The 56,774-nt window shown below is 58.0% G+C and carries 52 protein-coding genes and 2 pseudogenes; 29 read left to right on the plus strand and 25 right to left on the minus strand.

The annotated features are described in order from the left end of the window. Positions 1-84: 84 nt before the first annotated feature. Positions 85-2,310 (minus strand): NADP-dependent isocitrate dehydrogenase, encoded by a 2,226-nt coding sequence (locus JIO00_RS10670; protein ID WP_083377163.1) that lies wholly within the window; start codon positions 2,308-2,310, stop codon positions 85-87. A gap of 494 nt (positions 2,311-2,804) precedes the next feature. Between JIO00_RS10670 and icd the strand changes: the two genes are divergently transcribed. Next, positions 2,805-4,061, plus strand: a complete 1,257-nt coding sequence (icd, locus tag JIO00_RS10675; protein ID WP_010458895.1) for an NADP-dependent isocitrate dehydrogenase — start codon at positions 2,805-2,807, stop codon at positions 4,059-4,061. 74 nt (positions 4,062-4,135) lie between these two features. Here the strand turns inward: icd and JIO00_RS10680 are convergent, their stop codons facing one another. Continuing rightward, on the minus strand, positions 4,136-4,435 hold the full coding sequence (locus JIO00_RS10680) for a cold shock domain-containing protein (RefSeq protein WP_077748744.1): 300 nt from the start codon (positions 4,433-4,435) through the stop codon (positions 4,136-4,138). A gap of 218 nt (positions 4,436-4,653) precedes the next feature. Between JIO00_RS10680 and clpS the strand changes: the two genes are divergently transcribed. Both clpS and clpA read left to right on the plus strand, forming a co-directional pair. Then, entirely contained in the window at positions 4,654-5,037 is a 384-nt protein-coding gene (gene clpS / locus JIO00_RS10685) for an ATP-dependent Clp protease adapter ClpS (protein WP_010458899.1), read from the plus strand. 30 nt (positions 5,038-5,067) lie between these two features. Continuing rightward, positions 5,068-7,338, plus strand: a complete 2,271-nt coding sequence (gene clpA, locus JIO00_RS10690; protein ID WP_007946437.1) for an ATP-dependent Clp protease ATP-binding subunit ClpA — start codon at positions 5,068-5,070, stop codon at positions 7,336-7,338. 242 nt (positions 7,339-7,580) lie between these two features. Here the strand turns inward: clpA and infA are convergent, their stop codons facing one another. The 4 genes from infA to trxB all read right to left on the minus strand — a co-directional run bounded on the left by infA (position 7,581) and on the right by trxB (position 10,368). Then, positions 7,581-7,799, minus strand: coding sequence for a translation initiation factor IF-1 (infA, locus tag JIO00_RS10695; RefSeq protein WP_002553999.1), 219 nt, complete (start codon positions 7,797-7,799; stop codon positions 7,581-7,583). Positions 7,800-7,899: 100 nt separating this feature from the next. Further along, positions 7,900-8,607: an arginyltransferase gene (locus JIO00_RS10700; protein WP_010458901.1), complete on the minus strand. Its 708-nt coding sequence runs from the start codon at positions 8,605-8,607 to the stop codon at positions 7,900-7,902. A 57-nt stretch (positions 8,608-8,664) separates the two neighbouring features. Further along, positions 8,665-9,345, minus strand: coding sequence for a leucyl/phenylalanyl-tRNA--protein transferase (gene aat, locus JIO00_RS10705; RefSeq protein ID WP_200668160.1), 681 nt, complete (start codon positions 9,343-9,345; stop codon positions 8,665-8,667). A gap of 63 nt (positions 9,346-9,408) precedes the next feature. After that, the gene (gene trxB / locus JIO00_RS10710) at positions 9,409-10,368 is read right to left on the minus strand and encodes a thioredoxin-disulfide reductase (RefSeq protein WP_200668161.1); all 960 of its coding nucleotides are present in this window, start codon (positions 10,366-10,368) and stop codon (positions 9,409-9,411) included. Positions 10,369-10,675: 307 nt separating this feature from the next. Between trxB and JIO00_RS10715 the strand changes: the two genes are divergently transcribed. The 6 genes from JIO00_RS10715 (at position 10,676) to cysG (ending at position 18,336) form a co-directional block, all read left to right on the plus strand. After that, complete coding sequence (locus tag JIO00_RS10715; RefSeq protein ID WP_010458906.1) at positions 10,676-13,084, plus strand: DNA translocase FtsK; 2,409 nt, start codon at positions 10,676-10,678, stop codon at positions 13,082-13,084. A gap of 66 nt (positions 13,085-13,150) precedes the next feature. After that, entirely contained in the window at positions 13,151-13,774 is a 624-nt protein-coding gene (gene lolA / locus JIO00_RS10720; protein WP_007904916.1) for an outer membrane lipoprotein chaperone LolA, read from the plus strand. Between the two features lie 173 nt (positions 13,775-13,947). Next, positions 13,948-15,270 carry a replication-associated recombination protein A gene (locus JIO00_RS10725; protein ID WP_010458909.1) on the plus strand — a complete coding sequence of 441 codons (1,323 nt, stop codon included), beginning with the start codon at positions 13,948-13,950 and terminating at the stop codon, positions 15,268-15,270. Beyond that, positions 15,271-15,645 (plus strand): fluoride efflux transporter CrcB, encoded by a 375-nt coding sequence (crcB, locus tag JIO00_RS10730; RefSeq protein ID WP_010458911.1) that lies wholly within the window; start codon positions 15,271-15,273, stop codon positions 15,643-15,645. Positions 15,646-15,660: 15 nt separating this feature from the next. Continuing rightward, positions 15,661-16,941, plus strand: coding sequence for a serine--tRNA ligase (gene serS, locus JIO00_RS10735; protein ID WP_010458913.1), 1,281 nt, complete (start codon positions 15,661-15,663; stop codon positions 16,939-16,941). Beyond that, positions 16,942-18,336, plus strand: coding sequence for a siroheme synthase CysG (gene cysG, locus JIO00_RS10740; RefSeq protein WP_010458915.1), 1,395 nt, complete (start codon positions 16,942-16,944; stop codon positions 18,334-18,336). It begins immediately after the preceding gene. Positions 18,337-18,470: 134 nt separating this feature from the next. Here the strand turns inward: cysG and JIO00_RS10745 are convergent, their stop codons facing one another. From JIO00_RS10745 to JIO00_RS10785, 9 genes are all read right to left on the minus strand, one after another. Next, positions 18,471-19,472 (minus strand): glutathione S-transferase family protein, encoded by a 1,002-nt coding sequence (locus tag JIO00_RS10745; RefSeq protein WP_200668162.1) that lies wholly within the window; start codon positions 19,470-19,472, stop codon positions 18,471-18,473. A 90-nt stretch (positions 19,473-19,562) separates the two neighbouring features. Then, positions 19,563-20,564 carry a glycosyl transferase family protein gene (locus JIO00_RS10750; protein WP_154911561.1) on the minus strand — a complete coding sequence of 334 codons (1,002 nt, stop codon included), beginning with the start codon at positions 20,562-20,564 and terminating at the stop codon, positions 19,563-19,565. Then, the gene (locus JIO00_RS10755; protein ID WP_169857356.1) at positions 20,561-20,896 is read right to left on the minus strand and encodes a TusE/DsrC/DsvC family sulfur relay protein; all 336 of its coding nucleotides are present in this window, start codon (positions 20,894-20,896) and stop codon (positions 20,561-20,563) included. Before JIO00_RS10755 ends, JIO00_RS10750 begins: the two co-directional genes overlap by 4 nt. Continuing rightward, positions 20,893-21,186, minus strand: a complete 294-nt coding sequence (tusB, locus tag JIO00_RS10760; protein ID WP_077748748.1) for a sulfurtransferase complex subunit TusB — start codon at positions 21,184-21,186, stop codon at positions 20,893-20,895. Before tusB ends, JIO00_RS10755 begins: the two co-directional genes overlap by 4 nt. Next, positions 21,186-21,548, minus strand: a complete 363-nt coding sequence (gene tusC, locus JIO00_RS10765) for a sulfurtransferase complex subunit TusC (protein WP_200668163.1) — start codon at positions 21,546-21,548, stop codon at positions 21,186-21,188. Before tusC ends, tusB begins: the two co-directional genes overlap by 1 nt. A 1-nt stretch (position 21,549) precedes the next feature. Beyond that, positions 21,550-21,942 carry a sulfurtransferase complex subunit TusD gene (gene tusD, locus JIO00_RS10770; RefSeq protein WP_154911647.1) on the minus strand — a complete coding sequence of 131 codons (393 nt, stop codon included), beginning with the start codon at positions 21,940-21,942 and terminating at the stop codon, positions 21,550-21,552. Between the two features lie 222 nt (positions 21,943-22,164). Next, positions 22,165-22,869 carry a YoaK family protein gene (locus JIO00_RS10775; protein ID WP_042932182.1) on the minus strand — a complete coding sequence of 235 codons (705 nt, stop codon included), beginning with the start codon at positions 22,867-22,869 and terminating at the stop codon, positions 22,165-22,167. 35 nt (positions 22,870-22,904) lie between these two features. Beyond that, positions 22,905-23,234, minus strand: coding sequence for a DUF6388 family protein (locus JIO00_RS10780; protein ID WP_077748751.1), 330 nt, complete (start codon positions 23,232-23,234; stop codon positions 22,905-22,907). A 22-nt stretch (positions 23,235-23,256) separates the two neighbouring features. Then, positions 23,257-23,505: a hypothetical protein gene (locus JIO00_RS10785; RefSeq protein ID WP_008154823.1), complete on the minus strand. Its 249-nt coding sequence runs from the start codon at positions 23,503-23,505 to the stop codon at positions 23,257-23,259. Between the two features lie 162 nt (positions 23,506-23,667). Here JIO00_RS10785 and JIO00_RS10790 point away from each other — a divergent pair, with 162 nt between their 5' ends. After that, on the plus strand, positions 23,668-24,018 hold the full coding sequence (locus JIO00_RS10790) for a hypothetical protein (protein WP_010458939.1): 351 nt from the start codon (positions 23,668-23,670) through the stop codon (positions 24,016-24,018). 142 nt (positions 24,019-24,160) lie between these two features. Here JIO00_RS10790 and JIO00_RS10795 read toward each other — a convergent pair whose 3' ends face one another. Further along, entirely contained in the window at positions 24,161-24,592 is a 432-nt protein-coding gene (locus JIO00_RS10795) for a GNAT family N-acetyltransferase (protein WP_010458941.1), read from the minus strand. A 151-nt stretch (positions 24,593-24,743) separates the two neighbouring features. On the opposite strand from JIO00_RS10795, the gene JIO00_RS10800 reads away from it, so the two are divergent. From JIO00_RS10800 to JIO00_RS10815, 4 genes and pseudogenes are all read left to right on the plus strand, one after another. Then, the gene (locus tag JIO00_RS10800; protein ID WP_200668171.1) at positions 24,744-25,181 is read left to right on the plus strand and encodes a hemerythrin domain-containing protein; all 438 of its coding nucleotides are present in this window, start codon (positions 24,744-24,746) and stop codon (positions 25,179-25,181) included. Between the two features lie 221 nt (positions 25,182-25,402). Then, entirely contained in the window at positions 25,403-26,038 is a 636-nt protein-coding gene (locus JIO00_RS10805) for a lytic polysaccharide monooxygenase auxiliary activity family 9 protein (RefSeq protein ID WP_010458946.1), read from the plus strand. A 43-nt stretch (positions 26,039-26,081) separates the two neighbouring features. Then, positions 26,082-27,116, plus strand: a pseudogene (locus JIO00_RS10810) (chitinase); the annotation flags it as partial. 108 nt (positions 27,117-27,224) lie between these two features. After that, positions 27,225-27,818, plus strand: coding sequence for an NUDIX domain-containing protein (locus JIO00_RS10815; RefSeq protein ID WP_077748757.1), 594 nt, complete (start codon positions 27,225-27,227; stop codon positions 27,816-27,818). Positions 27,819-27,983: 165 nt separating this feature from the next. Here the strand turns inward: JIO00_RS10815 and JIO00_RS10820 are convergent, their stop codons facing one another. Beyond that, positions 27,984-28,499, minus strand: a complete 516-nt coding sequence (locus JIO00_RS10820; protein WP_010458952.1) for a methylated-DNA--[protein]-cysteine S-methyltransferase — start codon at positions 28,497-28,499, stop codon at positions 27,984-27,986. Between the two features lie 149 nt (positions 28,500-28,648). On the opposite strand from JIO00_RS10820, the gene ggt reads away from it, so the two are divergent. Continuing rightward, positions 28,649-30,376 carry a gamma-glutamyltransferase gene (gene ggt / locus JIO00_RS10825; RefSeq protein ID WP_010458954.1) on the plus strand — a complete coding sequence of 576 codons (1,728 nt, stop codon included), beginning with the start codon at positions 28,649-28,651 and terminating at the stop codon, positions 30,374-30,376. Between the two features lie 52 nt (positions 30,377-30,428). Here the strand turns inward: ggt and JIO00_RS10830 are convergent. Then, positions 30,429-32,957, minus strand: a pseudogene (locus JIO00_RS10830) (beta strand repeat-containing protein); the annotation flags it as partial. A 970-nt stretch (positions 32,958-33,927) separates the two neighbouring features. On the opposite strand from JIO00_RS10830, the gene JIO00_RS10835 reads away from it, so the two are divergent. After that, a complete protein-coding gene (locus JIO00_RS10835) occupies positions 33,928-34,467 on the plus strand; it encodes a cysteine hydrolase family protein (RefSeq protein WP_010458958.1) in 540 nt (179 codons plus the stop codon). Here JIO00_RS10835 and JIO00_RS10840 read toward each other — a convergent pair. Then, complete coding sequence (locus JIO00_RS10840) at positions 34,457-35,356, minus strand: LysR family transcriptional regulator (protein WP_200668175.1); 900 nt, start codon at positions 35,354-35,356, stop codon at positions 34,457-34,459. The genes JIO00_RS10835 and JIO00_RS10840 overlap by 11 nt on opposite strands. A gap of 148 nt (positions 35,357-35,504) precedes the next feature. On the opposite strand from JIO00_RS10840, the gene JIO00_RS10845 reads away from it, so the two are divergent. The 4 genes from JIO00_RS10845 to JIO00_RS10860 all read left to right on the plus strand — a co-directional run bounded on the left by JIO00_RS10845 (position 35,505) and on the right by JIO00_RS10860 (position 39,462). Then, positions 35,505-37,004 (plus strand): purine-cytosine permease family protein, encoded by a 1,500-nt coding sequence (locus JIO00_RS10845; protein ID WP_083377150.1) that lies wholly within the window; start codon positions 35,505-35,507, stop codon positions 37,002-37,004. Next, positions 37,001-37,840 (plus strand): nitrilase family protein, encoded by an 840-nt coding sequence (locus JIO00_RS10850; RefSeq protein WP_200668177.1) that lies wholly within the window; start codon positions 37,001-37,003, stop codon positions 37,838-37,840. Before JIO00_RS10845 ends, JIO00_RS10850 begins: the two co-directional genes overlap by 4 nt. Positions 37,841-38,099: 259 nt before the next feature. Continuing rightward, complete coding sequence (locus JIO00_RS10855) at positions 38,100-38,396, plus strand: ArsR/SmtB family transcription factor (protein WP_010458965.1); 297 nt, start codon at positions 38,100-38,102, stop codon at positions 38,394-38,396. 55 nt (positions 38,397-38,451) lie between these two features. Beyond that, positions 38,452-39,462, plus strand: coding sequence for a zinc-dependent alcohol dehydrogenase family protein (locus tag JIO00_RS10860; RefSeq protein WP_083377148.1), 1,011 nt, complete (start codon positions 38,452-38,454; stop codon positions 39,460-39,462). A gap of 222 nt (positions 39,463-39,684) precedes the next feature. Here JIO00_RS10860 and JIO00_RS10865 read toward each other — a convergent pair whose 3' ends face one another. Further along, positions 39,685-40,647, minus strand: a complete 963-nt coding sequence (locus tag JIO00_RS10865; RefSeq protein ID WP_010458969.1) for an AraC family transcriptional regulator ligand-binding domain-containing protein — start codon at positions 40,645-40,647, stop codon at positions 39,685-39,687. A 67-nt stretch (positions 40,648-40,714) separates the two neighbouring features. Here JIO00_RS10865 and JIO00_RS10870 point away from each other — a divergent pair, with 67 nt between their 5' ends. The 4 genes from JIO00_RS10870 (at position 40,715) to JIO00_RS10885 (ending at position 45,180) form a co-directional block, all read left to right on the plus strand. Beyond that, entirely contained in the window at positions 40,715-41,572 is an 858-nt protein-coding gene (locus tag JIO00_RS10870) for a sterol desaturase family protein (protein WP_154504140.1), read from the plus strand. Continuing rightward, complete coding sequence (locus JIO00_RS10875; RefSeq protein WP_010458976.1) at positions 41,569-42,162, plus strand: NADPH-dependent FMN reductase; 594 nt, start codon at positions 41,569-41,571, stop codon at positions 42,160-42,162. Before JIO00_RS10870 ends, JIO00_RS10875 begins: the two co-directional genes overlap by 4 nt. A gap of 885 nt (positions 42,163-43,047) precedes the next feature. Then, the gene (locus JIO00_RS10880) at positions 43,048-43,767 is read left to right on the plus strand and encodes a carboxymuconolactone decarboxylase family protein (protein WP_234452943.1); all 720 of its coding nucleotides are present in this window, start codon (positions 43,048-43,050) and stop codon (positions 43,765-43,767) included. Positions 43,768-44,196: 429 nt separating this feature from the next. After that, positions 44,197-45,180: a quinone oxidoreductase family protein gene (locus JIO00_RS10885; RefSeq protein ID WP_200668179.1), complete on the plus strand. Its 984-nt coding sequence runs from the start codon at positions 44,197-44,199 to the stop codon at positions 45,178-45,180. 575 nt (positions 45,181-45,755) lie between these two features. Here the strand turns inward: JIO00_RS10885 and JIO00_RS10890 are convergent. Then, positions 45,756-46,238, minus strand: a complete 483-nt coding sequence (locus tag JIO00_RS10890) for a hypothetical protein (protein WP_033040639.1) — start codon at positions 46,236-46,238, stop codon at positions 45,756-45,758. A gap of 179 nt (positions 46,239-46,417) precedes the next feature. Continuing rightward, complete coding sequence (locus JIO00_RS10895) at positions 46,418-47,491, minus strand: NAD(P)/FAD-dependent oxidoreductase (protein WP_010458982.1); 1,074 nt, start codon at positions 47,489-47,491, stop codon at positions 46,418-46,420. A gap of 593 nt (positions 47,492-48,084) precedes the next feature. Here JIO00_RS10895 and JIO00_RS10900 point away from each other — a divergent pair. Beyond that, entirely contained in the window at positions 48,085-48,444 is a 360-nt protein-coding gene (locus JIO00_RS10900) for a DUF6124 family protein (RefSeq protein WP_200668181.1), read from the plus strand. A 243-nt stretch (positions 48,445-48,687) separates the two neighbouring features. Here JIO00_RS10900 and JIO00_RS10905 read toward each other — a convergent pair whose 3' ends face one another. Together JIO00_RS10905 and JIO00_RS10910 are read right to left on the minus strand one after the other, a co-directional pair. Beyond that, entirely contained in the window at positions 48,688-49,602 is a 915-nt protein-coding gene (locus tag JIO00_RS10905; protein ID WP_234452944.1) for an AEC family transporter, read from the minus strand. A 131-nt stretch (positions 49,603-49,733) separates the two neighbouring features. Beyond that, positions 49,734-50,840, minus strand: coding sequence for a mandelate racemase/muconate lactonizing enzyme family protein (locus JIO00_RS10910; protein WP_083377142.1), 1,107 nt, complete (start codon positions 50,838-50,840; stop codon positions 49,734-49,736). Positions 50,841-51,100: 260 nt separating this feature from the next. On the opposite strand from JIO00_RS10910, the gene JIO00_RS10915 reads away from it, so the two are divergent. Continuing rightward, positions 51,101-51,835: a FadR/GntR family transcriptional regulator gene (locus JIO00_RS10915; RefSeq protein ID WP_154911574.1), complete on the plus strand. Its 735-nt coding sequence runs from the start codon at positions 51,101-51,103 to the stop codon at positions 51,833-51,835. 133 nt (positions 51,836-51,968) lie between these two features. Here the strand turns inward: JIO00_RS10915 and JIO00_RS10920 are convergent, their stop codons facing one another. Then, entirely contained in the window at positions 51,969-52,901 is a 933-nt protein-coding gene (locus JIO00_RS10920) for a LysR family transcriptional regulator (RefSeq protein WP_200668183.1), read from the minus strand. A 138-nt stretch (positions 52,902-53,039) separates the two neighbouring features. Between JIO00_RS10920 and JIO00_RS10925 the strand changes: the two genes are divergently transcribed. The 3 genes from JIO00_RS10925 to JIO00_RS10935 all read left to right on the plus strand — a co-directional run bounded on the left by JIO00_RS10925 (position 53,040) and on the right by JIO00_RS10935 (position 56,273). Then, positions 53,040-54,353 (plus strand): MFS transporter, encoded by a 1,314-nt coding sequence (locus JIO00_RS10925; protein ID WP_200668185.1) that lies wholly within the window; start codon positions 53,040-53,042, stop codon positions 54,351-54,353. Positions 54,354-54,415: 62 nt separating this feature from the next. Beyond that, positions 54,416-55,165: a creatininase family protein gene (locus tag JIO00_RS10930; protein ID WP_033038802.1), complete on the plus strand. Its 750-nt coding sequence runs from the start codon at positions 54,416-54,418 to the stop codon at positions 55,163-55,165. A gap of 277 nt (positions 55,166-55,442) precedes the next feature. Further along, positions 55,443-56,273, plus strand: coding sequence for a type 1 glutamine amidotransferase domain-containing protein (locus tag JIO00_RS10935; protein ID WP_145310802.1), 831 nt, complete (start codon positions 55,443-55,445; stop codon positions 56,271-56,273). The last annotated feature ends 501 nt before the right edge of the window (positions 56,274-56,774 follow it).

A 56,774-nucleotide genomic window follows, 5' to 3' on the forward strand; every position in this document is an offset into this window, starting at 1 on the left:
TGGTGCGTATTTCATAGATGAAAAGTGTGGGGCACAAACAGAAACCCCGGCACTGGGCCGGGGCTTCTTTGCATCCTTACAACCTTAAACCAACGCAGCGATCGCGGCGTTGAAGGTGTTGCTTGGGCGCATGGCCTTGCTGATCAGCTCGGCATTAGCGTGGTAGTAACCGCCGATGTCCACTGGCTTGCCCTGAACGGCGTTGAGCTCGGCAACGATGGTTGCTTCGTTCTCGGCCAGGGTCTTGGCCAGTTCGCCGAACTGCGCTTGCAGTGCAGCGTCTTCGGTCTGGGCGGCCAGGGCCTGGGCCCAGTACAGCGCCAGGTAGAAGTGGCTGCCGCGGTTGTCGATATTGCCGACTTTGCGCGATGGCGACTTGTTGTTGTCCAGGAACTGGCCAGTGGCCTGATCCAGGGTCTTGGCCAGCACCAGCGCTTTCGGGTTGTTGTAAGTAACACCCAGATGCTCAAGGGAAGCGGCCAGGGCCAGGAACTCGCCCAGGGAATCCCAGCGCAGGAAGTTCTCTTCCAGCAGCTGTTGAACGTGCTTCGGTGCCGAACCGCCGGCGCCGGTTTCGAACAGACCGCCGCCATTCATCAGCGGAACGATCGACAGCATCTTGGCGCTGGTGCCCAGTTCCATGATCGGGAACAGGTCGGTCAGGTAGTCGCGCAGTACGTTGCCGGTCACCGAGATGGTGTCCTTGCCTTCGCGGGTGCGGCCCAGGGTGAAGGCCATCGCGTCGACTGGCGACATGATGCGGATGTCCAGGCCGGAGGTGTCGTGATCCTTCAGGTAGGCCTGAACTTTCTCGATCACTACACCGTCGTGGGCGCGCATCGGGTCCAGCCAGAAAATAGCCGGGGTTGCGCTTGCACGGGCACGGTTGACGGCCAGTTTGACCCAATCCTGGATCGGCGCGTCTTTGGTCTGGCACATGCGGAAGATGTCGCCGGCTTCAACCGACTGCTCCAGCAGAGTGCGGCCAGCGCCGTCGGAAACCCGAACCACGCCGTTGGCCTTGATCTGGAACGTCTTGTCGTGGGAGCCGTACTCTTCGGCTTTTTTCGCCATCAGGCCAACGTTTGGCACGCTGCCCATGGTGGTCGGATCGAAAGCGCCGTGCAGCTTGCAGTCTTCGATCACCGCCTGGTAGATGGTGGCGTAGCAGCGATCCGGGATCACCGCCTTGGTGTCGTGCAGCTGACCGTCAGTGCCCCACATTTTGCCGGAGTCACGGATCATCGCCGGCATCGAGGCGTCGACGATCACGTCGCTCGGCACGTGCAGGTTGGTGATGCCTTTGTCGGAGTTGACCATGGCCAACGACGGACGAACGGCGTAGACCGCCTGGATGTCCGCTTCGATCTGCGCTTGTTGCTCGGCCGGCAAGGCCTTGATGCGAGCGTACAGGTCGCCGATGCCGTTGTTCAGGTTGAAACCGATCTGTGCCAGCACGTCAGCGTGCTTGGCCAGTGCGTCTTTATAGAACTCGGCAACGATCTGGCCGAACATGATCGGGTCGGAGACCTTCATCATGGTGGCTTTCAAGTGAACCGACAGCAGCACGCCTTTTTGCTTGGCGTCTTCGATCTCGGCAGCGATGAAGCTGCGCAGAGCGTTTTTGCTCATGACCGCACAATCGAGGATCTCACCGGCTTGCACGGTGGTTTTTTCTTTCAGGACGGTGGTGGTGCCGTCTTGAGCGATCAGTTCGATTTTGACGGCATCAGCGGCGTCGATCAGGGCGGCTTTTTCGCTGCCGTAGAAATCACCGGTGCTCATGTGTGCGACATGGGACTTGGAGTCCGCAGCCCAGGCGCCCATTTTGTGCGGGTGCTTGCGTGCATAGTTCTTGACCGACAGCGGTGCACGACGATCAGAGTTGCCTTCGCGCAGAACCGGGTTCACGGCGCTGCCCTTGATCTTGTCGTAACGCGACTTGGCGAGCTTGTCGGCGTCGGTGGCCACGGTTTCCGGGTAGTCCGGCAGGGCGAAGCCCTGGGCTTGCAGCTCTTTGATTGCGGCTTGCAGTTGCGGAACCGAGGCGCTGATGTTCGGCAGCTTGATGATGTTGGCTTCAGGCGTAACGGCCAGATCGCCCAGTTCGGCGAGGTGGTCGGCTACGGCTTTGTCACCCAATTGCTCGGGGAAGCTGGCCAGGATGCGCCCTGCAAGAGAGATATCGCGGGTTTCCACGGCGATATCAGCCGAAGCGGTGAACGCTTCTACGATAGGCAACAGTGAATAGGTGGCGAGGGCGGGAGCTTCGTCGGTGAAGGTATAGATGATCTTCGAGCGGGTGGGCATATTCGGATTAACTCTCTCTTCTTTGCTAAAGCGTGCGCAGAAACTCGAGGGGCGCCGGGTAAGCGCGTTCGTTCAAAGTCATCCATGAGCCGAATGTCGAGGTTTCTTTGCGGTGATGTTGGGTGCATCGGTCGAGCGTCAAGCGGGTGGGTTGCGGTAACAACCCTGCTTTTTCAGGCCCCAAGCCTCGTAGTAGAGAGGTCGGCCATCGTGACTCTGCGGTCAGCGGGCGGCATTATACATAGGTAGCTGGCAATCTGCCGATGGTTCATATGCAACGATTCTCGTCCATTGGTCTAAAGGTCGCAGGGGCGAGGGGGGCGTAGAGTCTTGCACCGTGCTTGAGTTTGGCGCTTTTCCCTTTGCTTTCAGGCTTGTACGTCGCGAACTGTGCAGCTTTGCGGCAGATGGATGGAACATAGGGTTTGCGTGCCGATTTAACTGGGGTACGCTCGAACGAAGCCAGATGTTCAATCCAAACAATGGAGTTCAGCATGGGATACAAGAAGATTCAGGTTCCAGCAGTCGGCGACAAAATCACCGTCAACGCGGACCATTCTCTCAATGTTCCTAACAACCCGATCATCCCCTTCATCGAAGGTGATGGTATTGGCGTTGATATCAGCCCGGTCATGATCAAGGTTGTCGATGCTGCTGTTAAGAAGGCTTACGGCGGCGAGCGCAAAATTTCCTGGATGGAAGTCTATGCCGGGGAGAAAGCGACTCAGGTTTACGATCAGGACACCTGGCTTCCCCAGGAAACCCTGGACGCAGTCAAGGATTACGTGGTTTCCATCAAGGGCCCTCTGACCACCCCGGTCGGTGGCGGCATCCGTTCCCTGAACGTGGCCCTGCGTCAGCAACTCGACCTTTATGTATGCCTGCGCCCGGTGCGCTGGTTCGAAGGCGTACCTAGCCCGGTCAAGAAGCCAGGCGATGTCGATATGACGATCTTCCGTGAGAACTCGGAAGACATCTATGCCGGTATCGAATGGAAAGCCGGTTCGCCGGAAGCGACCAAGGTCATCAAGTTCCTCAAAGATGAAATGGGCGTCACCAAGATCCGTTTCGACGAAAACTGCGGTATCGGCATCAAGCCGGTTTCCCTGCAAGGCACCAAGCGTCTGGCGCGCAAGGCGTTGCAGTATGTGGTCGACAACGACCGCGACTCGCTGACCATCGTGCACAAAGGCAACATCATGAAGTTCACCGAAGGTGCCTTCAAGGAATGGGCCTACGAAGTGGCCGCTGAAGAATTCGGTGCGACCCTGCTCGACGGCGGTCCGTGGATGCAGTTCAAGAACCCGAAAACCGGCAAGAACGTCATCGTCAAGGACGCCATCGCCGACGCCATGCTCCAGCAAATCCTGCTGCGCCCGGCCGAATACGATGTGATCGCGACCCTGAACCTGAACGGCGACTATCTCTCTGACGCCCTGGCGGCGGAAGTGGGCGGTATCGGTATTGCACCGGGCGCCAACCTGTCCGACACCATTGCCATGTTTGAAGCGACCCACGGTACTGCGCCGAAATACGCCGGCAAGGACCAGGTCAACCCGGGTTCGCTGATCCTGTCCGCAGAGATGATGCTGCGCCACATGGGTTGGACCGAAGCGGCAGACCTGATCATCAAGGGCACCAACGGCGCGATTTCCGCCAAAACCGTGACCTATGATTTCCATCGTCTGATGGAAGGCGCGAAGCTGCTGTCTTCTTCTGCGTTTGGTGATGCGCTCATCTCGCACATGTAAGCCGATATGTAAGCGAATCGGCATAAAAAAACCGCCCTCGGGCGGTTTTTTTTATGACTGGATGACGGGTTGTGTCAGCTCGACACCTTTTCCTGCTGGTTGGCAGGTGCCGTCTTTTCATTCTCGACAGGTACATTCGTAATTTTTACGGCATGCAGCCCCTTGGGGCCCTGGACGATCTCGAAGCTTACGATTTGCCCGGCCTTCAGTGTCTTGTACCCGTCCATTTCGATGGCCGAATAGTGGGCAAAAAAATCGATAGCACAGCCATCTTCGTGGCGACCTACATTGGCTTCGGTATTAATGAAACCGAACCCCTTGGCATTGTTGAACCATTTGACCTTGCCGCTGACCTTGACGCCTGACATACCCATATCCCTCTGCAACAGACTCCATCACTGGAGTATCATCCAGTACATCCGCAGTCGAATCTCGAAATAAGATTGACTCCGCGGACCTTTTTTACCCACTGTGGGCTCTATTGGTTGTAACACCGTTTTGCCGATAGTCAAGGTGACCGGGCGGTCGGAGTTGAAATCGTCCATAGCCGCCCCCACCACTGTATTTGAACAACTGACGAACCTTTCTTTCCATGCATGCAATCAGCCAGATTCGACTAACATTCAATCAGGATCGCCCGGCTCTCCAAAAAGATCACCCGGAGCCCCACGACGACGATTCCGCAGGCATTGCTGTTCAGGAGGCAAAGCCTGCATTACAGGCGCCGCCGATGTACAAGGTGGTTTTGTTCAACGATGACTACACACCGATGGATTTCGTCGTCGAAGTGCTCGAGGTGTTTTTTAACCTGAATCGGGAGCTGGCGACCAAGGTCATGCTGGCCGTCCACACAGAAGGACGGGCAGTATGTGGAGTGTTTACCCGCGACATCGCCGAGACTAAGGCCATGCAGGTCAACCAGTACGCCAGGGAAAGCCAGCATCCGCTACTCTGTGAAATCGAGAAGGACGGTTAATCGCCGACCACTTGGGTATGAGGTGAAGCTATGTTAAACCGCGAGCTCGAAGTCACCCTCAATCTTGCCTTCAAGGAGGCTAGATCGAAGCGTCATGAATTCATGACCGTCGAACACCTCCTGCTGGCCCTATTGGACAATGAGGCTGCCGCCACCGTTTTGCGTGCCTGCGGCGCAAACCTCGACAAACTCAAGCACGATCTGCAGGAGTTCATCGACTCCACCACGCCCTTGATCCCCGTCCATGACGAAGATCGCGAAACCCAGCCAACCCTGGGCTTCCAGCGTGTCCTGCAACGTGCTGTTTTCCACGTACAGAGCTCGGGCAAACGCGAAGTGACTGGCGCTAACGTGCTGGTCGCCATCTTCAGTGAGCAAGAGAGTCAGGCAGTGTTCCTGCTGAAACAGCAGAGCGTTGCGCGCATTGATGTCGTCAACTACATCGCCCATGGCATTTCCAAAGTGCCTGGGCATGGCGATCACTCTGAAGGTGAGCAAGATATGCAGGACGACGAGGGCGGTGAGTCTTCTTCTTCAGGCAATCCTCTGGATGCTTATGCCAGCAACCTCAACGAACTCGCGCGCCAGGGTCGTATCGATCCGTTGGTAGGCCGTGAGCTGGAAGTCGAGCGTGTCGCGCAGATCCTGGCGCGTCGTCGCAAAAACAACCCGCTGCTGGTGGGCGAGGCGGGCGTGGGTAAAACCGCGATTGCCGAAGGCCTGGCTAAACGCATTGTCGACAACCAGGTGCCGGACTTGCTGGCCAACAGCGTGGTCTATTCCCTCGATCTGGGGGCCTTGCTGGCCGGGACCAAATACCGTGGCGATTTCGAGAAGCGCTTCAAGGCGCTGCTCAATGAGCTGAAAAAACGTCCGCAGGCGATCCTGTTCATCGACGAGATCCACACCATCATTGGTGCGGGTGCCGCGTCCGGTGGCGTCATGGATGCCTCGAACCTGCTCAAACCGCTGCTGTCGTCGGGCGATATCCGTTGCATCGGCTCAACCACGTTCCAGGAATTCCGTGGGATCTTCGAGAAGGACCGTGCCTTGGCCCGGCGCTTCCAGAAGGTCGATGTGTCGGAGCCTTCGGTTGAAGACACCATCGGCATCCTGCGCGGCCTGAAAGGGCGTTTTGAAGCGCACCACAACATCGAATACAGCGATGAGGCGTTGCGTGCCGCCGCTGAACTGGCGTCGCGCTACATCAATGACCGGCACATGCCGGACAAGGCCATCGACGTCATTGACGAGGCGGGCGCCTATCAGCGTCTGCAGCCGATCGAGAAGCGCGTGAAACGCATCGAGGTGCCTCAGGTCGAGGACATCGTTGCGAAAATCGCGCGGATTCCGCCTAAGCACGTCACCAGCTCCGACAAAGAGCTGCTGCGCAACCTTGAGCGTGACCTGAAGCTGACGGTATTTGGCCAGGATGCCGCGATCGACTCGCTGTCGACCGCGATCAAACTGTCCCGTGCTGGCCTCAAGTCGCCTGACAAGCCAGTCGGTTCGTTCCTGTTCGCAGGGCCGACCGGCGTCGGTAAAACCGAAGCGGCGCGTCAGCTGGCCAAGGCGTTGGGCATCGAGCTGGTTCGTTTCGACATGTCCGAGTACATGGAACGCCACACCGTATCGCGTCTGATCGGTGCGCCTCCAGGTTACGTCGGGTTCGATCAGGGCGGTCTGCTGACCGAAGCCATCACCAAGCAGCCTCACTGCGTGCTGTTGCTCGATGAGATCGAGAAGGCGCATCCGGAAGTCTTCAACCTGCTGTTGCAGGTGATGGACCACGGTACGCTGACCGATAACAACGGGCGCAAGGCGGATTTCCGTAACGTGATCGTCATCATGACGACCAACGCCGGTGCCGAAACAGCAGCGCGTGCTTCGATCGGTTTCACCCATCAGGACCACTCGTCCGATGCGATGGAAGTGATCAAGAAGAGCTTCACGCCGGAGTTCCGCAACCGTCTGGACACCATTATCCAGTTTGGTCGCCTCAGCCATGAGGTCATCAAAAGCGTGGTGGACAAGTTCCTTACCGAGCTTCAGGCGCAGCTGGAAGACAAGCGCGTGCAGCTGGAAGTGACCGACGCTGCGCGAAGCTGGCTGGCAGCAGGTGGCTACGACTCGGCAATGGGTGCTCGACCAATGGCGCGTTTGATTCAGGACAAGATCAAGCGTCCGCTGGCGGAAGAGATCCTCTTTGGCGAACTGGCCGACCATGGTGGCGTGGTGCACATCGACCTCAAGGACGGCGAGCTGACCTTCGAGTTCGAAACCACGGCCGAAATGGCCTGACGTTAACCGCGACAAAGCAAAAGGCGCCGAGAGGCGCCTTTTTGCTGTTCGCCGAATTTGAACGCCTGACACCTCGTCCTGTGGGAGCCTGCTCGCGATGGCGGCGGGTCAGCTTGCATTGATGTTGAATGCAATGCCGCTATCGCGAGCAGGCTCGCTCCCACTGGGGGATGGTGTTGATCCGTCAAATCGCAGACAAACAAAAACGCCCGGCATAAACCGGGCGTTTTGTATTGACTTGATTAGCGAGCGCGGTAAGTGATACGCCCTTTGCTCAAGTCATAGGGCGTCAGCTCGACGCGCACTTTGTCACCGGTAAGAATACGAATGTAGTTCTTGCGCATCTTGCCGGAGATATGCGCGGTTACGACGTGCCCATTTTCCAACTCCACACGAAACATGGTGTTGGGCAGGGTGTCGACGACAGTGCCTTCCATTTCGAAGCTGTCTTCTTTCGACATGCAGTAAAGCCCTCGGTGTCCAATGAATGGCCCGGTGCAACTGCGCCAGGCAAAAGCGGCGTGCATTGTGCCCGAAAAATGGGGTTTAAGCCAAGGGGTTCTAGTTCAGGATGACCCAGCGCTGATTAATCAGCAGTTCGATAGGTCGATATTGCGTCTTGTAGCTCATCTTTTTGCAGTTTTTGATCCAGTAGCCGAGGTAGACCGCTTCCAGTCCAAGGCGCCGGGCCTCGCCGATTTGCCAGAGGATCGCGTAGCGACCCAGGCTGCGACGTTCTTCATCGGGTTCGTAGAAGGTGTAGACCGCCGACAGACCGTTCGGCAGCAAGTCGGTAACGGCCACTGCCAGGAGCCGGCCTTCGAGACGAAATTCGTAGAATCGGGAGAATGGCAGGTCGCGCACCAGGAACGTCGAAAACTGGTCGCGACTCGGCGGGTACATGTCGCCATCGGCGTGACGCTGTTCGATGTAGCGCTGGTAGAGATCGAAATACTCTTCGCTGAATTTCGGCCGGGCCGGGCGCACTTGCAGGTCGGCGTTACGTTTGAAAATGCGTTTCTGCTGACGGTTGGGCGAAAATTGCGCCACAGGGATGCGCGCCGGGACGCAGGCATTGCAATTCTGGCAATGAGGCCGGTAGAGATGATCGCCGCTGCGACGAAAACCCATTTCAGACAGGTCTGCGTAGACATGCACATCCATGGGCTGGCTAGGGTCGAGAAACAGGGTCGTGGCCTGCTCCTCGGGCAGATAGCTGCAAGAGTGGGGCTGAGTGGCATAAAACTTCAAACGCGCCAACTCGGTCATGATCAACCCTCGGGAATAAGCTTTGGATTAAGTGTAAGCCACACGGGCAAAAGTCGCTCAGCAAACCCAGGTTGCACGGCTGGGTTGATCCAGATGTTGTGCGAGGAAGTTGGCGAAATCGCGCCGAGGAATCGCTCGGGCGCCGAGGCTGTGCAGATGGTCGGTCGGCATCTGGCAGTCGATCAGCACAAAGCCTGAGTCTTTCAGATGTCGCACCAGCGTGGCAAAGCCATATTTCGAGGCGTTGTCGGCGCGGCTGAACATGGATTCGCCGAAAAACAGCTGACCCATTGCCAGGCCATAGAGCCCGCCGACCAGCACGCCATCATCCCAAACCTCCACGGAATGCGCGTAGCCACGTCGATGCAGCTCGAGGTAAGCCGTCTGCATCGCGTCAGTGATCCAGGTGCCGTCGGCGTAGTCCCGAGGCGCGGCGCAGGCGCTGATCACCGAGGCAAAGTCCTGATCGAAGGTCACTTGATAGCGTTGCTGGCGCAGCAATTTATTCAGGCTGCGCGAGATATGCAGTTCGTCGGGAAATAAGACGGTGCGCGGATCCGGCGACCACCAAAGGATCGGCTGGCCTTCCGAGAACCATGGAAAGCAGCCGTGGCGATAAGCCTGAATCAGACGATCGGCGGACAGATCTCCGCCCGCGGCCAGCAACCCGTTGGGGTCGCGCATGGCTTTTTCCAACGGCGGGAACGTCAGGGTGTTGCGTTGTAACCAAGTCAGCATGGCATCCGGGCTTGCAGAAGGGGAGGGCGGTGACGGGCTGGCGGCCCGCCGTGAAGTGTGCCGTCAAACGGTGGGAATGTCGTCGAGGTATTTCTCGGCGTCCAGCGCGGCCATGCAGCCGGCCCCGGCGGAGGTTACGGCCTGGCGGTAGACGTGATCGGCCACGTCGCCGGCGGCGAACACGCCCGGGATCTCGGTAGCTGTGGCATCGCCATCGCTGCCGCCCTTGACCAGCAGATAGCCGTCGCGCATTTTCAACTGGCCCTCGAACAGGTCAGTGTTGGGCTTGTGGCCGATGGCGATGAACACGCCGGCCAGTGGCAATTCACGGGTTTCGCCTGTGTGGCTGTCGCGCAGTCGGGCGCCGGTCACGCCACTGGCATCACCCAGCACTTCATCGAGATTCTGGTTCCAGTGCAGGCGGATATTGCCGTTGGCGGCTTTTTCGAAGAGTTTGTCCTGGAGAATCTTCTCCGAGCGCAACTTGTCGCGCCGGTGAATCAAGTGGACTTCCTTGGCGATGTTCGACAAGTACAGTGCTTCTTCAACCGCAGTGTTGCCGCCGCCGACCACCGCGACCACTTGGTTGCGATAAAAAAATCCGTCGCACGTGGCGCAGGCCGAAACCCCTCGGCCGGCAAAGGCCTCTTCCGAAGGCAGCCCCAGATATTGCGCCGAGGCGCCGGTCGCGATAATCAGCGCGTCGCAGGTGTATGTGCCGCTGTCGCCGATGAGTTCGAACGGGCGTTGTTGCAACTTGGCGGTGTGGATGTGGTCGTAAACGATCTCGGTGGCAAAGCGCTCGGCGTGTTTTTGCATGCGTTCCATCAGCGCCGGGCCGGTGAGGCCTTCAACGTCGCCGGGCCAGTTATCGACTTCGACGGTCGTGGTCAGCTGGCCACCTGCCTGTATGCCGGTAATGACAACGGGTTTGAGGTTGGCGCGGGCGGCATAAACCGCTGCGCTGTATCCGGCAGGGCCGGAACCCAGAATGATCAGGCGGGAATGCTTCGGTTCGCTCATAAAAACACCTCATAAGCCTTTGTCACAAAAGAGAATGCATGCTCAAATTGAAACGCGCGTAACGTGCTTTTGGCTATGCTACACCGAAGGGCTTCAAGCATGGCATCGGGCGAACAAACCCGTACAATGCCGTCTGTAACAGTGATTGAAACAAAATAAGCTGTGCGTACCGTGTTTATAAAAACCGGGGTGCAATGTTAAAAGTAGTCCCAGTTGCGCGTGTTAACTTTTTTACCTGCCTGGATTGGGCAGTTTTTTATAGTCATTCAACAGATGGACGCGCCATGGGCGCAGGAAAAGAAGCGTTTTGAAGAAATCCACCGCAGCACCCAAAACAGTCGTCGTTCCACTCTGGCGCCAGCACTTGCACTACCGGCTCAAGGAAGGTGCATTGATCGCCATCGGTGGCCTGTGCCTGTTCCTGATGATGGCCTTGTTGACCTATGGCAAGGACGATCCGGGCTGGAGCCATAACAGCAAGATCGACGACGTACAGAACTTCGGCGGGCCGGTCGGCTCCTACAGCGCCGATATCCTGTTCATGGTGCTGGGTTACTTCGCCTACATCTTCCCGTTGTTGCTGGCGATCAAGGCCTATCAGATCTTCCGTCAGCGCCACGAACAGTGGCAGTGGAGCGGCTGGCTGTTCTCCTGGCGCCTGATTGGCCTGGTGTTTCTGGTGCTGTCGGGCGCGGCACTCGCGCACATCCATTTCCATGCGGCGACCGGTCTGCCGGCCGGTGCGGGCGGCGCGTTGGGCGAAAGTCTTGGCGACCTGGCCAGGAACGCGCTGAACATCCAGGGCAGCACGCTCTTGTTCATCGCGCTGTTCCTGTTCGGCCTGACGGTATTCACTGACCTGTCGTGGTTCAAGGTGATGGACGTTACCGGCAAGATCACCCTCGACCTTTTCGAGCTGTTCCAGGGCGCGGCCAATCGCTGGTGGAGTGCCCGTGTCGAGCGCAAACAACTGGTGGCGCAGCTGCGTGAAGTCGACGATCGCGTGCATGACGTGGTCGCCCCGACGGTCACGGACAAACGCGAGCAAGCCAAGGTCAAGGAACGCCTCATCGAGCGTGAGCAGGCCCTGAGCAAGCACATGTCGGACCGCGAGAAGCAGGTGCCGCCCGTCATCGCGCCCGCACCGCCCAAGCCGGCAGCGCCGAGCAAGCGCGTCGAGAAAGAGAAGCAGGCGCCCTTGTTCGTCGACAGCGCCGTCGAAGGCACCTTGCCGCCGATCTCGATTCTCGACCCGGCCGAAAAGAAACAACTCAATTACTCTCCAGAATCGCTGGCCGCCGTCGGCCACTTGCTGGAAATCAAGCTCAAGGAATTCGGCGTCGAAGTCTCGGTGGATTCGATCCATCCGGGCCCGGTCATTACCCGTTACGAAATCCAGCCGGCCGCCGGCGTCAAAGTCAGCCGCATCTCCAACCTGGCGAAAGACTTGGCGCGATCCCTGGCCGTGACCAGCGTTCGTGTGGTGGAAGTGATTCCGGGCAAGACCACCGTCGGTATCGAGATTCCCAACGAGGACCGCCAGATCGTGCGTTTCTCCGAAGTGCTGTCGACGCCTGAGTACGACAACTTCAAGTCGCCGGTCACCCTGGCCCTGGGCCACGACATCGGCGGCAAGCCGGTCATCACTGACCTGGCGAAAATGCCGCACTTGTTGGTGGCCGGTACGACCGGTTCCGGTAAGTCGGTGGGTGTGAACGCGATGATCCTGTCGATCCTGTTCAAGTCCGGCCCGGAAGACGCCAAGCTGATCATGATCGACCCGAAAATGCTCGAGCTGTCGATCTACGAAGGCATTCCGCACCTGCTGTGCCCGGTCGTGACCGACATGAAGGACGCGGCCAACGCCTTGCGCTGGAGCGTGGCGGAGATGGAACGTCGCTACAAACTGATGGCGAAGATGGGCGTACGAAACCTGTCGGGCTTCAACGCCAAGGTCAAGGAAGCTCAGGACGCGGGCACGCCGCTGACCGATCCGTTGTACAAACGCGAAAGCATTCATGACGAAGCGCCGCTGCTGACCAAACTGCCGACCATCGTCGTGGTCGTCGACGAATTCGCCGACATGATGATGATCGTCGGCAAGAAGGTTGAAGAACTGATCGCCCGTATCGCTCAGAAGGCCCGTGCGGCCGGTATCCACTTGATCCTCGCGACCCAGCGTCCGTCGGTTGACGTGATCACCGGTCTGATCAAGGCCAATATCCCGACGCGCATGGCGTTCCAAGTATCGAGCAAGATCGACTCCCGGACGATCATCGACCAGGGCGGTGCCGAGCAACTGCTGGGCCACGGTGACATGCTCTACATGCCGCCGGGCACCAGCCTGCCGATCCGTGTCCATGGCGCGTTCGTGTCCGATGACGAGGTTCACCGGGTGGTTGAAGCCTGGAAACTGCGCGGTGCACCGGAATACAACGACGAGATCCTGGCCGGTGTTGAGGAGGCCGGTAGCGGTTTCGACGGTGGCAGTGGCGGTGGCGACGAAGACAGCGAATCCGATGCGCTTTACGACGAAGCGGTGCAGTTCGTCCTGGAAAGCCGTCGTGCGTCCATCTCTGCGGTTCAGCGCAAGCTGAAAATCGGCTACAACCGCGCCGCACGCATGATCGAAGCCATGGAAATGGCCGGGGTCGTGACGTCCATGAATACCAACGGTTCGCGTGAAGTCCTGGCGCCTGGCCCGGTACGCGACTGATTTGATTTTGAAAGGATGGCGCAGTGATGCGCCACCCGAACTCCCACGAATGTTATGAGGACTCCCATGCGTCTTATCCGCATGCTGTTGCTGCCGGTACTGGCTTTGACCACGCTCTCGGCCCACGCCGATGACAAGGACGTGGCGCGTCTGACCCAACTGCTGGAAAAATCCCAGACCCTGACTGCGCGCTTCTCTCAGCTGACGCTGGATGGCAGCGGCACACAGTTGCAGGAAACGGCCGGGCAAATGTCCCTGCAGCGTCCTGGCCTGTTCTACTGGCATACCGACGCACCGCAAGAGCAATTGATGGTTTCCGATGGCAAGAAGGTGTCCCTGTGGGACCCGGACCTGGAACAGGTCACCATCAAGACCCTTGACCAGCGCCTGACCCAGACACCTGCGCTGCTGCTGTCCGGCGACGTGTCCAAGATCAGCCAGAGCTTTGACATCAGCGCCAAGGAAGCCGGCGGCGTGATCGACTTCACCTTGAAACCTAAAACCAAGGACACCCTGTTCGACAGCCTGCGCCTGTCGTTCCGCAATGGCCTGGTCAATGACATGCAACTGATCGACAGCGTCGGTCAGCGCACCAATATCCTGTTCACCGGCGTGAAGGCCAACGAGCCGATCCCGGCGTCCAAGTTCAAGTTCGACATTCCCAAGGGTGCCGACGTCATTCAAGAGTAAGACGCAAAACCTGTTGGAGCTGGCTTGTGTGGCGAGGGAGCTTGCTCCCGCTTGGGGCGCGAAGCGCCCCCGAAATGGGACTGCTGCGCAGTCCAGCGGGAGCAAGCGCCCTCGCCACAGGATTTCGCCAGACTTGAGAACTGCGTAATAAAGCGAGGTTTCAACCGCACGTGATGGACCTGTTTCGCAGTGCCCCGATCGCTCAACCCTTGGCCGCCCGCTTGCGCGCAGCCAATCTGGACGAGTACGTCGGTCAGGAACACCTGCTGGCTCGCGGCAAGCCTTTGCGCGAAGCCCTGGAGCAGGGTGCCCTGCACTCGATGATTTTCTGGGGCCCGCCGGGCGTGGGCAAAACCACCCTGGCGCGGTTGCTCGCGGAAGTCTCGGATGCGCACTTTGAAACGGTCTCGGCGGTACTGGCTGGCGTGAAGGAAATCCGTCAGGCAGTGGAAATCGCCAAGCAGCAGGCCGGCCAGTACGGCAAGCGCACCATCCTGTTCGTCGATGAAGTGCATCGCTTCAACAAGTCGCAGCAGGATGCATTCCTGCCGTACGTTGAAGACGGCACGCTGATTTTCATCGGCGCAACCACGGAAAACCCTTCCTTCGAACTCAACAACGCGTTGCTCTCCCGGGCACGCGTTTACGTGCTCAAAAGCCTCGACGAAGCGGCCCTGCGCAAACTGGTGCATCGGGCGCTGACCGAAGAGCGTGGCCTGGGCAAGCGCCAGCTGACCCTCAGCGATGAAGGCTTCCAGATGCTCCTGTCGGCTGCCGATGGCGATGGCCGGCGGCTGCTGAACCTGCTGGAAAACGCTTCGGACCTGGCAGAAGACAACAGCGAGATCGGCATCGATCTGCTGCAAAGTCTGCTCGGCGATACCCGCCGGCGTTTCGACAAGGGCGGCGAAGCGTTTTACGACCAGATTTCTGCGCTGCATAAATCGGTGCGCGGCTCCAATCCCGACGGCGCGTTGTACTGGTTCGCGCGGATGATCGACGGCGGATGCGATCCACTGTACCTGGCCCGGCGCGTGGTGCGCATGGCCAGCGAAGACATCGGCAACGCTGACCCGCGGGCCCTGAGCCTGTGCCTGGCGGCGTGGGAAGTGCAGGAGCGCCTCGGCAGCCCTGAAGGCGAGTTGGCGGTGGCCCAGGCCATCACTTATCTGGCTTGCGCGCCGAAAAGCAACGCGGTGTATATGGGGTTCAAGGCCGCCATGCGCAGCGCCACCGAACACGGTTCGCTGGAAGTGCCGCTGCATTTGCGCAACGCACCGACCAAGCTGATGAAGCAATTGGGTTACGGCGATGAATACCGTTATGCCCACGATGAGCCGGACGCCTATGCCGCTGGCGAAGACTATTTCCCGGAAGAACTCGAGCCGCAACCGTTCTATCAGCCCGTGCCTCGCGGCCTGGAGCTGAAGATCGGCGAAAAGCTCAATCACCTTGCACAACTTGACCGTCTAAGCCCCCGGCAGCGGAGAAAATAAGTGATTCCTTTGGTTATTGCGGTCTCCGTTGGCGGTGTCGCCGGGACTCTGTTGCGCTTTGCCACCGGTAATTGGGTCAACGCTAATTGGCCGCGGCACTTCTATACCGCGACGCTGGCCGTTAATATCGTCGGCTGTTTGCTGATCGGCGTTCTATACGGTCTGTTTTTGCTACGCCCGGAGGTGCCGATCGAGGTGCGCGCCGGGTTGATGGTCGGCTTCCTCGGGGGGCTAACGACTTTTTCATCCTTTTCACTGGATACGGTGCGCCTGCTCGAAACCGGGCAAATGCCGCTGGCCCTGGGCTATGCTGCCATCAGCGTATTCGGCGGGCTGCTCGCCACTTGGGCTGGCCTGTCCTTGACCAAACTTTGATAACGAGAGACCGACATGCTCGATTCCAAACTGTTACGTAGCAACCTTCAGGACGTAGCGGACCGCCTGGCATCCCGTGGCTACACGCTGGATGTTGCGCGCATCGAAGCGCTGGAAGAACAGCGCAAGACCGTCCAGACCCGCACCGAAGCACTGCAGGCTGAACGTAACGCGCGCTCCAAATCCATCGGCCAGGCAAAGCAGCGCGGCGAAGACATCGCGCCGTTGATGGCCGACGTCGAGCGTATGGCGAACGAATTGAGTGCCGGTAAAGTCGAGCTGGACGGGATCCAGACCGATCTGGATTCGATCCTGCTCGGCATCCCGAACCTGCCGCACGAATCCGTGCCGATCGGTGATGACGAAGACGGCAACGTCGAAGTGCGCCGCTGGGGTACCCCGACCGCGTTCGATTTCCCGGTCCAGGACCACGTGGCCCTGGGCGAGAAGTTCGGCTGGCTGGACTTCGAAACCGCCGCCAAGCTGTCCGGCGCCCGTTTCGCCCTGTTGCGCGGCCCGATCGCCCGTATGCATCGCGCCCTGGCGCAATTCATGATCAACCTGCACACCAGCGAACACGGTTACGAAGAGGCTTACACGCCGTATCTGGTCCAGGCCCCGGCGCTGCAAGGCACCGGTCAACTGCCGAAGTTCGAAGAAGACCTGTTCAAGATCAGCCGCGAAGGCGAAGCCGATCTGTACCTGATCCCGACTGCTGAAGTGTCGCTGACCAACATCGTCGCCGGCGAGATCGTCGATTCGAAGCTGCTGCCGATCAAGTTCGTCGCCCACACGCCGTGCTTCCGCAGCGAAGCCGGTGCGTCGGGTCGCGATACCCGCGGGATGATCCGTCAGCACCAGTTCGACAAGGTCGAGATGGTCCAGATCGTTGAACCGTCGACCTCGATGGACGCGCTGGAAGGTCTGACGGCCAACGCCGAGAAAGTCCTGCAACTGCTGGAACTGCCTTATCGCACGATTGCACTGTGCACCGGTGACATGGGCTTCAGCGCAGTCAAGACTTACGATCTTGAAGTGTGGATCCCGAGCCAGGACAAGTACCGCGAGATTTCGTCGTGCTCCAACTGCGGCGACTTCCAGGCCCGTCGTATGCAAGCGCGTTTCCGCAACCCGGAAACCGGCAAGCCTGAACTGGTTCACACCCTGAACGGTTCGGGTCTGGCAGTCGGTCGTACCCTGGTGGCGGTGCTGGAAAACTACCAGCAAGCCGACGGTTCGATCCGTGTGCCTGAAGTGCTGAAACCGTACATGGGTGGCCTCGAGGTCATCGGCTAAATGGACTATCTGCCGCTGTTCCATAACCTTCGCGGCAGTCGTGTGTTGGTCGTTGGTGGGGGGGAGATTGCCTTGCGCAAATCCCGCCTGCTGGCCGAAGCCGGTGCGCTGCTGCGGGTGGTCGCACCTGAAATCGAACCGCAACTGCGCGAGCTGGTTGTCGGCAGCGGCGGCGAGTGCCTGTTACGGGGCTACGTTGAAGCGGACCTGGACGGTTGCGGGCTGGTCATCGCCGCCACCGATGACGAACCGCTGAACGCGCAAGTTTCCGCTGATTCCCATCGGCGTTGCGTGCCGGTCAATGTGGTGGATGCGCCGGCTTTGTGCAGCGTGATCTTCCCGGCGATCGTCGACCGTTCTCCCTTGATCATTGCGGTGTCCAGCGGCGGCGATGCGCCGGTGCTGGCGCGGCTGATCCGCGCCAAACTGGAAACCTGGATTCCGTCCACCTACGGTCAACTGGCCGGTCTGGCGGCGCGTTTTCGCAGCCAGGTCAAACGCCTGTTCCCGGACGTGCAGCAGCGTCGGGCATTCTGGGAGGATGTGTTCCAGGGCCCGATTGCCGACCGGCAACTGGCCGGGCAGGGTGCTGAAGCCGAACGCCTGATGCTGGCGAAGATCAATGGCGAAGCGCCGGTCGCCACCGGTGAAGTGTATTTGGTGGGCGCGGGTCCCGGTGATCCCGACTTGCTGACCTTCCGTGCCTTGCGCCTGATGCAGCAAGCCGATGTGGTGCTCTACGACCGCCTGGTCGCCCCGGCGATTCTCGATCTGTGCCGTCGCGATGCCGAGCGGGTCTACGTCGGCAAGCGTCGCGCCGATCACGCGGTGCCGCAGGACCAGATCAATCAGCAATTGGTCGATCTGGCCAAGCAAGGCAAGCGGGTCGTGCGATTGAAGGGCGGTGATCCGTTCATCTTCGGTCGTGGCGGTGAAGAGATCGAAGAACTGGCGGCCCATGGCATCCCGTTCCAGGTCGTGCCGGGTATCACCGCCGCGAGCGGTTGCGCGGCATATGCCGGGATTCCGCTGACCCATCGCGATTACGCGCAGTCGGTGCGATTTGTCACCGGGCACTTGAAGGACGGTTCCACCGACTTGCCGTGGGCCGACCTGGTTGCGCCGGCACAAACCCTGGTGTTTTACATGGGGCTGGTGGGCTTGCCGATCATCTGCGAGCAACTGATCAAGCACGGTCGCGGGGCGGACACCCCAGCGGCGCTGATTCAGCAGGGCACCACGGTCAATCAGCGGGTATTTACCGGCACGCTGGCTGATCTTCCTCGACTGGTGGCGGAGCATGAAGTGCATGCGCCGACGCTGGTGATCGTTGGGGAAGTGGTGCAATTGCGCGAGAAACTGGCCTGGTTTGAAGGGGCTCAGGCGCAAGTCTGATCGGACCGAGTCGGTCGAGCGCGACCCCGGCCCATCGCTGGCAGGCTATCGTCCACAGGGGATTTGAGAACGACACAAATCCAGTGTGGGAGCTAGCCTGCTGGCGATTGGGGGCCTCAAAAATGGCACAAACCTCAGGCCCTGCGCCAAACCCCTTTCCCGTTCAACCGCGCCCGATCATGGGTTGCTGTGAAATCCTGCGTCGGCCCTTTCGGCACAATCCCGGTCGGGTTGATGGTCTTGTGGCTGCCGTAGTAATGATTTTTGATGTGCTGAAAATCCACCGTCTCGGCAACGCCCGGCCATTGGTAAATCTCCCGCAGCCAGTTCGACAGATTCGGATAATCGGCAATCCGCCGCAGGTTGCACTTGAAGTGGCCGTGATACACCGCATCAAAGCGAATCAGCGTGGTGAACAGCCGAATATCCGCTTCGGTCAGGTACTCGCCGACCAGGTAACGGTTGGCGCCCAGCAGTTGCTCCAATCGATCCAGTTCGGCAAACACATCATCAAACGCTTCTTCATACGCCTGCTGTGACGTGGCAAACCCTGCGCGATAAACGCCGTTGTTCACGGCCGGATAAATCCGCTCATTCAACGCATCGATCTCGCCGCGCAGGGGGGCTGGGTAGAAATCCAGGTCATTGCCGGTCAGGTCATCGAAGGCGCCGTTGAACATGCGGATGATCTCCGCTGATTCATTGTTGACGATGCGATTTTGCTGTTTGTCCCAGAGCACCGGCACGGTGACGCGACCGGTGTAGTCGGCGGTATCGGCGGTGTAGCGCTGGTGCATGAAATTGAAATGATCGAGTTTGTCGCCGGTCGAGCCCAGGTTCTGGTCGAAGGTCCAGCCGTTTTCCAACATCAACCAGCTGACCACCGAGACGTCGATCAGGTTTTCGAGGCCTTTGAGTTTGCGCAGGATCAGCGTGCGATGCGCCCACGGACAGGCGAGGGATACATAAAGGTGATAGCGGCCAGCTTCGGCTGCAAAGCCACCGACGCCCGTCGGGCCGGGCTTGCCGTCGGCGGTCAGCCAGTTGCGACGTTGCGCCTGTTCGCGCTGGAACGCGCCGTCCTTGCTGCTTTCGTACCACTGGTCCTGCCAGCGACCTTCAACTAACAAACCCATGTTCAAGACTCCTCAATCAATAAGCGTTGGAGAGGAGTCTATTCATATAGGTTCGATTAAATAGCGCAAAGGTTCGAGGGTTATGATCGGTTAAATCGATCTGTCCCGAGCGTCCCAATACTGCTGCGCCGTTTCGAAGGCGTGTTCTCGGGTCTGACCGAGGCCACGCAATGCGAGGGCCATGGTCGAGATCAAGGCCATTTGCGGGTAGCTGTCGACCACGTCACCGCGCCAGACGGCTTTCAAATGTTCAGGATCGAGCGAGGCGGGTTTGACGTGGCGTTGACTCGACAACTGCGGCCATTCCTCGTCCCAGCTTTCGCCGCCGGTGGTGCCGTACAGGTGGCTGTCGGCATCCGGGTTGATCTCGATTTCGCCACCGTCGCCCTTGACCACAATCGCGGTGTCGCCGAGCAAGCCGCTGGCATCGCGATGCACCGCCTGGTAACCCGGGTGGAAAATGCTTTGCAGGCCGCAGCGAGCACCCAACGGGTTGAGAATGCGGGTGAGGGAGTGGATCGGCGAACGCAGGCCCAAGGTGTTGCGCAGGTCGATCATGCGCTGCAACTGCGGTGCCCAATCCACCAGCGGCATAAACGCCAGGCCGCCGTTATCGAGCGCCGAGCCGACCTGTTGCCAGTCGCGGCACAACGGGATGTTCAAGCCTTCCAGCAGTTGTTCGCTGTAGAGCCGGCCGGCCGTATGGGCGCCGCCGCCGTGCATGAAGATGCGCACGCCGTTTTGCGCCAGGCATTTGGCCGCCAGCAGGTACCACGGCAGGTGACGCTTCTTGCCGGCATACGTCGGCCAGTCCAGGTCTACCGCCAGGGCTGGCGGGTTCAACCGTTCGCGCAGGGCTTCGGTGAAACCGGCCATTTCCTCGGCGCTTTCTTCCTTGTGCCGCAACAGCATCAGGAACGCGCCGAGCTGGGTGTCCTCGACCTTGTCGTCGAGCACCATGCCCATGGCTTCACGCGCTTCGGCCCGGGTCAGGTCGCGGGCACCGCGCTTGCCTTTGCCGAGGATCCGCACGAACTGGGCGAACGGGTGTTCGGCGGGCGTTTCGAGGGTCAGCGCTGGAAAGTCAGTCATAAGCAATTCGTCGGTTTGGGCAGGCCCGCCAGTTTCGCGGCGAGTTTGGCAGGGGTGCCTTTGAACAGTCGGTTGAGGTGCAGGCTGTTGCCTTTTTCCGGGCCGAGCTTCAACGCGGTGTACTTGATCAGCGGACGGGTGGCCGGGGATAGCTGGAATTCGGCGTAGAAGTTGCGGAGCAATTCGAGGATTTCCCAGTGCTCCGGGCTCAACTGGATGTCTTCGGCGGCGGCGAGGGCGCTGGCCACCTCGCTCGACCAGTCACTCAGTTCGGCCAGGAAACCGTCCTTGTCCAACTCGATGGCGCGTGCGCCGACTGTCAGGGAATTCATAGCCAACTGTTCACCTTGTCGTAGTGAATCGACAACTCGACGAAGGCGGGGTAATCAATGGCTTTGGCCGCGTCAGGAACCGCCAACGCACGGGCCTGGGCGTCTTCGGCCAGTACGAACAGTTTCAACGGGCGGGCATTCAGCGCGTTGAACGGCGCGGTACCCGGTTGCAACGCATAGACGGCGTCGCCGGTCAGCAGCAACGCGTCGTTTGTGCCGATCACGCGCAGGCAACTGGTCAGGCGGTCATCGCCGAACGGGGAATGAGACAACACATGCAAAGTCGACATCAGAGGGTGATCACCTGGTCGTAACGGTCAATAAGTGCGGTGATTTCCTGGGTGACCAGCACCCGGGCTTCTTCAAGCGACCGACCGTTGAGGTCCAGACCTCGTTCGGCAGCGCTGTGGCCACAGACATACAGGTCTTCCACACCGAACATCGGCAACGCTTGCAGGTTGGCGCTCAGGTCTTTCTGTTGCAGGACCTTGGCGTCCTGTTTCGCAGCGAGCTGGAACACCCCGTCATCGAGAAACAGCAAGCCAATCGGCAGGTCGAACGCGCCACCAGCCAGCACGATGTCCAGCGCTTCCCGAGCGTTCGGCCCGGACCACGGGGCCTGGCGGCTGATAATCAACAAGGATTTAGCCATCTCACGCGCCTCCGAAACAGATCAGGCGGTCAGCGTCTTGCACCGCGTCATGCAACTGGCCGAGGCCGGACAATTCCCACGGCGCGCCCACGGCAACGGCGTTACGCTGATAGCGTCCGGCTTCCTCTGCGTTCAACACGCCACGGCGCAGGGCGGCGGCAATGCACACGACGCCATCCAGCTGATGCTCGGTGACAAAGGCGCGCCATTGCTTGGGCAGGTCCTGCTCATCCTGCGGCGTGACCACGCTGCCGGAGGCGTTGTAGACGCCGTCCTGATAGAAAAACAGCCGGACAATCTCATGCCCGCCGGCCAGCGCTGCCTGGGCAAACAGCAAGGCACGGCGCGAGGAGGGCGCATGGGCGGCGGAAAACAGCGCGATGGCGAACTTCATGACGGACTCGATCAGCAAAACTGCGGTCATGATAAAGCTTTATCGCGAGTGCGGCGAAGGGGGTTTACTCGTAGACCGAGTCGCGGCCATCGCGAGCAGGCTCGCTCCTGCAAGGTATTTGGTGGTGCATGACACTGAAATCCACCACAGAACCCTGCGGGAGCGAGCCAGCTCGCGATAGCGGCCTGTCAGGCGACATCAATGCGGAACCTGATAACCCGCTCAACGCGGCATATACCCCAACTGCCATCGCCGTGGAATCTTCAGCGACAGCAATCCAATCGCGCCCGCCAGCAACCCGCTGACAAACAACGCCTTGAGCCCAAGGTGGTGTTCCAGCACCGCGCCGAGCACGGCACCGGCAAACATCCCCGTCCAGGGAATCAACTGAACCCGCCAGCCATTACGCCGCTCACCGAGCATCCAGCGCCCCAGCCCACGCCCGAAGCGCGACAGGGCGCCGGTGACGTAAGTGAGGCCGACCGGCAAGCCGTTCACTTCCTCCACCGCCGCGTTGAGCATGCCCATGGCGATGATTGTCGCCAGCAGTGCCGGCAATTGTTCGTCAAAAGGCCAGGCCGCGGCGCCGCAGAGCAGCATTGCGATGCCCAGCAGCAAGGGCAGCGCCCGGCGGCCACCGAGGCGGCTGACGACAATGCCCAAGGCGTTGCCGACAATGAAGGTGGTCACGAGAATCAGCAGGCGCAGGGTCAGCCCGAGATCGCCGTCGCTGATGGCCACGGCGAGGCGGGTGGTGTTGCCGCTCATGAAGGAGACAAAGTCGCCGCTGGCCATGAAGCCGATGGCGTCAGTCATGCCGGCGAGCACCGAGAGCGCGGCCACCAGCACCATGCCGATGCGTCCGCGCCATTTCTGGATATGAAGATGGCCCGGGCTGGCGCGAGAAGTCGAGAGGGATGGCAACATCGGCGAAAGTCGTCCTCAGGCAGCGACCATCAGGGTCACTTGATCAATCCATGTAGTTCGCAATACTCCAGCCAGTCCATACCGGCCATCTCGGCCACTTCCTTGTGCACTTCAAGACGCTGAGAATCGTAGTCTTCAGGCGTCACGGCGGTCAATTGCAATGTCAGCTCCCAGGCAAACAGACCCAGGCGCTCGGCTTCGGCCTCGAAGGCCTCATGCAAGCGCTCGTCACGATATTGCGCCGCGGTCTCGCCTTTGGCCTGGGCCAACAGCGGGTTGAGGTTGTCGAGCTCATTGCGCAGCTCAGGACGCTCATCGAGAAACTTCTTCAGCGCTTTCTCGTGTTGCTGTTCGGTTGCCGCCATGGTCGCTCCTTGAGGCCCGGGTTTACGAAGATTGCTTCTTGCTGGCCTTGGCCGCAGCCGCCAGGCACTCGAGGGCAAACTGCTCGGGGTAGGTCATCTGGATCGGCGTGGTCTCGCCTTTGACGGTGCGTTCGCCGTCGAGGATGTAACGGATTCGTTTGTCGGTGACGCCAATGCGCTTGGCGATCCAGGACGGCGTCTGACCGATCTGGCTGATCAGCTTGTCAGCGTATTCGGCGGTCGGTTTGTAATACTCGGCGTTGGGTGTCATGACCTTTCCAGAAAATGAGCCCGGAAAAAACGGGCGATGCGACGTTAATGGCGCGACAGGGTGCGCGAATCGTCACGCGATGTCGCGGTATAAATGAAGTAAAGCAGAACGATACGCCGTGCCACGGTGATACAGTCCGCTTTTTCTTGATGAGCGAACACAATGCGAATTCTGATGGTGGCGCTGGCCGTGACGTTGCTGGCGGGATGCGCCGGCTCGGTGATGAACGATGCCCGCACCAAAGCCCCTTACAAAACCCTGAAATCGGACAAGCCGGAAAAAGTCGTCGCCCAGTGCGTGCAGTTTTCCTGGCAGGACGAGGCGGTGTTCGGTGTCGATGCCGGCGCGTATTTGCAGCCGGGAGAGAAGGGTGGGTCCACCGTTTACACGCGTTCTGCGGAGTCCTTTGTCGACGTGACCACCGATGCGTCAGGCACCGTGTTGAGTTACTACGCACAGCAAGATGACTTTGTGGCCAAGCGCCGCCTGGCGGCGCTGGCGACCTGCCTCTGACCTGAGGCGTTGCCCCCCATCCCCTGTAGGAGTTAGCCTGCTCGCGATAGCGGCGGGTCAGTCGACATCAATGTTGGATGTCACTCCGCCATCGCGAGCAGGCTCACTCCTACAGTTGGATGGTGTGGATCATACGAGCAGGTTATGCGTCGTTGATCAGGCGCTTCTGGAAAAAGAAGCGCTTATGCCCCGGCGGGTAGTCGACAATCTGCCCCACTTCGCTGTAGCCCAGCTTCTTGTAGAACTCCGGCGCCTGGAAGTCGAAGGTGTCGAGCCAGACCCCGATGCATTCCTTCTCCCGCGCCACGTCTTCGGCCATCCGCATCAACTTCGAGCCTATGCCTTGTCCCCGACCCTGTTCCGGTACCGATAGCAACTCGATGTACAACCACTGATAAAAAACCCGACCATACAGACCGCCAAGAATCTCGTCATGCTCGTCGCGAATCAGCAGGGCAATGGGCTCCTGCTTCGAAACGCCTGCCTTTGAAGCGTTATAGGCGCGCAACGGCAGCAGGATCGCCTGCTCCTCGGCTTCGGTGGGGTTTTGCGACTGTTCGATACGCAGTTCCATCAGCTCAATCCTTATGGCCATGAGGGGCAACAGCCGCAAGCCTAACGCGACCCCCTGCGGTTGTTCCAGCCCCTTGAGTGGAACCCTCGCTCGCGTCCGGATGTCTAGCCTGAAGAGCGTCCTTCCGGAACGCGGCCAATGAGGATCACCCGTGAATATTTTTGAAGCCCTGCGTGAAAGTCACGACCGCCAGCGCACCTATGCCAAAGCGCTCATCAAGACCAGCGGCGACACCGCGGAGCGGGTCGAGGCTTACAAGCAGCTCAAGTCTGAACTCCAGGCCCACGAAACCGCCGAAGAGCGCCATTTCTACATCCCGCTGATGGCGTTCGACAATGGCGTCGATCTCAGCCGCCACGCCATCTCCGAACACCATGAGATGGACGAAATGATAGAAGAGCTGGATGAGACACAAATGTCCAGCCCGGCCTGGCTGGCGACCGCCAAGAAGCTGTCCGAGAAGGTTCATCATCACTTGGAAGAGGAAGAGCAGAAGTTCTTCCAGATGGCCGGCAAGCTGCTCGACGACAAGCAGAAAGAGGCCCTGGCCGGCCAATACGAAAAGGAATACAAGGCACAGCTTCCCTAGTCGGTACGATGCCCCGATTGCTACCTGGTGATGTAATCCTTTTGCTACACAGGACGTAGGACTTGGATCAGGGTACTGGTTTTATATCCAGTGTTTGCGAGTGATCTGCGAAGGCGGGTTCATTCGGGGCTCAAATGGGCTGATGGACAAAAAAAACAGCGCCGTTAGGTTGGAGGCCTCTCCTCAGGAAGGAGAGTTCTCAAAATCAACGGAGTGAAAAAATGAACCAACCACAGACTCAACCTCAACTTCGACACGGTCGTGTCATATCCCCCTCCAGCCGCGGTGCGGTCGCCGTAGAGCTGGGGTTGCTGAGTAGCTGGCAAGTCAACGAAATGGAAGGCGGCAAGAACTTCCCTTCGCTGACGGCGGGGCCTTTCGCGGCGCCGTATCAAACCGACAGCGACAGTGTCACGCCACCTGCCGACCGCTACATCCTCAGCGGTGGCAAGACGGATGCCCGAGACTGCATCAACTTCACCAACAAGGAAATGAGCGTCAGGCTCGGCCGCCCCTTCACCTGGCCTTTGTTGAACGTCGATCCGGGCCAGACCTTCAAGGTCACCTGGGAATACACCGCGCCCCATGTCACCCGTGGCTACAGCTGGTTCATCACCAAGGATGGCTGGAGCCCGGAACAGCGCATCGGCCGTGCGCAACTGGAGCCGACATCGTTCTTCGACGACTTCTACACCCAGGTCCCGTACTACAGCCATTCCGCCGAGATGAAAGCCAAGATCAACCACGAAGTGAAATTGCCGGGCAACAAGAAAGGCCATCACGTGATCGTGCTGATGTGGATCGTGGCCAACACCGGCAACGCCTTCTACCAAGCGTTTGACGTGGACTTCAAGTAAGCCCGCAGTGTTAATCCCCCCACACGTTCTGAAGGAATAGAACATGTCAAAATTCGACTTTACGTTATTGAAATCGCCACTCGCCGACGCCGCTTCGTTGATGCCGAGCATTGCCGGCAAAAAGATCCTCATGGGCTTCTGGCACAACTGGCCCGCCGGGCCGAGCGACGGTTATCAGCGTGGCCAGTTCGCCAACATCGCGCTGCAGGATGTGCCCAAGGATTACAACGTGGTGGCCGTGGCCTTCATGAAGGGCAACGGCATCCCGACCTTCAAGCCGTACAACTTGTCCGACGCCGAGTTCCGTCGCCAGGTCGGCGTGCTGAACAGTCAGGGCAGGGCGGTGCTGATTTCCCTCGGTGGCGCCGACGCGCACATCGAGTTGCACAAAGGTAACGAACAGCCGCTGGCCAACGAAATCATCCGTCTGGTGGAAACCTACGGCTTCGATGGGCTGGACATCGATCTTGAACAGAGCGCGATTGATTTCGCCGACAACAAGAGCGTCCTGCCTGCCGCGCTGAAGCTGGTCAAGGACCATTACGCCGGTGAAGGCAAACACTTCATCATCAGCATGGCGCCGGAGTTCCCGTACCTGACCACTGCCGGTAAGTACGTCGGTTATCTCCAGGCCCTGGAAGGCTATTACGACTTCATCGCCCCGCAGTATTACAACCAGGGCGGCGACGGAATCTGGGTGCCGGAAGCCAATAACGGCAATGGCGCGTGGATTGCGCAGAACAACGACGCGATGAAAGAGGACTTCCTGTTTTACCTGACCGAAAGCCTGGTGAGCGGCACTCGCGGGTTCACGAAGATCCCGGCGGACAAGTTCGTGATCGGCCTGCCTGCCAACGTCGACGCGGCGGCCACCGGTTACGTGATCAATCCGGCGGCAGTGGTGAATGCCTTCAAACGTCTGGATGCCAAGGGGCTTTCGATCAAAGGCCTGATGACTTGGTCGGTGAATTGGGACAACGGGGTCAATAGGGACCACGTGCCTTACAACTGGGAGTTCAGCCGTCGTTACGGGCCGTTGATCAATGGCAAGCAGCTCTCTTCACAGGAAGACAGCGCGATACCTGACGTCGTCAGCCAGCAGTAAAAAAGAAGCCCGGCAGAGATGCCGGGCTTTTTGGTTTTCGCCTACCATGGGGACCTTCTGACGAAAAAAGGATGCGTTGTGATGGCGAACACAGCCGAGCGGGTCAACATCATCGAGTCCCAGGTGTTGTCCCACGACTGGTACTTGCTGAAGAAAATCACCTTCGACTATCTGCGTAACAACGGCGACTGGCAGCGCCAGACCCGCGAGGTGTATGACCGTGGCAATGGCGTGGCGATTCTGTTGTTCAACCGCGAGAAAAGAACCGTCGTCCTGACGCGTCAGTTTCGGTTGCCGGTGTTTGTCAACGGCCACGATGGTTTGCTGATCGAAGTGGCGGCGGGGCTGCTCGAAGGCGCGGCACCTGAAGAACGCATCCGCGCTGAAGCCGAAGAGGAAACCGGTTATCGCGTGCACCACGTGCAAAAGGTGTTCGAGGCCTACATGAGCCCAGGCTCGGTCACCGAAAAACTGCACTTCTTCATCGCTGAATATGACGCAGCGTCGAAAGTCAGCGAGGGTGGCGGGCTGGAAGAAGAAACCGAAGAACTGGAAGTGCTGGAGTGGACATTCGACGAGGCGCTCGAGGCGTTTTATCGCGGGGAGATCTGCGATGCGAAGACCATCATGCTGCTGCAGTATGCGGCGATGAAAAATATCTTCACCGCTACCTGAGACCTGAGTCCCGAGATCTGAACCCTTAACCCTGTGGCGAGCGAGCTTGCTCGCGCTGGGCTGCGAAGCGGCCCCAAAATACTGGCTTAGTCGGAGATTTTTGCCAGTGCTGCGCACTGGAGCGGGAGCAAGCTCCCTCGCCACAGAGATCGGGGGGCAGTCGGCTTAAAACAGCTCGCCCGTCCGGCTAGCCCCGGACCACTCGCAACCTTCCAGCGTCAACAACCGTTCCTTTGCCTCAAGTCCGCCGGCAAACCCCGTTAACTTCCCCGACGCCCCAATCACCCGATGGCACGGCGCAACAATCGAAATCGGGTTCTTGCCATTCGCCGCGCCCACCGCCCGGACTGCGCTTGGATTGCCGATCTGCTCGGCGATCTCGCTGTAACTGCGCGTCTCCCCAAACGGAATGGTCAGCAGCGCCTGCCACACCTTCTTCTGAAAGTCCGTCCCGGCAAAATCCAGTTCCAGATCGAAGCTATTGCGCGTGCCGGAAAAGTATTCCTGCAACTGCTGAACGGCGCGTAGGAGGATCGGGTTATCCGGTGCCTCACTCATCGGGCCAAGCCGAACACGGTTCGGCTTGTCGTTTTCCCAGAGGATGGCGGCCAGTCTTGAATCTTTCGCAACCAGTTTCAGCTCGCCGACCGGGGACGCCAGAGTGGTGAAGGTGTAAGTCATGCCGGCGAACTCCTCAGAAGGGCTGAACAGCGGCCAAGCATACTGCCTCGGCGAGGAGGCGCAAAACGCAATCCCGGCCATACTTGCGTCTGCTTTGAAGCGTTTTCTCCGTTTTTAAACAGAGCCTAAAAACAAAAAGAGACCGACTCATGAAGTTCGAACCTTTTGCCAAATCGCTGATTGCGACCTCATTGGCGCTCAGTTGCCTCAGTGCTTACGCAGCCTCCGTGGCCCCGGTCGCGGCCGAAAACGGCATGGTTGTCACGGCCCAGCACCTGGCCTCCCATGTAGGCGTCGATGTGCTCAAGAACGGTGGCAACGCTGTCGATGCCGCTGTCGCCGTGGGTTATGCGCTGGCGGTGGTTTATCCCGCTGCGGGTAACCTGGGGGGCGGTGGATTCATGACCGTTCAACTGGCGGACGGGCGCAAGACTTTCCTCGATTTCCGCGAAAAAGCGCCGCTGGCCGCGACAGCAGACATGTACCTCGACAAAGAGGGCAACGTCGTGCCGGACCTGAGCACCCGTGGTCACTTGGCCGTTGGCGTGCCCGGCACCGTGTCCGGAATGGAACTGGCGCTGAAGAAATACGGGACCAAACCGCGCAAGGAAGTAATCGCCCCGGCGATCAAACTTGCCGAAGACGGTTTTGTGCTGGAGCAGGGCGATGTCGAATTGCTGGAATACGCCACCGACGTGTTCAAGAAGGACATCAAGGATTCCGGCGCGATCTTCCTGAGTAATGGCGAGCCGATGCAGGTCGGGCAAAAACTGGTGCAGAAGGATCTGGCCAAAACCCTGCGGGAAATTTCCGAGAAGGGCGAAGACGGCTTCTACAAAGGCTGGGTGGCCGACGCCATCGTCACCTCCAGCCAGGCCAACAAGGGCATCATCACCCAGGCCGACCTCGACAAATACAAGACCCGCGAACTGGCGCCGATCGAGTGTGACTACCGCGGTTATCACGTGGTGTCGGCACCGCCGCCCAGCTCCGGTGGTGTGGTGATCTGCGAGATCATGAACATTCTCGAAGGCTACCCGATGAAGGATCTGGGCTACCACTCGGCCCAGGGCATGCATTACCAGATCGAAGCGATGCGCCATGCCTATGTGGACCGCAACAGCTACCTCGGCGACCCGGACTTCGTTAAAAACCCGATCGAGCACCTGCTGGACAAGAACTACGCGACCAAAATCCGCGCGGCGATCAATCCGCAAAAAGCCGGCGTGTCCCGCGAGCTCAAACCCGGTGTAGCGCCCCATGAAGGCAGCAACACCACGCATTACTCCATCGTCGATAAATGGGGCAACGCGGTGTCAGTGACCTACACCCTCAACGACTGGTTCGGTGCCGGTGTGATGGCCAGCAAAACCGGGGTCATCCTCAACGACGAAATGGACGACTTCACCTCGAAAATCGGCGTGCCCAACATGTACGGCCTGGTGCAAGGCGAAGCCAACGCCATTGCGCCCGGCAAGGCACCGCTGTCGTCCATGAGCCCGACCATCGTCACCAAGGACGGCAAAGTGGTCATGGTTGTCGGCACCCCCGGCGGCAGTCGCATCATCACCGCCACCTTGCTGACCATGCTCAACGTGATCGACTACGGCATGAACATCCAGGAAGCGGTCGATGCGCCCCGTTTCCACCAGCAATGGCTGCCGGAAGAGACCAACCTGGAGACCTTCACCACCAGTCCGGACACGGTGAAGATGCTTGAGAGCTGGGGCCACAAGTTTGCCGGGCCGCAGGATCCCAACCATTTGGCGGCGATCCTGGTGGGCGCGCCTTCGCTGGAAGGCAAACCGGTGGGCAAGAACCGCTTCTATGGGGCCAACGACCCGCGCAGGAATACGGGGTTGTCGCTCGGCTACTAAGCCGTAAGTCCATGGCCACCCTCAAGCTGCGAGGGTGGCCCGGCCGACAAGGTTATTCGTCGGGCTTGGTGACGAGGTTATCCGCCTCGTCCACCTGATACGGCACATGCGCTTCCACGCCATCCCTGCCGGTCTGCGCCACGACATTCTTGAATCGCTTGCCGTTCCAGCATCGGAAAATCAACGTCGCATTCTCGCCTCCGGTCAACGTTGAACCCAGGCTGCCAATCAGCTTGCTGCGGGCGCCGCCCACCAGAATGCTGTTTTTGCCCGCCGTCAAAACGCTTTTATCGCCGCCCATCAACGTACAGTCATCGCCCGCCGTCAGCTTGCTGCGATCACCGGCCGTGAGGTGGCTATTGCTGCCCGCCAACAGCTTGCTGCGGTCGCCGGCGATTTGGGTGCTGTCCTTGCCGGCTATCAATTTGCTGCGATCACCCGCCGTCTGGACGCTGCCGGCGCCCGCGATGAGGGTGCTGCGATAACCCGCGGTCTGTGAGCTGTCCTTGCCGGCAATCAACATGCTTTTGTGCCCGGCAATTTGCGTGCTGTCGGGACCGGCGATCAATGAGCTTTGATAACTGGCGATCTGGTTGCTGCCGTATCCGGCGGTCAGGGTGCTGTGCATGCCGGAGGTCAGGCTGCTGCCATAACCGGCGGTCAATACACTGCGCAATCCGCTGATCAATGTGCTGCCGTATCCAGCCGTGAGGAAGCTGCGGATGCCGCTGGTCAGGCTACTGCCGTAGCCGGCGATCAAGGAACTGTCCTGGCCCGCCGTTTCGGTGCTGCCATAACCGGCGGTAAGGGAGCTGCTGTCCTGAGCGGTGAGGGTGCTGCCGTAACCCGCCGTCAGCGTGCTGTCGTAACCGGCGGTTTGCGTGCTGCCGTAACCGGCGATCAACGAACTTTCGTAGCCGGCGGTTTCGGTGCTGCCATAACCCGCGGTGAGGGAGCTGTTGTCCTGAGCGGTGAGGGTGCTGCCATAACCTGCCGTCAGCGTGCTCTCGTAGCCAGCGGTTTGCGTGCTGCCGTATCCGGCGATCAGCGAACTGTTGCTACCGGCGGTTCCCGTACTGCCGTAGCCGGCGGTGAGAACACTGCTTTCCCGTGCGGTTTGCGTACTGCCATAACCAGCGGTCAGAGTGCTTTTGTAACCCGCCGTCTGGGTGCTGCCGTAGCCGGCCGTGAGTGAACTGTTTTCCCGAGCGGTGAGGGTGCTGCCGTAACCTGCCGTCAGCGTGCTGTCGTGGCCGGCGGTTTGCGTGCTGCCGTAGCCGGCGATCAGCGAACTCTCATGCCCGGCGGTTTCCGTGGTCCCGTAACCGGCCGTGAGAGAACTGCCGTCCTGCGCGGTGAGGGTGCTGCCATAGCCGGCGGTCAGACTGCTGTCATAACCGGCGGTCTGAGTGCTGCCGTAGCCAGCGATAAGCGAACTGTCGCCGCCGGCGGTTTCCGTACTGCCGTAACCGGCGGTAAGGGAGCTGCTTTCCTGAGCGGTGAGGGTGCTGCCGTAACCCGCCGTCAGACTGCTTTCATAGCCTGCGGTCTGGGTCGTGCCATAACCGGCGATCAGGGAACTGGCGTACCCGGCGGTTCCGGTGCTGCCGTAGCCTGCCGTCAGGGAACTGCTTTCCTGGGCGGTCTGAGTGCTGCCGTAGCCGGCGGTCAGCGTGCTCTCATAACCAGCGGTTTGCGTACTGCCGTATCCGGCGATCAGCGAACTGTCGTGCCCGGCCGTTGCGGTGCTGCCGTAGCCTGCGGTGAGCGAACTGCTTTCCTGTGCGGTCTGGGTGGTGCCATACCCGGCGGTTAGCGTGCTTTCATGACCGGCAGTTTGTGTACTGCCGTAACCGGCAATCAACGTACTGTCCGATCCCGCCGTGGCGGTGCTGCCGTACCCGGCCGTGAGGGAACTGTTTTCCTGGGCGGTTTGGGTGCTGCCATACCCGGCGGTCAGGGTGCTTTCGTGGCCGGCTGTTTGGGTGCTGCCGTAACCGGCGATCAAGGAGCTTTCCGGCCCCGCTGTGCCGGTGCTGCCATAGCCAGCGGTGAGGGCGCTGCTGTCTTGGGCGGTTTGGGTGGTGCCGTAACCCGCGGTCAACGTACTGTCCTGTCCCGCCGTTTGCGTGCTGCCGTAACCGGCAATCAAGGCGCTATCCGATCCGGCTGTTTCGGTGCTGCCGTAGCCGGCGGTGAGGGCGCTGCCCTCTTGGGCGGTTTGAGTGCTGCCATAGCCTGCGGTCAGCGAGCTGTCGCTTCCCGCCGTTTCGGTACTGCCGTAACCGGCGGTGAGGGTGCTGCCGTCCTGGGCGGTCTGGCTGCTGCCGTAATCGGCGGTCAGCGTGCTTTTCTGCCCGGCGATCTGGGTGCTGCCGTACCCGGCGATCAGCGAGCTGTCATCGCCAGCCATTTCCGTACTGCCATACCCGGCGGTCAATGAGCTGCTGTCGGCGGCCGTCAGGGTGCTGCCGTAACCGGCAATCAATGAGCTCTGACCGCCGGCTGTTTCCGTACTGCCGTAACCCGCCAGCAGATAACTTTGATGCCCACCCGTGAGCGTACTGCCGTACACAGCAGTTTCGAAAGTTTGCGAGGCGTCGGTTTTAGCGCCGATGCCGAAAGGACTGTAACCCTGTGCTCGCCGACTTTCGAATTCGCGACTGGAGGTTTTATTTGGTGATTCAAGTGGGGTGTCGATTAAAGGGATGTTTGCTGATTGATAGTGTTCAATGTGCGCTGCAATGTAATTGATCGAACTGTCTTGAGTGCCCGTGTGAACAACTTCCGCCTCCGGGAACTTGATCATGCCGTCTTCATCAAGTTTTATAATGTGACCAATGTGAACTTCGCACACAACCCATTTGGCATCGGCTCGCAAACTCAGTTGAGTAGAGGAACCTTCTCCCCACAATAAGCCGACCAGGCCGTTCTCGAGTTTCTTGCTGGGCTTCCAGTGCTTGCACACCACCAGGCCGGCGTCCGGCCAGACTTGGCCGGCATGGTCCGACATGTCGTTGGCGCAAGTGCGCAAGACAAGGACTTTGTTGTCACTCATATCATATGTGCTCAATGAATATAACGGCATCAGCGGGAATCAGGATTGTAAGTACCCATAGCGTTCAAATAGAACGGTCAGGTATTACTTACACGTCACTGGCTGAAATCCATTAAGAGCCAGCGGCAAAGCCGCAGTCCTGTCATTAAACAGGTCGCAGTCCCTGGCGAAACTTCTCGATATCGAAGATTCACCCTAAAGCAATGACTCGGGTATGACCACACTTATTGTGCTTTGGAAGTGTTTAATGTTGTTCGTTACAATAGATAAAGTAATACCGTAATAGTTGATGTGGTTTAATGAATTTTCAATTCAGCTTAGCGGTGTTGGGGCGGGCTGTGTCCGACTGGATAAATTCGCGGACAGGCAGCGATTTCAAGCTATTCCATCGTAGGTGTTTTGCGGCATTATCGACGGTACGCACTCTTCGCTCGGCCCCAGGGAGCAGGTGGCGTACCCCTTAATCTGAAGGACTACTTTAAGGCCTGAGCCCATGACCACTGCATTGCTGATCATCGACGTCCAGCACGCCTTGTGCACTGGCGAGTACGAATGTTTTAAGATCAAACGCGTCATCGAGAATATAAACGGCCTGAGTGCCAAGGCCAGGGAGGCAGGGATTCCGGTCATCCTCATCCAGCACGAAGAAAAGGGCGACCAGCTGCAACATGGTTCTGAAGGCTGGCAACTGGCCGAAAGCCTGAAGACTTCACCGCAAGACCTTCGGGTGCGAAAAACCAACCGAGACTCGTTCTACCAGACCCACTTACAAGCCCTACTGCAAGATTTTGGCTCCGACCGCCTGATCATCTGCGGGCTGCAAACCGACTATTGCGTCAACGCCACCGTCCGCCAGGCCCTGAAGCTGGGCTATGACGTGGTGCTCGCCGCCGACGCGCATTCCACCGTCGACAACGGCAACCTCGCCGCCGAAGACATCATCGCCCAGCACAACGCGGAGCTGGCGCACTTGACGGGGCCCGTGGCACGGATCGACGTCATCCCGGCCAGCGAGATAGCGATTAAGAACTGAAAATATCGATTAGCTCATTCAGGAACGTACTCACCAGATCCCGCTGCCGCGCCGAATGCCGAACCGCCGCATGAAACCCCACCTCATAACGCAGCAGCTCGGGATTCAGCGGATGCAACTGCCCCAGCTGTTCATGCTTCGCCGCATAGTGCTGCGGCAAAAAGCCCAAATGCTGGCCTGACAGAATGAGCAGTGCCGCGCCGTCCATGCTGTCGGTGAGCACGGTCAGGCGTTCGATCGAGGTGGGTGCAGGCATTTCCGGCAAGGGGTGACTGGGCCATACCCAGTCGTAATCGCGGACGTCATCCCGGGTCAGATCCCCCACGTGCTCAAATAGCGGGTGAGCCGGGGCGCAGTAGGCGATCTGGGTTTCCTGGAACAAGGGGAAGTAATCGATGTTGGGCAAGCGGTGCCAGAAGTAACCGATCGCCAGATCGATATGGCTATTGATGATTTTCTCTTCCAGCAGCGACGAAGACAGTTCCGTGAAGTGGAAATACAGGCCTTCATGACGAGCCCTTAAACGCGCGATGGCCAAGGCGATTTTCTTGTTGGCAACAGGATCGATCTGGCCGAGCAAACCGATATTGATGTTGCCCGACACTTTGCGATTGATGTGCTGGACCTCAACCCGGAAACCTTCGGCTGCCGCCAGCAATCGGCGGGCCGCTTCGACAAACTGACCGCCCTTGGGCGTCACCGAAAATCCACCGCGACCGCGCTCGCACAGTCGAAATCCCACCCGCGCTTCCAGCGTCGCCAATTGCGCACTGATGGTCGGTTGAGTGGTGTTGAGTGCAGTTTGCGCGGCCGAGATGCCGCCCGCTTCAACGACGGTCAAAAAGACCCGGATCAAACGCAGATCCAGTTCCGATACAGTGCCCAGCATGGGTGTCCCTCAATGTTCATTCACATAGACGCGGATCTATGTAAACAGTGTGCCTGCGATATTTTATAGCCCTGACCCAGGCCCTACATTGCAATGAAACCGGCGCTTTGCCCATAAAAACAACAATCAACTGCATAGGAACAATCGTATGTCAGGGTCTCCTCATTCTGCGCACGCCCTCGAGGCGAGTGGCGGGTTGGCCATCGAAGGCCACTCGATCGATTACATTCCGGAAAACGAACGTCACGCCAAGCTCAGCAGCCAGGGCCCTTTCTGGTTTTTAGGCAACTTCCACTTCTTCACCATCTCCATCGGTTTTGTCGGCCCAAGCCTTGGCTTGTCGGCGCTGTGGACGATGCTGGCCGGTGCGCTCGGGATCATGTTCGGCACCATCTTCATGGCTTTTCACGGCTCGCAAGGTCCCGAAATGGGCCTCCCGCAAATGATCCAGTCCCGTGCCCAGTTCGGGTATCGCGGAGTGATCCTGGCCTTGATGGCGACGATGTTTGTGTTCGTCGGCTTCAACGTGGTGAACATCTCGCTGATCATGAACGGCCTTGAACACGTCTTCGGCATCGACCCGACCATTGTCGCCATCGTCGTGGTGCTGATCGGCGCGCTGCTGTCGATCTACGGCCACGACCTGATGCACAAAGCCTTCAAATGGGCGTTGCTGGCGACCTTGCCGCTGTATGCGCTAGTCACCATCGCCCTGATGTTCGGTGCAGGCCAGGAAGGCGTCGCCCCGGCGACCGACCTGGGCTTCAGCTGGGTTGCGTTCGCCACGCTGTTTGCCATCGGCGCGAGCTACAACATTTCCTACGCGCCCTATGTCTCCGACTATTCCCGTTACCTGCCGAAAAACACCAGTCGGCCAAAACTGATCGCCGCCGTGTTCATCGGCGCATCATTGTCGGGGAGCTGGATGATCGGCCTCGGCGCCTGGCTCGCGCAGCAGTTGAAAGCGGCGGATGCGCTGGTGGCGCTTAACCAGGTCGGATCGTCGATGATCCCGGGCCTGGGCAACGTGTTGGTCATCGTCTCCGTGGCAGGCTTCCTGCCGATCATCGCGCTCAACACTTACAGCGCCATGCTGACGTTATTGACCGGCGTCGACTCGATCAAAAAAATCACGCCAACCCCTCGCGCCCGGGTCATGTCGATCTCCGCGATCAGCGTCATCCTGTTGACCTGCGTGCTGTCGATCAAGGGCGATGGCATCGCGCTGTTGAACACCTTCCTCGTGCTGCTGTTGTACTTCCTCGTGCCCTGGACCGCGGTCAATCTGGTCGACTACTTCTTCGTGCGCAAAGGCCGCTACGCGATCCCGCATTTCTTCACACCGAAGGGCATCTACGGCGCCTGGCAATTCCGAGGGATCGTCTCGTACCTGATCGGATTTGCCGCGATGGTGCCGTTTTTCTACATCTTCGATGCCGCCGCCGGCAAAGAAGTGTTCGTCGGCCCGCTGGCGCGCATGCTCGAAGGCGTGGACATCGCCTGGCTGGTCGGCCTGGTGGTTTCGGGCCTGGCGTATTACCTGCTCAGCCGTTCGATCGACCTTGAATACGAACGCCGAATCATCGACTCGATCACCGAGAGCGACATTGTTGCCATGGCTCATCAGCCAGTGGAGGAGGGACGTTGAACCGCGTGAAAAATACCGTGGTCGCCTGCTGCCAAGTGGCACCGAAAATAGGCGACCTCGCTTACAACCGGACACTGACAGAACGAGCGATTCGCTCGGCGGCGTTGCAAGGCGCCCAAGTGGTGGTGCTGCCCGAACTGGTGCAGAGCGGCTACCTGTTTGCTGACCGCAACGAAGCGTTGTCCCTGTCCGAAACAACCGACGGACCAACCCTGCGCCTGTGGACGGCGTTGGCGAAAGAATTGAACGTCGTTGTAGTGGCCGGATTCTGCGAACGACTGCAAGGCGATGCACTGGCCAACAGCGCGGCGATGATCGACCCCCAAGGCCTGCGCGCCGTGTATCGCAAGGCACACCTGTGGGACGCGGAAAGCGAAATCTTCAGCCCCGGCAACGACGCGCCGCCGGTGGTCGAAACGGTCCATGGACGGATCGGCATGCTGATTTGCTACGACCTGGAGTTTCCGGAATGGGTGCGACTGCCGGCGCTGGCGGGTGCAGAATTGCTCTGCGCTCCCGTCAATTGGCCCGATGGACCGAGGCCGCCAACCGAGCGCCCGGCCGAGGTGGTGCGGGTTCAGGCCAATGCGTCGGTGAACCGGATGTTCATTGCCGCGTGTGATCGGCATGGGCATGAACGCGGGGTTGGATGGGTGCAAGGTTCGGTGATTGTCGATGCTGATGGGTATCCGTTGGCGGGGCCGGCGGAGCAGGGGGGAGAGCAGATTTTGCTGGCGACACTTAACCTCGCTGAGGCGCGGAATAAGCGGATTAGTGCGCGTAATGATTTGCATCGGGATCGGCGGTTGGGGTTGTATGGAGGCGGCGAGGAGTGAAGCGGTAGGCTGTGCCTATTGGCTATCCGCCCATACTGCTTCTGGCCGATTTTCTGCCTGGTACGAAGGACAGCAATCGACCAGACGTACAAACATAGACCGGGGATGTCTACCAGAGCGGTACAGTTCAAGCAGTCATCCAATACATCGACAAAAGTAGGGGCGATTCAGCTGGATGAGTGTTTTTGATTTCAAACCCATGCCAATGCTAATAGATTATTTATTGAACATTTCGTAAAAAAGCGTAGCATTGCCGACCATGATACTCGAACAGCTCAAAGCCCTGGCCAATGACACTCGCATGCAAATGATGGAGTGGCTCAAAGACCCACTTAATAATTTCCCACCTCAGGATCATGGAGATCCTGCGATAGGGGTGTGCGTAACCCATTTGCAGCACAAGGCAGGGCTTTCACCTTCTACCGCGTCTGCACACTTAGCTATCTTGCAGCGCGCAGGCTTCGTGCTAACCACCCGCATCGGAAAGTGGACTTACTACCGGCGCAACGAGCAGGCAATTGACGACTTTGCGGCCAGGTTGATCATCGAATTGTAATTTTTAAACTTTCATTTCGTTATTTCGCGTAATTAGAAAACATAAGGAATTCCCTATGAGCAGCAAAACGATCTTCGTCCAACCCGGTGGCGGCTATGAAAACGTTGTGGTTGGCAGCAGCGAAGTCCAAGCCGCAGCGCTTGGCGAAATCACCGTACGACTTCACGCCAACTCGCTCAACTACCACGACTTCGCGGTGGTCAGCGGTATGTGGGGCCCTAGCGAAAAACGCATCCCCATGGCCGATGGTGCAGGTGAAGTCATTGCTGTCGGCCCTGATGTCACTGAATTCAAGGTGGGTGACTCGGTCGTCAGCACCTTCTTCCCGGAGTGGATCGACGGTGTGCCACTGGTTGAAGGCTTTGTCAGCGTGCCAGGCGATGGCATTGACGGCTACGCTCGTGAGCAAGTGACGGCCAAAGCCACATCGTTTACCCTCGCGCCTACTGGCTACAGCCATGCTGAAGCGTCGACGCTTACCACCGCTGGCCTTACTGCATGGCGCGCCCTGATGGCCGATGACTCACTCAAGCCGGGCGACACCGTGCTCGTTCAAGGCACTGGTGGCGTTTCAATTTTCGCCCTGCAGTTCGCTAAAATGGCCGGAGCTACCGTCATTGCGACCTCTTCAAGCGACGAAAAACTTGAACGTCTGAAAGCTCTAGGTGCTGATCATGTCATCAATTACCGCAAAGACCTTAACTGGGGCGAAACTGCACGCGCTCTAACGGGTGGCCGTGGTGTTGACCACATCATCGAAGTCGGCGGCCCTGCGACGCTTGAGCAATCGATGATTGCAATTCGGGTTGCTGGTCACATTTCCGTCATCGGGATATTGAGTGGCGTAAGCGGTGCAATGAATTTTGTACCGGCACTGATCAAGCAAGTGCGTCTGCAGGGTGTATTGGTGGGTAGCCGCAGCCAGCAGCAAGACATGATCCGGGCCATCAATGCTAATGGCATGCGCCCGATTATTGATCGTCATTTCCCTTTGAGCGAGATTGTCGAAGCGTTCAAGTATCAGGAAACCAACCAGCATTTCGGTAAAATTTGTCTGGATATCTAAGCCCACATGAAGGGGCATGATCCATATGCCTATCTCAAAGAGCCCATTGCTCCCTGTCGCACCGGCAGCCATGTGTAAAAGGGGGCTGATTTATTTGTGATCCAGGTGCCTGAAGCGCTGTTAAAAATAAATCCGTCCCCTTTTTTCAAAGGAAATTACTGGCGTGGGATGAGGTGATTTGTGAGGTAACGCTGTTGTTCCGAAAAGTTCGGGCCCGCCACATTACTTCCTGTCACGCCATCGACTTCGGGCGTGGAGATACGCCGTCAAATCGCTGTAGCCTAGTTGAGCTGCAATCTCCGTTAATGACTCTCCTTGCAATTCAAGATGCAGTTCCAATTCTGCGCGAATCTGATCGAGCAATTGCCTGAAGGTTGTACCTTCCTCTTCCAGTCGTCTCCGTAAGGTCCTTGGCGTCTGGTGCAGCGCCTTCGCCAGATTGTCCAGATTGGGAGTTTCACCTCTCGCTAGAGATCGTCGCGCTCCTTCAGCAACCTTGGCTGACCAACCGCTGAAATTCCGATGCACGGCGATCCGTCGATCCAGTTCCTGGGTCAATAACTCAAGCATCCCGTGATGACGTGTCTGCATCGGCAGGCTCAAGCTTCGAGCATCGAAATAGAAGCAGTTAATCGGACAGTCAAACTCGACACGGCCCCCAAACCATTGGGTGTATTGCTTGTAATACGACGGACGAGAGTGAGTAAATCTTGCCAGGACCGGCTGCACCTGCTGCCCTGTTCCACGCCGCAACTGCGCGATGGACATTGCGCCGTAGTGCTCAATGACATAGCGCGCCAGCTCACTGGGCGCATCGACGCACAGCTCGATGCCGACGCCGTTTTCATCATTGAGCAGTCTCACCGTGTCTGTGTCCGCCGCAAGCCGCGCGTACCGGGCCCAAAGCTTCATGGATGATAAAACGTCGGGGCTGTACAAGCACAGATAGGCCAGGACGTGCCAGTCCTGAGGCGTGAATAGCGTGAACAGTTTCAACCCGATCGCCGGATCGATGCGCGCCGCCTCGCGCCAAAGCTGATCCAGCTCGATCAGGCTGTAATCCCTGTTTTCTCTCAGGGCCTGGCTATCCAGGAAACGCTCCAGCACCTGGCCCAGTTTGCCGCGGTGAAAGCGCTGGGGGGAACGATTGACCTGTTCTCGCTCAATTTTGTCCGTTTCGCGCATAGGGACGGCTTACTCGTTGGCTTCTAATGAAAGGGCATTGCCCGCAAGGGCCTTAATCGAGAGTGCCATGAATACAATAATGCTCGCCAACAATCCTTCCGTAGTAGTGGCCGGGATATTCCTTGCCTTCATCTTGCTGGAACTCGCGTGTTCTTCGCTCCGACACCCGTTGAGCGGGAAGCGTGACGTACTGATCGAAGTCATAGGCTCCGGGATCCTGGTTGCAATCACGTTCCCCAGTGTCATGTGGCTCAGTGGAAAAATCCTGAGCCTGGCTGTTCCGGAAATGAAAGGCGCCCTGGCCACCATTCCTTGGGTCGCAGGGTTCGTGTTGTTTCTAGTACTGGATGACATGACTCAATACTGGTGGCATCGACTGACACATCGGGTCCCGGCACTTTATGCGCTGCACCGCGCTCATCACTCCGCGCCCTACATGAGTGTCCGCATCGTTTATCGAAACAACAGCTTCTACTACATGCTGATGCCCGGCATCTGGCTGTCCGGCATACTGATCTATCTAGGGCTTGCGCATATTTACTATGTTTATCTGATCCTGAAGATGATCGTCATCTTCGCAGCGCACAGCAGCGTTGCGTGGGACGACAAACTGTACGGCATCCGTGTGTTGCGTCCTATTGTCTGGGTTCTGGAGCGAACGATCTCCACCCCCTCCACTCATTCAGCCCATCACGGCTTGACTGCCGAGGATGGTGTCACGCATTACAAGGGCAACTTCGGCAACCTGTTGTTCTTCTGGGACATCCTGTTCGGTACGGCCAAAATTACCCGCCGGCGTCCGCCCTTATACGGCATCGAACACTTGTCACCGATCAGCTGGAAAGAAGAGTTGTTCTGGCCCATCGTGCGTTCACGCCGTGTCACTCCCAAAGCACACAAGGCTAAACAGAAGGTGGCGCAATGAGCCGTCATATCGTTCTGCTGTCTGGATCGAATAGATCAAACAGCCAATCACTCAAAGTCGCAAAATACTTGCGCGACCGATTAGAGCAACTTGGTCTTTGTGATTCAGGCGAACTGCTGAACTTGGCTTCCAGTCGGCTACCGCTGTGGCCAGAAGAAGACATTGATGGAATCTGGAATGTCCAGCAAACCATCCTCAAAAAAGCTACCGCACTGATCGTGATCAGCCCGGAGTGGAATGGCATGGCTTGCCCGGCGCTGAAAAATTTCTTTTTGTACGCAGGACTCGGTGAGCTTGGACACAAGCCTGCGCTCCTGGTGGGGGTTTCGGCTGGGCTCGGGGGAGCCTATCCAATTGCTGAATTGCGTGCTTCGAGCTACAAAAACAGCCGGATCATGTATTTGCCTGAACAACTCATCATAAGAAATGTTGAATCGATGATGAATAGCGAAATTCCCTCAGACGAAAATGATATTCGCATCCGCACACGTATCGACTGGGCTTTGCATTTACTTTGTCAATACGATGACGCCTTACGCACGATACGAACTGCAATCAAACACCCACCTGAGTTCTCTACGGGGATGTAAAACTGTCGCACCTCAACGAATTGAATAAATAAACCTTGCGCTAATGTGTGCATTTCAACCACGTCGATGCAAAAACATTCAATATTGAGCCAGCAGGGTGTTGCATCGACGGGTTGATCTAAGTCAAACGGATACGCGGTTGGCATGGTTAAAAACCACCATCAACGCACCAGCAATTAAGATGCAGCGATTAATTACAAATGCGATTTTTTACAACTCAATCTTAATAGCTCATGACGCTGGAATAACTATTTCGCGACAGACAACCGCCAGCCAATAATTGCCTGCCATGAATGTCCGTTTAGGGCCGTTTCCTACCCGTCGCGAAGGGCAGTTATCGACCCAAAGCAGTCAGTCCTGCGATCTCGCCTGGAGCTAAATCAATATAGAGCGTTATGGGAAAAGGTCGGGACTTCCAGATGGGAAATCCAAGCTGGCGGAGTAGCTGGCTCCAAACTACGCTCAATGACGGATCCTTCTTTCTTCAGCGAAAGCTGGTGAAATCACCTGTCTGTTTGGGAATTTTAATTTTTTGCTCAAGGACAAGATAACTTAGTAAGATCTCGAGATTACGATCTACAGGTACTAATCGAGGAGAATTTCAAACTCCGCCAAGTGGTACTAGTTGACAGCCTTAGTCGCACGAAATGAAATAGCCAAAACCAAGTCCGTTTGGGCTCGCCCAAACCGATTTTAGCTGCACACTCTTTCGCTCATACTTGAGTATGATTTACATCCAATCTAAAAAGCGTAGCCTGTACACAGATATCATTATCTTCAATCACGTGACAAAGAGAAGAACCTCGTTTACAACCCTTGAATCCGCCAATTTGTAATTCGAACACTACAATCTTTTCTTGTTTCGAACTTACTGTGGAGTTTTGTATGCACCCTTCTGAAAGTCCCGAATTAACAAGCATGTTCGATAACATAAAATCGGCATCGCCCGTACTTGAGCGCTATACCAAAGAAGTGCTTTTCGGCGCGCTATGGCAAGGCCCAGAACTGTCCACCAGAGACCGAAGTATTGTGACGCTTTCGGTAATGATTTCGCGTAATCAGAGTGCGCACATGACCAGCTATTTGGATCTCGCGCTCGACAATGGCGTAAGCCCTGACGAAATTTCGGAAATCATTGCGCACTTGGCGTTTTATACAGGATGGGCTAACGCGATGTCAGCTGTGGAGGTGACGAGATCAGTCTTCGAGCAACGCGGTATTACGACAGATCAGCTGTCACCAGCCATCGTCAATTTGCTCCCGGTTGATGCCGCTGCCGAAGAGCAGCGTGCGCTTGCCGTCGTTGAAAAATTCGGCACGACAGTGCCTGAGCTGGTTCAATTCACAAACGACATACTGTTCAGCGACGTATGGCGCCGGCCCGGCCTTTCGCCGCGAGATCGGTGCCTGATCACAGTCTGCATGGTGATTGCCACTTCACAGGTTACAGTGCTGCCTTTCTATTTGAACCGAAGCATGGACTATGGTCTAACTCGCGTGGAAGTTGCGCACGTTATGACTCAACTGGCGTTTTACTCAGGCTGGTCGACCGTCTACTCGGCACTGCCCTTCATCAAAGACGTATTTGAAAGTCGATCGAGTTGATTGAGAAAATGCCGAGTTCCGGCATACCGGTCCTGACTGGACGCGCAGTTCCGTTAGCTAGCGGCATCAAAATGTAGCTGGGTTCCCCCGCGACTTGCATCAGGCCCTTAAATGCCGATCTCTGTTCACCGATATATGGCTCCGCAAGGTAGTGGAACACTTCACCAGTTTTGGTCAGCCGAACACTGCGGGGCGGTGGGTGCGGCTGTTAAACGCACATCGGCCTTATTCATATCTGATGCGGATTGTTACGCACACGTAACGGCTGCGGCGGTAATCCTCAGTCCAAAACTATCAGTATTAATTATCGAATCCCGCGTCACAGATTGTGGGTGTTGGAGCTAATTTATCAACACTTGGGTAAATCCACGATCAACTTCTCCAAGCAAATTATCGCGGGACCTACTCTATATCGCTAAGGAAACACTCATGACCTATACCGCTAAAGCCGCGTACATACACCAATATGGCGCTCCCGAAGTTTTGGTTTTTGAAGAAGTTCAAGTTAGCGCGCCAGCTGCCGGGCAAGTGTTGATTCGCAACACCGTGATCGGCCTCAATTTCGTCGAAGTTTATTATCGTCGCGGCACATTCCCAGTACCTTCGTTCCCGGCGATCCTCGGTAATGAAGCCGCCGGTATCGTCGAAGCGGTGGGCAGTGATGTAACTTCGGTCAAAGTGGGGGATCGAGTGGTCTACTCCGACGACGTCCATGGCGCTTACACAACCTTGTGCCTATACCCCGCCGACCGCGTAGCGATTATTCCTGACAGGATCACCGATCATCAGGCCGCTGCGGCATTCCTGAAAGGCCTGACCGCACGTTATCTACTCAAGGAAGTCGTCGACCTGGCAAAGGGTGACACAGTGCTCTACCACGCGGCAGCCGGTGGCGTCGGGTTGATCTTCGTACAATGGGCCAAGGCTTTGGGCTTGCGGGTGATCGGCACTGTGTCCTCCGACGAAAAAGCCGCCATTGCCCTAGCGGCTGGCTGTAATCACGTCATCAACTACCAAGAGGAGAACTTCGCTGAGCGGGTGCTGCAATTCACCGATGGCACCGGCGTTAAAGCCGTGTTCGACTCGGTCGGCAAAGACACTTTCAACGACTCATTGGCGGTCCTCGCACCACGCGGAACCCTCGTAGTGTTCGGTAAAGCCTCCGGCAATCCGCCGCTGATCGACCCGTTCGCCCTGGCACCACGCTCGTTGAAACTGACCTGGCCCATCCTGCCGGTGTTCGTCGCCACCGCGCCACAACTGGCCCACGCCGCCAAAGACTTGTTCGCCGCCATCAGCAATGGCCTGATCAAGGTCGAGCCGAGCCGGGTGTATCCGTTCGAGCAATTGGTAAAAGCGCATCGTGATCTGGAAGAGCGACGCACGACTGGGGCGGCGGTTCTGGTAATCTAAAAGATCTTCTTATTTCACAAAGCACAATATGAGCCGCATCTGCGGCTCATATTGCGGCGAGTTCCTCTTCTTTCATCCTCAAGTGATTATTCCGCTTTAACCGAAGATTGATGCGCTTATTGCCGGATTGCTGTCTCGCGAGGGGCAGCAATTGGCCGATTACAGCCCGTCGCGAAGGGCAGCAACCGACCCATGGCTGCCGGTCAGCAACCGCAGAATTCGGCCAGCAACCGTCTTGTCAGCTTTCATGCCGCTCAGAGCGACCGCCATACTCTCAACTGATCGTGCCGTAACCACAGAGCGGCCTCTCGGTGAGCAAATCATGACTTTGAAATGGCCGCCTCTGGTCCAGAGGGCTGCGTCCGTTTCGCCCGCGAACTGCTCCAGTGATTCGAATCAATGCTATCTGGCTCTCCACTGAGCCGATGGACCTGCGTGCCGGTACCGAGACGGCATTGGGCCGGGTGATCGCATTCTTTGGTCGCAAGGAGGCGATCGGCAAGTGAACACAGTATCGGCGCAACTGCTAAATGCCAAAGCTGAATCGGACTTGTGCAGTGTCTGGTTGGCTAGCGTCACCGATGAGTGTAATGCTGCTGTATGAAGTCGTGATCGACTTCGACCAGTCGAGGGTATCTGCTTTCGTCAAGCGTTTCGCGAAGTCGCCTAGAGTAGCTTGCCTGCTCAAAGGCAACTTGGCACCTGGCGCTGTCAAAGAATGACCGGAGATGGGCGAGTGCCTGATCAAATGCAGGGCTTTCAATACGCAGAAATAGACCTGTCAAATCTTGCTGGTCCGTGAGTTCTCGATACAAGTCGATTGCGAAAATACTGCCTCCGTTATTTTGAGCATGATACACATGCACGTCGCCGTAGCCGTTGTAAAGGTGGGCGAAATACAACTCGTGGAGTTCGATAATGTTGACGGGAATTTCAAGGGTGGTAAATACCGCCTGCAGGTCGGCGCTGGGAGCCTTCTGGTCACCTTCCCAGGTTACTAAATCTGACATCGAAACACAGATGTCGAATTCTTTGGCATAGATGGTTTTTTTGGACATTCTCATTCCATCGCTGAGTGTTGGAATTTTAAGGGTGGAGCTTCATAAGGCATCGACTACGGGTTATGCCTGATATCGACCGGACGAAGCATCAGCTCATCACAGAAAGAACCAGCGGTCGCTATTCTATCTCCGCGAGAGGCCGGAAATGACCTATTGCTGCCTCACAAGAGGATCCCCTACGCTTGCAAAAATCGATCGGGCCGGCATGGGCAAAGGGAACTGGACGCCTTGTCATCGATGATCTCCTCGCTGGCCAGACGTCCCACTATTGCCGCCAAAGTAATTCCGGGGTGCATTGCACAAACATAGACGCCACCTACTTTGGGTAGATAACCGATGATGGGGATGCCATCGGCAGGCATGGGCCTGAGTCCGACACAAGCCCATTCCGGATCTATGGAAACAACACCATGGAGTTCGTTCTGGATTGTCTTGGCAGTTCGAAGCGCTATCGCTGCCGGCTGATTTTCCATGGCGTCGTCCAGGTAATCTTCTGCCGCCAGCAACGCACCATCCGAACTTTGCCTCACTTCCATTTCAGGGCTGGAGATGAGGGTGTGCACGAGGTTGGGTTGTGACTTGTAACGGATGAAAATGGCAGGCGAGGCCTCTATCGGCAGGGACACTCCAAGCATGTCTGTCAGCTTCGTGATGCCTGTCCCGGCTGCCAATACGACAATATCGGCATCGATGATGCCTATTGTTGTTTCGACTCCGGTCACCGTTGCACTCTGGGTTACAAAACCGAGCACTCGCGTCTGAGTGAGAATCTTCGCCCCATACGCCTGGGCACCTGCGATCAACGCATGCGTAGCTGCCACTGCGTCCAGCGCTCCTTCTTCAGCCGCATATAGAGCAGACTGGGGAGGGTTCTTGAGATTTGGTTCAAGGTCGAGAATCTGCGATCGAGACACCAGATTTGCCGAAGCTTGGTGACCTGGGATCGGCAGCGCTCCAATCGCCATCACGCTGTAAGACAAGGCACCTGTCCATCGTATCTCCAGACCAGGCAGCTGCGTTTCGAGTCGGCGGTACTCCTTGATGGCAGAACCGCGCAGTTGCGCAATTGGGTCAGGTTCGGGGTGTGAGGTATTGAGCCAAGCGAATGAGCTGCCAGTCACTCCCGAAGCTATATCTTCAGCCTCTACCAAGGTGACATTCGCGCCTTTACCGGCCAAGTGATACGCCAATGACGCGCCAACGATGCCTGCACCAATGACAACGACTCGTCTGCCCTGACCATTTCCCATATCAACCTCCGTTCTGTCGATGTGACGATGGTACGACAGCTGGATGATTTCATGACATGAGAACCTGATCGTTCAGGACGCTTTTTGAGTGTCTGCTTTTGGTCGATAACAGGCTGATTCAAGAGACCACGTTGCTATCACACTTGCGACGGTCATCTTGTAAATACGGCAGTGGCTTCCTGAATTTTTTTCGAAGCTTTCACCGCCTGTAGGAAGCGCGTATCAGCTTTTTCAACAACCCTTGAGCGCGCATGTTTAAACGCCCTCAAGGTTACGTCCTGAAAGCTACAAAACCTTGCGCCGTTGCCTACGGCTGCACCAGAATCCGCCGGCTTGTGCGCTTATGGGCCGCTCGGTAACTTGATTCGTGTCACTGCCCTTCAGTGATCGGGTTTAGCAGCCCGGGGTTACAAGCAAGCTGCACGAGCTCTTGTCAGTCAGGCATTCCCACGCCTGCACTTGATGGTGGTTGTGCGCAGGGCGCCTTCGGGCGCGCCGGCTTTGCTAGCTTCCCCGGTCTGCTAACCTGCGTACAGCTGCCTCCCTCTCGTTTAGCAGCAAGAAGGTTGGCGCTCAATTTGAGAAGCGAGCTTATGTTCAAAATTACACCTAACCCACCAGACACCGATCCAGTGTCCCCCTACGAACCCGATTCAAAAAAACTCAACGAAGCAGCCGAACGCGCCCTCGATTTCCACTTCCCATCAAACGCCGATATCAAAGCCACCCCGCGTAGCTCCAGCAAACTGTTTTCCGTGGACCCAGAAGCCACAGCCGAAACCCTGGCGGTTTTTTTGGTCGAGACGTTGGCGTCGGTCGACGTGATGGTCCATCAGTTGGTGGATCATCTGGAGGGGGAGTCGCGCTATGCCTTGCTGGGCATTTCAAACAGCATCATGGTGGCGGAGATTACGGCGAACCGGGTGTTGGATAGGGTTGAGCCGTCTAAGTAGTTGCTGACCTGTGGTGAGGGGGATTGCTTGCACTGGGTGGCGAGGCGGCCTTAACAGATGGGCCTGCTGCGCAGCCAGCGGGAGCAAGCTCCCTCGCCACAGGTTGTTTGTTCTATTTGTGTTTGTAAAAAACGGGACGCTTGGCGTCCCGTTTTTTAGGGGGGTGGTATCAGCCTCCGGCGCGTTTATTTAACGCCTCTGCCGCTGCAGCGATTCCAGCCTGGCGCCTGCGCGAGCCAGCAGTCAAGCAGCGGCAAGCCCGCCATCAATCAGGTAGATCGCAAAGGAGAACGTCACGATCGACAGCACGGTGCTGACCAGAATGGAGGTCGCGGCTTCGCTTTGATAGGCGCCGGTCTGGTTCGCAAACATCGCCGGGATCGTCGCCGATGGAAGGGCGCAAAGCAGGATCATCTGTTGTGCGTACAGGCCATGAGTGCCGAGCAGTACCGTGGCGCCGAACATTAACACCGGGTGAATGAGCAGCTTGAGCCCAAGGTTGCCCCAGACTTCACCGGACATTTTCAGTTTCTCCGACGACATGATCAGTCCCAGGCACAGCAGGGATACACCGGGCGTGGCCTTGCCGAGCAGGGTGAAAGACTCCGCCGCAAGCGCAGGCAACTCGACCTGCAGCACGGACAGTAGAATCCCCAGGGCCGGCGCCCACATCAGGGGACGACGTACCGCCCCTGAAAGGCTCGACAAAAACGCCTGGCCGCCACTGGCCTTTCCATCGGCGATGGTGAGCAACATGGTCGTCAGCGGGATCATCACCAGGCTCGCGACCAGGTTGAGTACCAGCACCGAGTAGATGCTGCCCGCGCCGAACATTGCACCCAGGATAGGGATGCCCATGAAGGCGGCGTCTGGATAACCGTTCACGAAGCCCTTGAGCGTTGCCACCTTGAGATCGCGAGTGCTGAACCAGCCGATTGCCAGCGCTATCGTGTACATGCCCATGATGCCGATGAACGTCGCCACGATGAACTTGAAGTCGAAGAGCTGTTCACGGGGCGTGCTCGCCATCCCGACAAAAAGCAGCGCCGGGAATATCCAGCCCAGCACCAGGCGGCTGATCAGCAGGCTGTCCGAATGGGTCAGCCGTCCGCGCTTGCCGGCGATATAGCCCAGCGCGATCACAAAGGCGACGGGCAAGATGGGTCCTACGATCCTGTCTAACATGTCATCAATCCTCGTATTTATTTTTATCAAGAATGTCGTCATGGCTGATCGAGGCCGACACGTCGGCGTCGATCAACGTTGCAATGAGCCAGCGGCTTATGGGGTCAAGGTTTGAAGCGGTAATCCCGGATGACGTCCTGGTCAGGCTCGATGCCGAGTCCCGGCCCTTGCGGTACGTCGATGCGTCCGTTACGCGGGATGATGGCGTCGCCATAGAGTTGCGCTTCGAGGTCGAAGTAACGCCATTCGACCAGTGACTTGGCGCCGCCCAGGGCTGCACTTCCATGCACCGCCGCCAGCAGGCCGGGGCCGTCATAAAAGGCGTGGACCATCACGGTGACGCCATGGGCGTTGGCCAGTGCATAGACTTTTTGCAGTTCGGTGATGCCGCCCATTTTGGCGGGGCTTGGCTGCACGAAATCCACCGCGCCGGCCTCAAGCAGGTGCTGGAAGTCCATGAGCGTCGAGGCATTTTCGCCAGCCGCAACCGGGATGCCGCCGTGCGCGCGCACCCTTGCCAGCCCTGAATAGTCTTCCGGCGGCCACACCGGTTCTTCGATCCAGCGAAGGTTCAACGGGCGAAGTTTCTCGGTCATGTCCAGCGCTTCGCGCACCGTCCACGGAGCGTTGACGTCGAGGGTGATTTCCACGCCGGGGCCAGCGGCTTCGCACGCAGCGCGGATGACGTCGATATCCACTTCGTGCAGCTTGAGGTGGCGGAAACCGCTGTTGACTGCGCGCTGCACATTGACGCGGATGAGTTCGGGGTCTGCATACCGGATCAGGCTTGCGTACGCCGCAAGAGACGTGGCCTCACTGCCGCCCAGCAACTGGTAAATCGGTTTTTCGGCGGCTTTGCCCGCGATATCCCACAGCGCGATGTCAATCGCCGAGAGGCCATAGATGAACGCGCCGCTGCGACCGAAAACGTGAAACTTCCTCTGCAGATCGCCCTGTAATTTCTCCCGTCGAGTGACATCGCTGCCAATCAGTTCAGGCGCAAGGATGGTGTCGATCACCACTTTTACCGCCGGGATTGCGGTGAAGCCGAAGGTTTCGCCCCAGCCAACGATCCCGTCGTCGGTGGTGATCTTGACCACGAGAGAGTCGACCATTTGCAGGTCTTTCGGCCCCCAGACCCCGCCGGCCGACGGGCCGCCCGTGGTGAAGGGAATACGAAGCGGAATGGTTTCAATGCTGGCAATTTTCATAGGATTGCGCCTCAAGCGGGTTGCGAAGCTGACACGGCAATTTTTTATTCGTCCGTATCAGGTTGAGGGCAACGTACATCACATCCTGTTGTCCTTCAACAGAACAACTGCGGCATTTCAGCAGGCTTTAATCTATTTATTAGATAAGTCATTGTTTTAATTGGATTAAGTGTTTGATGTGTTTTGCGAATTTCAGTTTCAACTGTCAGGAACAAGTCTTCTGATGTAGATTAAGTAGACAAGTGAGGGGAGAAAAAAGAATGAGTGAAATGAATGTGCAACCCGTAACCCGCCGACCTCATCTGGCCGAGCACATCGCCCGCTCGCTGAGCGATGAGATTGCTTCCGGGCGGCTGCGGCCGGGAGACCGTTTGCCCACTGAACAGTTTCTCTCGCAGAACTTCGGCGTCAGCCGCAACGTGGTGCGCGAGGGCATCGCCACGCTGCGGGCGCAGGGGCTGATTCAGTCTCGCCAGGGCGTAGGCGTCTTCGTCTCCGCCACCTCCCAAGCGTCAGAGCCTTTGGCACCGCAGGCGAGTGCGCCGATCCTGGACGGTGACAACACCATCCGAAACATGTTTGAAGTGCGGGCCGTCCTGGAAAGCCAGGCCGCCGCGCTCACCGCCTCGCACATGACCCCGGCCAAGTTGAAAGTCATTCAGGCCGCGGTCTTGCGCATGCAATACGAAGGCGAACCGACCCTGGAAACGGTCAACGCCGACCTCGATTTTCACAGGGCCGTTGCGGCAGCGTCGGGCAACGACTATCTCGAGACGATGATTCGCACAGTGCTCGAGCCAATGCGCGCACTGATCACCATGAACTTCGCGCGGCGCGGCCCGGTGTTCAGCAACATTCCTCACGCGGCGCGCGGGGAGCATGAAGAACTCGTGCAGGCTTTTATCGATCGAAATGCGACGGCGGCACGCCAGATCATGGGGGAACATATCGTCAACGCAGCCTCGCGATTCGGCTACGAGATCACATTTTTCTGATGATTTGAGCCGAGCGGATCTTGTTTCATTGTTCTACAACCTGGTCAGGTTGTTCCTTTGGCCTTTCGAGCATCTCGAACGCGTCTGTTCCATCAGCAGAGAAGGCGAGGCAATAGGGATGACTTGTCTCTGGTCAGGCACTCGGCACTCCCGTATCAGACGCAAACATCGGCAAGCGCTGCAACATCCAGTTCAGTAGCTCTTGAGCAGGGGCGGCCAACGGTCGGCCGGACTTCACCAACAGTTTTGCTTCAACCCCAAGAAGCAACGGATGGTCGATCGATACCGCCGCCAGGCTGCCGTTGGCGATTTCCCGATAGGCCGCGAATTCGCCGAGCAACGAAGCAAAACCGCCGTCCTCCACCATGCGCTTGAGCGCCGCGAGGGAGTTGCTGACGAGTACCGGGCGGATCTCGATTTTCTCGGCATACTCGAGCATCTTGATCGCATGACCGATACCGAACGTCGTGGGTGTCAGGACCAGTTGGCAGGCGAGGATATCCTCGACGGTTGCCGCCGCGCCCCGCGATGCCAACGGATGATCCGGGCGAACCAGCAGCATCACCGGTTGCGAAAACGTCGCGCGGTAGTCGATGTGCGGATGCGGCGGCGGATTGTACGCAAGGCCGATGTGCGCACGATTTTCGGCGACTTCGTTGAGGACATCGTCGACGGGCAGAATGTCCAGCCGCACATCGAGCTTGGGGTACTGCTTGCAGAACGGCGCGAGCACGTTGTCGACCAACGCGTCGACATAGCCCTCGCTGATGACGACGCGCACATGGCCTTGCTGCAGGCCCTTGATCGCTTGCAACTGATCTTCGAGTTTCTCCTGGTGCGATCGATAGCCGCGCCAGAACTCCAGCAAGTGCGCCGCGGCCTCGGTGGGCTGAACACCGCGTGCCTGGCGCTCGAATAGTTTGGCGCCGATTTCCTCTTCCAGCAGCTTGATCTGGCGCGTGATCACCGAGGGCGACGTATTGATGCTGTCGGCCGCGGCACGGATCGATCCGTGAGTCAGCACCTCATGAAAATACCGAAGCCGTTGTTGATTGATTTCGCGCATGCCGGGAACTCTCTCCAGAGATGTTGCGTTGCCTGTAGAGCAACACTACACGAACTTAGTTGCTCTTGCTGGTCCTGAGGTGCCGGTGCAACATTCTCTGACACGAACTCGGACCAACAAGAATAACGGGAGATTCGCATGTCAATTCTTCAGGCGCCGGCACGAAGTGATGCCATTTCAGCCCTTTACCGCAAGCTCAACTGGCGGCTGCTGCCGCTGCTGTTCATCTGTTACGTATTTGCGTATCTGGACCGGATCAACGTCGGCTTTGCCAAACTGCAGATGCAAAATGACCTTGGTCTTTCCGATGCTGCCTATGGTGCGGGCGCCGGTATTTTCTTTCTGGGATACGTATTGTTCGAGTTGCCGAGCAACCTGATGCTGCCGAAGGTCGGCGCGAGGAAAACCTTCAGCCGTATTCTGGTGTGTTGGGGCATCACCTCGGCCTGCATGTTGTTCGTGCGCAACGTGCCGATGTTTTACGCCATGCGCTTTCTGCTGGGTGTGTTCGAAGCCGGTTTTGCACCGGGCATGATTTATTACCTGTCCTGCTGGTACGGTCCCAAGCGTATGGCGCGGGCCATTGCGATCGTGTTTATCGCCGGCCCCATTGGCGGCATTGTGGGCGGCCCACTGTCTGCGTGGTTGATCACCACGTTCCAAGGCGTTGGTGGTCTGGCCGGCTGGCAGTGGATGTTTTTGATTGAAGGCTTGCCGTGCGTTTTCCTCGGTGTGCTGACTTTTTTCATCCTTTCCAATCGACCCGCTGAGGCGCGCTGGCTGAGCCAGGAAGAAAAGGCCTTGCTGGCCAGTGAGCTGGGTGAATCGACCGGGCGCGTCCATTCGTTCCGTGCAGTGTTGCGCGACCCGAAAATCTACATTCTCGCCAGCGCCTATTTCTGCATCATCTTCTCGATCTACGCCATGAGTTTCTGGCTGCCGGCAATCCTCAAGGCCCAGGGCGTCAACGACACCATGCAACTGGGTTGGTACGCCGCGATTCCCTATGTCGCCGCCGCTTGCGGCATGTACTGGATAGGGCGCCGGTCGGACCGTGTCGGTGAAAGACGCTATCACTGCGCAGTGCCGGCGGGGATCGGCGCGATCCTGCTCCTTATGTACCCTTTTGCCGACGGCAACCTGATGGCCGCGCTGGCACTGCTGACCGTGGCAACCGCCATGATGTTCATGGCCTACACCGTGTTGTGGGCGATGCCCTCCGAACACATCAAGGGCGAGGCGGCGGCAGGGGGCATTGCCTTGATTAATACCATCGGTCTTTCCGGCGGCTTCTGGGGGCCGGCCATAATCGGCTGGGCAAAAACCGCAACCGGCAGCGCGAATCTTGGCGTCGTTATCGTGGGTTGCGTATTTTTGTGCGCAGCATTGGTGATCCTGTCGACCAAGCCGAAAACCCGTGACGGCGCGATTCCGGAATACAGTGCGGGTTGATCTGTTGCCACCCGCGTCCTTTGTCATGTTCCGCAAGGAACCCTTTAAAAGAGAGAACTCAAATGCTTTTACACCTGTCGACCTGGGCCGAGATCGGCCAATTTCTTCAACGCAGCCGCACCATCGTGATCCCGATTGGTTCGAACGAACAACACGGTCCTACCGGTCTTCTGGGGACCGACTGGATGTGCCCGGAAATCATTGCCGGTGAAGCGCAAAAAAACGCAGACATCCTGATTGCACCGACCTTCAATATTGGCATGGCCCAGCACCATCTTGGGTTCCCTGGAACCATCTCGCTGCGTCCGTCGACCTTCATTGCGGCGATTGGCGATTGGGTGCGCTCGCTGGCCGCTCACGGGTTTGAAAAAATCCTCTTTCTCAATGGCCACGGTGGCAACGTTGCATCGATTGAGGCGGCGTTCTCTGAGCTCTACGCCGAAGCCAGCTTCGCTCGACGCCCAGCAGGGTTCGCGCTGAAGTTGTGCAATTGGTGGGACCTTGAGGGGGTAGGGGAGCTTGCGCGCGAGCAGTTTCCTACGGGGCACGGCGTTCATGCCACGCCGTCCGAGATTGCGGTCACACAATGGGCCTACCCGGATTCGATCAAATCGGCTGAATACTCGCCGCAGATCGCCCCTTGGGGCCCGATCCGCGAAGCGATGGACTTTCGCGCACGCCATCCCGATGGCCGCATGGGCTCGGACCCGGCGCTGGCGACGCCAGACAAAGGTCGTGAACTGGTCATGCTGGCAGCACAGAGCCTGGTGCGGGAGCTGGACGCTTTCAGCCGCGAATCAATGCCCGGCTGAACAATCACATCAAGTCTTTTCAATTGGCCAACGCCCGGTATTTCCGGGCGTTGGCACGTCCTGTTTGAGGAAATCCCTACGATCGTTGATACGGAGGGTTATCCATGCCCCGGAGTTTTCACCGAGAAAATTTCAACCACAGGCCTAGCACTTCAGCGACAGCAAGCCCCAACTATTGATTACCCAGTGTAATAAGTGAAATTCAATTCAGGGGCTCTATCACTCTCTGCTCTAGTAATAAGATGGCGCCAACAAACCACTGCTACTGGAGAATCGCGTGAAAAAAACCATTATTGCCGCCCTGCTAACCGCTGCCGCTAACTATGCCAACGCCGGTACGGTATTGGTTGTACTGTCGGATCAGGCTCAACTGGACCTGAAAGACGGCAAGGTCATGCAAACAGGCTTCTTCCTGAACGAATTAATGCAACCGGTGCAGACCTTCATCGAGGCGGGTCAAACCGTCGTATTTGCCACCCCTAGCGGCAAGGCGCCAACCGCAGACCAGAAATCCAATGATGTGAGCTTCTGGGGCGGCGATGAAAAGGCCCGTCAGGAAAGTCTTGCGCTGCTGGACACGCTGAAGCTGACCTCGAAGAGCGGCTCGCCGGCAATCAGCTTCGCGCAGGTTCAGAAAATCGGCTACGACAAGTTCGATGCCGTATTCGTGCCTGGCGGTCATATCCCGATGCAGGATCTGCTGAAGGACAAGCAACTGGGCCAACTGCTGACCAACTTCCATGAAAAAGGCAAGATCACCGGCTTCACCTGCCATGGCACCATAGCCATGTTGTCGGCGATCCCGGATGCGCACGGTTTTGTCTCCGCACTGGAATCGGGCAAACAGCCGGCAGCGCCAGCCAATTGGATTTACAAGGGCTACAAAGTCACTGCCTTCACCGACGCGGAAGAGGAGCAGGCCAAAGGTTTCCTCGGCGGCGGCCATATGAAACTGTTCCCGCAGGATGGCCTGACGGCAGCCGGTGCTAACTTCTTTGAAGCCAAGCCATGGAGCGAGAACGTGATCGAAGATCGCGAAGTCATTTCCGGCCAGAACCCACAGTCGGCCAAGGCAGTCGCCGTGGCCATGCTGGCGAAACTGAAGTAATCCTGGGCGGCCGTTCCGGGCAAACCGGGCCGTAGGTGCTGGGGTCGATCTGCATTGGCTCCAGCGCCACCGTCTATCCCGACACGCTGCACGCTAATGTGTCGGAAGACGATACCCGCACATTTCGTCCAAGCCCAAGGGCCGCTCGTAATGCCCTCGTTTAGAGATTTTACCGCCCGATAGTTGTTGTTCCCGCCTTCCAATGCCCGGCTTCAAATTCTTGTGCCGACGACGTTATCGCTTGGTAGAGGGCCTCGTACAAAGTACCGGATTGGTCCGAACTGAAGTCAAGATGTGATCGATAATCTGCTAAGTCGCATCTCACCTGGCTACTTATATGCGTTCGACCTGACCCATTATTTGCATTGCACCTGACTAACCAGATACCAAAGTTGTAAGCGGCGGGAATCGACCCGGTGAGGCTGGCGACAAACAGCAATCGGCTGTGGCAGGCTGATTCAAGAGACCACGTTGCAGACACATTTGCGATGCTCACCCTCG

The organism is Pseudomonas sp. SW-3 (assembly GCF_016615645.1).
Taxonomy (GTDB): domain Bacteria; phylum Pseudomonadota; class Gammaproteobacteria; order Pseudomonadales; family Pseudomonadaceae; genus Aquipseudomonas; species Aquipseudomonas mandelii.

What these genes read in the sequence shown, in the direction of transcription:
- JIO00_RS10895 (WP_010458982.1), bottom strand. Translation starts at nt 47,491, where the DNA reads ATGGGAAATGGTCAGGGCAGACGAGTCGTTGTCATTGGTGCAGGCATC.
- JIO00_RS10700 (WP_010458901.1), bottom strand. Translation starts at nt 8,607, where the DNA reads ATGACCGAGTTGGCGCGTTTGAAGTTTTATGCCACTCAGCCCCACTCT.
- tusC (WP_200668163.1), bottom strand. Translation starts at nt 21,548, where the DNA reads ATGGCTAAATCCTTGTTGATTATCAGCCGCCAGGCCCCGTGGTCCGGG.
- serS (WP_010458913.1), top strand. Translation starts at nt 15,661, where the DNA reads ATGCTCGATTCCAAACTGTTACGTAGCAACCTTCAGGACGTAGCGGAC.
- JIO00_RS10725 (WP_010458909.1), top strand. Translation starts at nt 13,948, where the DNA reads ATGGACCTGTTTCGCAGTGCCCCGATCGCTCAACCCTTGGCCGCCCGC.
- JIO00_RS10775 (WP_042932182.1), bottom strand. Translation starts at nt 22,869, where the DNA reads ATGTTGCCATCCCTCTCGACTTCTCGCGCCAGCCCGGGCCATCTTCAT.
- JIO00_RS10870 (WP_154504140.1), top strand. Translation starts at nt 40,715, where the DNA reads ATGAATACAATAATGCTCGCCAACAATCCTTCCGTAGTAGTGGCCGGG.
- JIO00_RS10755 (WP_169857356.1), bottom strand. Translation starts at nt 20,896, where the DNA reads ATGAATTCCCTGACAGTCGGCGCACGCGCCATCGAGTTGGACAAGGAC.
- clpS (WP_010458899.1), top strand. Translation starts at nt 4,654, where the DNA reads ATGCATGCAATCAGCCAGATTCGACTAACATTCAATCAGGATCGCCCG.
- JIO00_RS10670 (WP_083377163.1), bottom strand. Translation starts at nt 2,310, where the DNA reads ATGCCCACCCGCTCGAAGATCATCTATACCTTCACCGACGAAGCTCCC.
- icd (WP_010458895.1), top strand. Translation starts at nt 2,805, where the DNA reads ATGGGATACAAGAAGATTCAGGTTCCAGCAGTCGGCGACAAAATCACC.
- JIO00_RS10860 (WP_083377148.1), top strand. Translation starts at nt 38,452, where the DNA reads ATGAGCAGCAAAACGATCTTCGTCCAACCCGGTGGCGGCTATGAAAAC.
- JIO00_RS10875 (WP_010458976.1), top strand. Translation starts at nt 41,569, where the DNA reads ATGAGCCGTCATATCGTTCTGCTGTCTGGATCGAATAGATCAAACAGC.
- JIO00_RS10780 (WP_077748751.1), bottom strand. Translation starts at nt 23,234, where the DNA reads ATGGCGGCAACCGAACAGCAACACGAGAAAGCGCTGAAGAAGTTTCTC.
- JIO00_RS10925 (WP_200668185.1), top strand. Translation starts at nt 53,040, where the DNA reads ATGTCAATTCTTCAGGCGCCGGCACGAAGTGATGCCATTTCAGCCCTT.
- JIO00_RS10785 (WP_008154823.1), bottom strand. Translation starts at nt 23,505, where the DNA reads ATGACACCCAACGCCGAGTATTACAAACCGACCGCCGAATACGCTGAC.
- JIO00_RS10900 (WP_200668181.1), top strand. Translation starts at nt 48,085, where the DNA reads ATGTTCAAAATTACACCTAACCCACCAGACACCGATCCAGTGTCCCCC.
- JIO00_RS10840 (WP_200668175.1), bottom strand. Translation starts at nt 35,356, where the DNA reads ATGCTGGGCACTGTATCGGAACTGGATCTGCGTTTGATCCGGGTCTTT.
- ggt (WP_010458954.1), top strand. Translation starts at nt 28,649, where the DNA reads ATGAAGTTCGAACCTTTTGCCAAATCGCTGATTGCGACCTCATTGGCG.
- trxB (WP_200668161.1), bottom strand. Translation starts at nt 10,368, where the DNA reads ATGAGCGAACCGAAGCATTCCCGCCTGATCATTCTGGGTTCCGGCCCT.
- JIO00_RS10820 (WP_010458952.1), bottom strand. Translation starts at nt 28,499, where the DNA reads ATGACTTACACCTTCACCACTCTGGCGTCCCCGGTCGGCGAGCTGAAA.
- JIO00_RS10865 (WP_010458969.1), bottom strand. Translation starts at nt 40,647, where the DNA reads ATGCGCGAAACGGACAAAATTGAGCGAGAACAGGTCAATCGTTCCCCC.
- JIO00_RS10845 (WP_083377150.1), top strand. Translation starts at nt 35,505, where the DNA reads ATGTCAGGGTCTCCTCATTCTGCGCACGCCCTCGAGGCGAGTGGCGGG.
- lolA (WP_007904916.1), top strand. Translation starts at nt 13,151, where the DNA reads ATGCGTCTTATCCGCATGCTGTTGCTGCCGGTACTGGCTTTGACCACG.
- JIO00_RS10885 (WP_200668179.1), top strand. Translation starts at nt 44,197, where the DNA reads ATGACCTATACCGCTAAAGCCGCGTACATACACCAATATGGCGCTCCC.
- JIO00_RS10930 (WP_033038802.1), top strand. Translation starts at nt 54,416, where the DNA reads ATGCTTTTACACCTGTCGACCTGGGCCGAGATCGGCCAATTTCTTCAA.
- JIO00_RS10745 (WP_200668162.1), bottom strand. Translation starts at nt 19,472, where the DNA reads ATGGGTTTGTTAGTTGAAGGTCGCTGGCAGGACCAGTGGTACGAAAGC.
- clpA (WP_007946437.1), top strand. Translation starts at nt 5,068, where the DNA reads ATGTTAAACCGCGAGCTCGAAGTCACCCTCAATCTTGCCTTCAAGGAG.
- JIO00_RS10880 (WP_234452943.1), top strand. Translation starts at nt 43,048, where the DNA reads ATGCACCCTTCTGAAAGTCCCGAATTAACAAGCATGTTCGATAACATA.
- JIO00_RS10790 (WP_010458939.1), top strand. Translation starts at nt 23,668, where the DNA reads ATGCGAATTCTGATGGTGGCGCTGGCCGTGACGTTGCTGGCGGGATGC.
- JIO00_RS10915 (WP_154911574.1), top strand. Translation starts at nt 51,101, where the DNA reads ATGAGTGAAATGAATGTGCAACCCGTAACCCGCCGACCTCATCTGGCC.
- JIO00_RS10795 (WP_010458941.1), bottom strand. Translation starts at nt 24,592, where the DNA reads ATGGAACTGCGTATCGAACAGTCGCAAAACCCCACCGAAGCCGAGGAG.
- aat (WP_200668160.1), bottom strand. Translation starts at nt 9,345, where the DNA reads ATGCTGACTTGGTTACAACGCAACACCCTGACGTTCCCGCCGTTGGAA.
- JIO00_RS10805 (WP_010458946.1), top strand. Translation starts at nt 25,403, where the DNA reads ATGAACCAACCACAGACTCAACCTCAACTTCGACACGGTCGTGTCATA.
- tusD (WP_154911647.1), bottom strand. Translation starts at nt 21,942, where the DNA reads ATGAAGTTCGCCATCGCGCTGTTTTCCGCCGCCCATGCGCCCTCCTCG.
- JIO00_RS10750 (WP_154911561.1), bottom strand. Translation starts at nt 20,564, where the DNA reads ATGACTGACTTTCCAGCGCTGACCCTCGAAACGCCCGCCGAACACCCG.
- JIO00_RS10910 (WP_083377142.1), bottom strand. Translation starts at nt 50,840, where the DNA reads ATGAAAATTGCCAGCATTGAAACCATTCCGCTTCGTATTCCCTTCACC.
- JIO00_RS10855 (WP_010458965.1), top strand. Translation starts at nt 38,100, where the DNA reads ATGATACTCGAACAGCTCAAAGCCCTGGCCAATGACACTCGCATGCAA.
- infA (WP_002553999.1), bottom strand. Translation starts at nt 7,799, where the DNA reads ATGTCGAAAGAAGACAGCTTCGAAATGGAAGGCACTGTCGTCGACACC.
- JIO00_RS10890 (WP_033040639.1), bottom strand. Translation starts at nt 46,238, where the DNA reads ATGTCCAAAAAAACCATCTATGCCAAAGAATTCGACATCTGTGTTTCG.
- JIO00_RS10835 (WP_010458958.1), top strand. Translation starts at nt 33,928, where the DNA reads ATGACCACTGCATTGCTGATCATCGACGTCCAGCACGCCTTGTGCACT.
- JIO00_RS10815 (WP_077748757.1), top strand. Translation starts at nt 27,225, where the DNA reads ATGGCGAACACAGCCGAGCGGGTCAACATCATCGAGTCCCAGGTGTTG.
- tusB (WP_077748748.1), bottom strand. Translation starts at nt 21,186, where the DNA reads ATGTCGACTTTGCATGTGTTGTCTCATTCCCCGTTCGGCGATGACCGC.
- JIO00_RS10680 (WP_077748744.1), bottom strand. Translation starts at nt 4,435, where the DNA reads ATGGGTATGTCAGGCGTCAAGGTCAGCGGCAAGGTCAAATGGTTCAAC.
- JIO00_RS10920 (WP_200668183.1), bottom strand. Translation starts at nt 52,901, where the DNA reads ATGCGCGAAATCAATCAACAACGGCTTCGGTATTTTCATGAGGTGCTG.
- cysG (WP_010458915.1), top strand. Translation starts at nt 16,942, where the DNA reads ATGGACTATCTGCCGCTGTTCCATAACCTTCGCGGCAGTCGTGTGTTG.